Here is a 57671-nt window from a genome sequence, read left to right as displayed (position 1 = left end):
CGCCACCCGCGCCCATGGCCCTTCCGGCAGCGCGGGACACGACACCCGCCGTACCCCAGGCCGAGCCGCCGATGCCCCAACCTCCCCTGGCCACGGGGCCGTCGGCCGACCAGGCACCGTCCACCGAATCACCGTCGGTTCAGGACGTCGACGTCCAACAGGTGGTTCTGGAGATCATCAGCGAGCGGACCGGCTATCCCCTCGACATGATCGAGCCCGATCTCGACCTGGAGGCCGACCTCAGCATCGACTCCATCAAGCGGGCCGAGATAGCCGGCGAACTGGCCCGGCGCCTCGGCGCCGGGGACGGCGCGGACCTCACCGGTCTCGACGACGCCGAGTTGGAGGATCTGGCGAAGGCACGCACGGCCGCCGCGGTGACCGACTGGCTGACCGCGCGGCTCTCCGGCCCGGCCGGGCCGACCACGCTTCCCGCCGGGGAGGCCGAAACGGCCCCCGCTGCCACGGAGTCGACCGGGACGTCCAGGGCGGTCGAGGCCGTACACGCCGCGAACAGCGGGGCGGTGAACTACGACGCCGTGAACGACGAGGGGGCGAGCGACGACGGGGTGAGCGGCGAGGCGCCCAAGCGGTACCTTCTCCGGTCGGTGCCCCTCGGGCAGGAGACGGTCGCCGCGGATCCGGCGGCCGTACTGTCCGGGACACGGTGGGCCGTCCTCGGCGACGCCCCCGAGATCGGCGCCCGGCTCGCGTCGTACGGCGCCGACGTCGTCGTACGCGACCGGGAGCATCTGCTCACCCAGGACGACGGCCCGGTGGACGGGGTCCTGTACCTCGTCACGGGTGGCGCGCCGGTGCTGCCGGACGCGTTCCCCGTCCTGAAGGCCGCGCTCGCCCTGGAACCTCGCCGGCTGCTCGCCCTGCGGGCCGTGGGCGGGGACGCGCAGGACACGGCGGCCGCGGGGCTGGGCGGCTTCTTCCGGACCGTGGCGCGGGAGTACCCGTCGACGGTCGCGCGGACGGTGGAAGTGGTGACCCCGTCGGCCGTCGCGGACACGCTGTCCGTCGCCGACACGCTGACCGTCGCGGACGGACTGCTGCTCGCGGACGCGCTGGTCGACGAGCTGTGCGCGCCGGACCTCGCCCCGGTCGTCCTGCGCGGCCCGGAGGGCCGGTTCGGCCCCGAGCTCGTCGAGTCACCGCTGGGGATCCTCGGGGGCACCGGCGCCGGCCCGGCCGGTGTCGGTGCCCCCGAGGCGGCCGCGCTCGGTCTGGACCGGGACGCGGTGGTCCTGCTGGCCGGCGGGGCACGCGGCATCACCGCGCAGTGCGCCGCGGCCATCGCGGCCGCCGGCCGGTGCCGGCTCGAACTCCTGGGCAGGACACCCGTGCCGGACGGCCCGGAGGACCCGGACACGGCCGGCGCCCGTACCCCGGCCGCACTGCGCGCGGCGCTCGCGGCCCGGGGCGGGGCGGGACCGGCCGAGATCAACCAGGTCGCGGAACTCCTGCTCGCCCAGAGGGAGATCACCACGACGCTGGCGGAACTCAGGGCGCTCGGGAGCGAAGTCCGCTACCGCTGCGTCGACTTCAGGGAGCCGGAGGCGGTGCTCCAGGCGGTGAAGGCCATCCACGCCGAGTACGGCCGCCTCGACGGTGTCGTCTACGCGGCCGGGGTGATCGAGGACCGGATCATCGCCGAGAAGACTCCCGAGTCCTTCCAGCGGGTCTACGGCACGAAGGCGACCGGCGCCGGTGCGCTGCTCACCGCGCTGGAGGAACTGCCCGACGGACCGGCGTTCAGCGTGCTGTTCGGCAGCATCTCCGGTGTCCTCGGCAACCGGGGCCAGGCGGACTACGCGGCGGCCAACGACGCTCTCCAGACGCTCGGTTCGGCCTGGGCGGCCCGCACTGGACACCGGGCACTGACGGTGCACTGGGGACCCTGGGCGCCCGCCGCGCGACACGGCGGCATGGTCGGGCCGGAGCTGGCCCGCGCCTACGGCCGCCGGGGCATCGGCCTGATCGACCCCGAGGAAGGCACCGCGGCCCTGCTGCGTGAACTCGCCTGGGGCGACCCGTCGACCACCGCCGTCGTCTACACCGCCTCGGGCTGGTGAGGGGTTCGGTGACGGATCCCGCGGCGGGGGCGGCGTGGGCAGCGGCTGCGACGCGGGACCGGGCGGCGGTCGCGGCGGGAGAGCCGGTGCCGCGGCGCCAGGTTCCGGTCGCCATCGTCGGCATGGCGGTGCTGCTGCCGGGGGCCCGCGATCTGGAGGCGTACTGGCTGAACCTGCGGGACGGCGTGGACGCGATCGGCGAGGTGCCGCAGGGGCGTTGGGACGCCGGGTACTACCACCCCGGCACCGCGTCCGCGCCGGCCGTCGCGGACCAGGTGTACTGCCGCAGGGGCGGGTTCGTGGACGCACTGGCCGAGGTGGAGGTGACCCGGTTCGGGATCATGCCGAACTCGGTGGCCGGCACCGAGCCCGACCAGCTCATCGCGCTGCACGTGGCCGCCGCGGCCCTCGCGGACGCGGGCGGCCAGGACCGGCTTCCCGACCGGGGGCGCGTCGGGGTCGTCCTCGGCCGGGGCGGCTATCTCACCCCGGGTCTGGTCCGGCTCGACCAGCGGGTGCGGACGGCCGGGCAACTGGTGCGCACCCTGGGCGAGCTGTTACCGGAGTTGACGGACAGTCAACTCAACTGCGTCAGAACGGCGTTCACGGACCGGCTCGGCCCCGACAGTCCCGAGGCGGCGATCGGTCTGGTGCCCAACCTGGCCGCCTCCCGGGTGGCCAACCGGCTCGATCTGCGTGGCCCCGCCTACACCGTGGACGCCGCCTGCGCCTCGTCGCTCGTCGCGGTCGACCAGGCGGTCGGCGAACTCTCCTCGGAGCGCTGCGACCTGATGCTCGCCGGAGGCGTCCACCACTGCCACGACATCACCCTGTGGAGCGTCTTCTCGCAACTGCGGGCCCTCTCCCCCAGCGAGCGCATCCGGCCCTTCCACCGGGACGCCGACGGCCTCCTCGTCGGCGAGGGCACCGGGGTCGTCGTCCTGAAGCGACTGGCGGACGCCCGGCGCGACGGCGACCGGATCTACGCGGTGATCCGGGGCACCGGGGTGGCCAGCGACGGCCGGGCCGCCGGCCTGGTCAGCCCCGACCCGGGCGGTCAGGCGAGTGCCGTGCGACAGGCGTGGCTCGCCGCCGGACTCGATCCGGCCGCGCCCGGCTCGGTCGGCCTGCTGGAGGCGCACGGCACCGCGACCCCGGCCGGCGACGCCGCCGAACTGGCCACGCTCGGCTCGGTGTTCGGCCCGGCCGGACCATCCGGCGCCGAACGCGCGGTGATCGGCTCGGTGAAGTCGATGATCGGGCACACCATGCCCGCCGCCGGGGTGGCCGGACTGGTCAAGGCCGCACTCGCGGTGCACCACGCGACGCTGCTGCCCACCCTGCACTGCGACGACCCGCATCCGGCGCTGGCCGCGACCCGCTTCCGTACGCTGGAGAAGGCCGTCCCCTGGGAGATCTCGCCCGGTCAGCCGGTGCGCCGGGCCGCCGTGAACGCCTTCGGTTTCGGCGGGATCAACGCGCACGTGGTGCTGGAGGAGGCACCGGCGCCCGCCACGACGGCGCCCGCTCCGACGGCCGGGCGCGGCAGGGCGCCCGCTCCGACGGCCTGGCGCCCTGCCGCGCGGGTCTCCGAGCCCGAGCGGGTCCTGCTGCTCGCCGCGGACGGTCCGGAACCGCTCGCCGCCCTGCTGGACACGGACGACGCCGCGGTCCGCGCGGCCGGGCTCGACCCCGCGCTGCCCCATCCGGCGGCGGGCCGGGCCCGGCTCGGCATCGTCGACCCGACCGCGAAACGGCTGGCGCTGGCCCGCCGGGCGGTCGGCCGGGGCCGCCCCTGGCACGGCCGGGGCGACGTCTGGTTCCGGCCCGGCCCCCTGCTCGGTCCCGGGCACGGCAAGCTCGCCTTCGTCTTCCCCGGTCTGGAGAGCGAGTTCTCCGCGCGCGTCGACGACGTGGCCGCGCACTTCGGACTGCCCCGGACGGCGCACGAGGGCGGCCATGTCGGCGACGTGGGCCGGCACGGCCTCGGCGTGGTGGCCGTGGGACGCCTGCTCGACGCGGCGCTGCGCCGCCTGGGTGTCGTGCCGGACGCGGTCGCCGGGCACAGCGTCGGCGAGTGGACCGCGATGACGGTGGCCGGGCTGTACTCCGGGGACGAGGTCGACGCCTTCATGGCGGGCTTCGATCCGGACACGGTGACGGTGCCGGGTCTCGCGTTCGGCGCCGTCGGCGCGCCCGCGGAGCGCGTACTGGCCGCCTTGGAAGAGGAGTTCGCGGGCGCAGGGCTGGTGCTCTCCCACGACAACGCGCCGGGCCAGTCGATGGTGTGCGGGCCGGACGCCGCGGTCGCGGATTTCGTCCGGGCGTTCCGGGCCCGTGGTGTGCTCGGCCAGGTGCTGCCGTTCCGGTCCGGCTTCCACACGCCCATGCTGGCGCCCTATCTCGGGCCGATCAGACAGGCGGCCCAGCGGTTCCGGCTGCATCCGGCGACCGTTCCGGTGTGGTCGGGGACGACCGCGGCGCCGTTCCCCGAACGGGAGGCGGAGGTACGTGATCTGTTCGTCCGTCATCTGCTGGAACCCGTGCGCTTCCGTCAGTTGACCGAGGCCCTTTACGCGGCGGGGCACCGGACCTTCGTCCAGGTGGGCCCTGGACAGGTCGGGTCGCTCGTGGGCGACACCCTCGGCGACCGCGACCATCTGACCGTGGCCGCCAACTCCCCCCACCGGACCGGCCTCGCCCAGTTGCGCCGGGTGGCGGCCGCGCTGTGGACGGCGGGGGCGGCCGTCGCTCCCGCCCTGCCCACCGGACCCCGTACGGACACCACTTCAGGAGTCGGGTCCAGACCCGACGACGGCCGCGCCGGAGCCCGGGCCGGATCCGGCGAGGGTGGCACGCCGTCGGGGCGACCGCCCGTGCGTCTCGACCTGGACGGTGCGCTGATCTCGCTCGCCGGCCCTGAACTGGGCCCTCTGCGAGCAGAGTTGAGGACTGCTCTCCCCTCTCCCGACGCCGGCACCCGATACGCGCCGGGCCCGCTGAGTGGGCTCACCGACCGCTTCCCCGGCGCCGCCGAACTGGACGCGCTGCTGCGGGACACCGCGGACACGGCGGCGGCGCTCATCGCCGCGCGACCCGCCCGCCGGCCGGCCGCCACACCCACTCCGCCCGCCCCCGCCACGGCAACAGTCCACGCCCCCACCCCCGCCACCGAGACGCGAACGTCCGTCGGCGACGCGCCGACGGACGCCCCGCTAGGCACCTCGGTCGTCCGCGTCTCTCCGGAGACCATGCCGTACCTGCTCGACCACTGCTTCTTCCCCCAGCGGGCCGACTGGCCGGACGTGGCCGACCGCTGGCCGGTCGTCCCGGCGACCACGATCGTGCACCACCTGATGGAAGCGGCCCGGGACGCGGCGCCGGGCAAGGTGCCGGTCGCGGTGCACGGCGCCAGGTTCGAGGAGTGGCTGACGGCCACCCCCGCCGTCGACGTACGGGTCACGGCCGAGCCCGTGGCACCGGACCGTCTGGCCATGTCCTTCGGCCCCCGGGCCCGCGCCACCGTCGAACTCGCCACCGGCTACCCGGCCCCGCCGCCGGACCGCTGGCGAACCGACCCCGCGAGCGAACGCGCACCCCGCCACACCGCGGCGCAACTGTACGGCGAGCGCTGGATGTTCCACGGTCCGGCGTTCCAGGGAGTCACCGAGCTCACCGCGCTCGGCGAGCGGCACATCCGCGGGATCATCACGGCCCCGGCGGCGCCCGGCGCCCTGCTGGACAACGTCGGCCAGATCCTCGGCTACTGGATCATGGCGACCCGCTCCGAGCGGACGGTCGTGTTCCCGGTCGGGATGCGGGAGATGCGCTTCCACGGCCCGCACCCCGCCCCGGGGACGGAGGTGGCGTGTCTGGTGCGGATCACCTCGCTCACCGACACCGTGCTGGAGGCCGACGTACAGCTCTCGGTGGCGGGGGCGGTGTGGGCGGAGCTGCGCGGCTGGCAGGACCGCCGGTTCGACAACGATCCGCACACCCGGCCGGTGGAGCGCTTCCCCGAGCGCAACACCCTGTCCGAGGCTCGTCCGGGCGGCTGGTCACTGGTGCACGAACGGTGGCCGGACCTGGCGTCGCGCGACCTGATCATGCGCAACTCGCTGGGCGGTCAGGAGCGTTCGGAGTACGCCGGGCACGCGCCGCGCGGTCGGCGGCAGTGGTTGCTGGGCCGGATCGCGGTCAAGGACGCCGTACGGCAATGGCTGTGGGACCACGGCGAGGGCCCGGTGTTCCCCGCGGAGCTGCGGGTGCGCAACGACGGCATGGGCCGCCCGTACGTCACCGGTGCGCACGGTCGGGAACTGCCCCCGCTGGACGTCTCGCTCGCCCACCGCGCCGAGGCGGGCGTGGCGATCGTACGGCCGCACACGCCCGCTCCCGGGCCCGGCATCGACATCGAGGAGGTCACGGCCCGCGACCCGCAGGCGATGGCGACGGTGCTCGGCGCGGACGAACTGCGGCTGCTGCGCACGCTGTGCGCCACCGGCGGAGGCACCGACGACCGCACCGAGGCCCTGTGGTTCACCCGGTTCTGGGCCGCCAAGGAGGCGGTCGCGAAGGCGGAGGGCACCGGTTTCGGCGGCCGGCCACGGGACTTCGCCGTGCTGGAGGCGGCACCGGCCGGGGACGAGCTGATCGTCTCGGGGCGCCTGGAACGTGCCTACGCGGTGCGGTGCGCGCCCGCCGCGAACCCGCCGGGACTGACCGACCGGGCCTACGTCGTGGCCTGGACCACGGGACCGATCGGACCGACGGGACACCCCCACGAGGAGGAGTACGCCCCATGAGAGCCACCCCCCACCCCGCGGACGCCACCCCCCGCCCCGCCGACGCGGACCTGGTCCTCGCGGACGTCACCGGACTGCTCGCCCGGCTCCTGGAGGACGAATACGGCCTCGACGACGTCGAGATCGGCATGGCGACCACGTTCAACCGCGATCTGGAGCTGGAGAGCATCGACCTGGTGACGCTCTCGGGGCTGCTGGAGGAGCGGTACGGCGGGCGGGTCAACTTCGCCGAGTTCCTGGCCGGGATGGAGTTCGACGAGATCATCGGGCTCACCGTCGGGCAGCTCGTCGACCACGTCGTGACCAGCCTGAAGGCGGCGGAGGAGAGCTGACCCATGGCGATGGTCGACGCCGGTGGACTCCGGTTGCACGTACAGCGGATCGGCCCCCGGAACGGGCAGGAGGCCACCGCGACCGCCGTGCTGATCCACGGCCTGCTCACCGACAGCCTGGCCAGCTACTACTTCACCGTGGCACCGGCCTTCGCGGCGGCCGGCCTCGACGTCGTCATGTACGACCTGCGGGGCCACGGACGCAGTGAACGCCCGCCCGACGGCTACACCCTCGACCACAACATCGACGATCTCCGGGCGCTGCTCGACCGGCTGGCGGTGACCGGCCCCGTGCACCTGGTCGGCAACTCCTACGGCGGCACGATCGCCTTCGGCTTCGCGGCCCGCAGCCCGGAGCGCGTGGCCAGCGTGACCCTGATCGAGTCCGAACCGCCCACCGCCGCCTGGGCGTCGAAGCTCGGCGGCATCCTCGACCGGGTGATGGCCCAGCTGGCGCACAACGAACGCGACGCCCTCGCCTGGATCACGGCGAACCGTGGTCACAACACGGCCCGGCTGGCCCGGGGCGCGGCCCGGCTCGCCCGGGACACCACCCTCGGGCAGGACATCCCGGCCAGCGGTGTCCTGACGGACGATCAGATCGCGGCGATGCGCCGTCCCGTGCTCGGCGTGTACGGGGGTGACTCCGACCTCGCCGAACTCGCGCCCTGGTTGGGGTCGTTGCTGCCCGACTGCCGGACCGTGGTGATCCCGGGGCACGAGCACTCGGTCCTGGTCGAGGCGGCGGGGAGCGTGGGCGGTCACATCCTGGAGCTGATCCAGGGGACTTCGCGGGACCGAAGTGTGGGGGCCGAGGCGAGGTGAGCGGATTCCTGTTCGTGGTACCGCCGTTGGTCGGCCACATCAACCCGGCCGTCGGGGTCGCCGACCTGCTGCTCGCGCGCGGGCACCGGGTGGCGTGGGCCTGCGCCGACCCCGGTCTCGTGGGGCGTCTCGCGGGTGACCGGGCCCCGGTGTTCCCGTGCGCCGGACCGGTACCGGGCGCGGACGAGGCGCGACGGCCACCCGACCTGCGGGGTCCGGAGGCGCTGAAGTTCCTGTGGGAGTGGTACCTGTTGCCGCTGGCCGAGGCCATGGCGCCGGGGGTACGGGCGGCGGTCGAGGCGTTCCGTCCTGACGTGGTCGTCGCCGACCAGCAGGCGTTCGCGGGTGGGCTGGTCGCCGAGCGGGCGGGACTGCCGTGGGCCACCTCGGCGACCACCTCGGCCGAGTTCTCCGACCCGCTGGCCGGGCTGCCGAGGGTCACGGAGTGGCTGGCGGAGCGCCTGGCGGACCTGCGCCGGTCCGTCGGGGATCCGGCGGGCGACACCGATCCGCGGTTCTCGCCGCATCTAGTGCTGGCCTTCAGCACGGTGGAGCTGGCCGGCCGGCCGGCCGTCGCGCGGGGCGGCCCGATCCGCTGGGTCGGCCCCTCGATCACGGCCAGAGCCGCCGCGGCGGGCTTCCCCTGGGACTGGCTCGACCCCGGCCGGGCCACGGTGCTGGTGACGCTCGGCACCGCGAACGCGGACGTCGGCGGGCGCTTCCTCGACGTCTGCCGAGAGGCCCTGCGCGCACGCGCCGACCGGGTGCAGGGGGTCGTCCTCGACCCGGGGAACACGCTGGGCACGGATCCCTCCCGGTCAGGGGGCGACAACCTTTCGGCGGACGGCACCGGGGCTCCGTACGGCGGTCACCCCTCGCCCGGCCACGACAAGGATCTGCTGGTCCTGCCCTCCGTACCCCAACTCGCCCTGCTCGAAAGGGTCGACGCCGTGGTCTGCCACGCCGGTCACAACACCGTGTGCGAGGCGCTGTGGCACGGGATTCCGCTCGTGGTGGCGCCCATCCGCGACGACCAGCCGGTGGTGGCCGGTCAGGTGGTGGACGCGGGGGCGGGCGTCCGGGTCAGGTTCGGCCGGGTGACCGCGGCCCGGCTGGGCGGCGCGCTCGACGCCGTCCTGCACGAACCCGGTCACCGCGCGGCCGCCGAACGGATCGGTACGGCGTTCCGCGCCGCCGGCGGTGCACCCGCGGCGGCGGACAGCCTCGAACAACTCGCCTGGGAGCAGCGATGAGTGAGCAGACGGACCGACCGACCGGGCAGGCCGACGAGCGGCGGCCCGGGCGGGACGCCGGCGAACCGGCAGGACAGGATGCCGGGGAACTGGCCGGACAGGCCCCCGAGCAGCCGCCCGGGCCCGACCCCGAAAGGCCGGGCGGCGAGCCCAGCCGGGCCGAGCAGGTGGCCGCGCTGCGCCCCCGCTATCTGACCGATCTCGCCCAGGGCACGGACCGCTTCTTCGAACCGCCGCGGACCAACTGCCCTTGGTGCGGCTCCGATCGGCTGACGACACGCCTCCGCACGACCGACCTGCTCCAGCACAAGCCGGGCCGGTTCGTCCTCGACAGGTGCGACGCCTGCGGGCACGTCTTCCAGAACCCCCGGCTGAGCGAGGCCGGGCTGGAGTTCTACTACCGCGACTTCTACGACGGGCTCGGCGAGAAGAGACTCGGCGACACCTTCGGGGGCCGCACCGGGATGTACCGCGACCGCGCCGAGTCGATCCTGCCGTACGACTCCGCTCCGAAGACCTGGCTCGACGTCGGCACCGGGCACGGCCACTTCTGCGCGACCGCCCGCGAGGTGCTGCCCGGCACGACGTTCGACGGTCTCGACTTCACGGACGGCGTCGAACTCGCCGCCCGCGAGGGCCGGGTGGAGCACGGCTACCGCGGCGCCTTTCCCGACCTCGCACCGGAACTCGCCGCCCGCTACGACGTGGTGAGCATGTTCCACTACCTGGAACACAGCAGCGACCCCGACCGTGAACTGAGGGCCGCGTGGCAGGCGGTGCGGCCCGGCGGCCATCTGCTCATCGAGGTCCCCGACCCCGAGAGCCGCTACGCCCGGCTGCTGGGGCGCTGGTGGCTGCCCTGGCTCCAGCCCCAGCATCTGCACTTCGCACCGGTCGCCAATCTGCGGCACAGGCTAGGGGAGTTGGGGTTCACGGTGGTGGCGCGGCAGCATGCCGAGCCGCACGATCCGGTGGACCTGCTCGCCGCTGTCTGGCTGGCGCTGGACCACGCGGCTCCGCGCGAGGACGCGCCCTGGCTGCCGAGGCCTCCGGGCGCGCTGCGCCGGGCCGGGCGTACGGCCCTGCTCGTCGCGGGGATCCCGGCCCTGGTCCTGGGCACGCTGCTGGACCGGTTCGCGGTCCGTCCCCTCGCGCACCGGCTCGGCGTCTCCAACGCCTACCGCCTGGTGGCGCGCCGGGACTGAACCGCGTACCGCTCCGAAAGCGGGCGGACAGGCGGGGAGCCGGTCATCCCGCGCCCGGAACGCGGCGTGGCCCCTCTGGTCCGGCGGCTTCGAAGGAAGAACCGGGAACGGCGCTGGCCGAGTCTCGGTTGAGCGAGGCGGCCTGCCCCTGGCGCCGGACAGCGCCAGGGGCAGCGAGCGAGCTCCTTACGAGGCGGGGACGCAGGACGGGACGGCGTGTGCTTCCGCCGACCACTGCTGGTTGCGGACCAGGTCCTGGTACTGCGGGCAGCGGGCGAGCAGTTCCGGGTGCGTCCCGGCGTCCAGAGCGCGGCCCGAGTCCATGACGAGTACGTGGTCGGCGTGCTGGACGGTGGAGAGGCGGTGGGCGACGACCACCAGGGCTCGGTCCTCGGCGAGTCGGGTGACCAGGTCGCGCAGCCGCTGCTCGTTGATGCTGTCCAGTTGCGAGGTCGGTTCGTCCAGCAGGACCACGTCGGCGTCGGTGAGGAGGACGCGGGCCAGGGCGAGGCGCTGGCGCTGGCCGCCGGAGAAGTCGGTGGCGCGTCCGAGGACGGTGTCGAGGCCGTTCGGGAGCCGCAGGACCTCGTCGCGCAGGGCTACGGCATCGAGGGCGTCCAGCAGGGCGTCGTCGCCCAGGAGGGTGTCGCTGCCGAGCAGCAGGTTGTCGCGGACGGTGCCTTCGAGCAGGGTGAAGGTCTGGTCGACGTAGGCCACCCTGCGCCGCAGGTCGTCCAAGGGCCAGCCGTCCAGGTCGTGGCCCAGGACGCGGATCGTGCCCCGGTCGGGGTGCATGAAGCGCTCGACCAGGGTCAGGACGGTGGACTTGCCGGCGCCGGAGTGCCCGACGAGGGCAGTGAGACCGCGTCGAGGGGCGGAAAAGGTCAGGTCTTCGAGGACGGGTTCGCCGTCGTAGGCGAAGGTCACGTCGGAGAACTCGACGCCGGGGGCGCCCTGAACGGGGACCGGGCTGGTGGTGGCGGTGCCCGCGGCCTCCTGTGGCAGGGAGAGCAGGTCGTCGAAGCGCGAGCGTGCGGCGAGGCCGGCCTGGAGTTGGCCGATGCTGGAGGCGACGACGGCGACCGGGGCGACGAGCTGGAGCAGGAACAGGAGGAAGGCGATGAAGTCCGGCATGGTCAGGTCGCCGGAGGCCATGCGGGCACCGCCGCCGAGGATGATGCTGACCAGGGCGATCTGCTGCCCCAGACCCATCACCGGGCCGATCAGTGACTGTAGGCGGGCGCTGTGGAGTGTGGAGTCCGTCAGGTCGGCGGCGTCTTGGGCCAGGCCCTGGGCGGTGTGGGTCTCGGCGCGGTAGGCCTTGATCGTGGGCAGGGACGCGAGTGTGGCGGTGAATCGCTGGGCGAGTTCACCGAGTGCGGTCTGCTGGGCGTTGATGCTGCGGCGCACCCGGACGATGACCAGCCCGATGACGGCACCGGCCAGCACGAAGGATCCCACGGTGATCAGCACGAGGACCCAGTCCAGGACGCTCATGACGATCAGGGTGGCGATCACGGTGATGACGGACAGCGGCAGTTGGATCGCCCCGACGTCGATGACGGAACGGAGCATCGTGGCGTCGGAGGTGACGCGCGCGACGAGGTTGCCGGGGCCCTGCGTACGCACTACGCGCAGCGGAAGGCGCATGGTGTGCTCCATGACGCGGGAGCGCAGGCGCAGGATCATCTTCTCGCCGACCCGGGCGAGCAGATATCCCGAGACAGTGGCGGCGCCGGCGCCGGCGAGAGCGACGGCGGTCATCAGTGCGACCGGCCGGACGAGACCGCCTGTGTCGGAAAGGGCTTCGACGAGGTCTCTCACCATCAGGGGCACAGCCAGTGTCGCGGCAGCGGATATCAACGCCAGCAGCGCTGCGACGGCCAAGGGGAGGCGGGCGCCGCTGATGAGGTCGGCGCCCAGTCTCAGGCCGGGTGCGGTTTTGTCGCGGGCGACTGACATGCGCTTGCTCCACCTCGTGTCAAAGGAAATCGTGTTCAGCGGTTCGGTGTCCTGGGTTCCGCCGTCTCGAGCCCACGGCGGAGAACCAGGGTCAACGGAAGGCGTTCCTTCACCCCCTTGGCCGACAAACCGACAGGCCCGGCGCCGACGAATGGGGAACAGCCCTTATCTGACGCTGCCGCATACGGCTGGAGCCATATCCGTGTTGGAGCAATTCCCTTACGGTGCCCTGACGATGACCTGTCTCCGCCGTCCACGTCCGAGCCTGTTTCAGTCCACCACACGCTCGCGCGGAAAAGTATCTCCTATCCTTGGCCCGCCCGACCCAACTGGCGTATTCCGTAGCCTCTTCAAGAATGTGGCGCACGTGACAGAGTCTCAAAGTTGGTGCCGGAGAAGGGATTAGGGGGCAGGTCGGAGGGCGCGCCAGGGGCAGCCTGTAGCGTGGCCGGGAGTTGATCCGTCAGGTATTCCTCCGGACGGCGATCGCGAACGGCCGGGGAGAGAGAAGGAACGGGAATGTTCAGCAAGAAGGAAGTGCATCTGATTGCGCTCAGCGATCTCGACGACGCCCGGGACGCGGTGCGCCAGGCACTGTCGGGCGCTCCCGCCGACGAGGCTCCCGGACTGCGGAGGGCCGCGCGGATCCTGGCCGAGCTGGCGGAGCGGGGCGGGGGGCCGCGGGTGCGATGGGCCTGGGGGATCCTGGAGCGCGACGGCGTGGACCCCGTCACCCACGAGGTGGCGGCGATACGGGCCTTGCGCCAGGAACTGCCGGGGCTGAGCCTACTGGCCGCCACTGAGCTGGCGCGGGAGGCCAAGCTCGCTCGGGAGGCGTGACGCCCCGGGTCACACATGCTCAAGGCCGCTGTCCACCTGGGCACTTGCGCGTCCGAGAGCCCCGCCGGGATCCGTTCCGGCGGGGCTCTCGTACGCCTGGGCGCTCCCGTACGGAAACTACTTGCCATATTGGAAAGTAGATGCCACTCTGGCATGAGTAAGCGCACCCGTCGCACGGAAGCCGGAGAACCCATGAACACCTCAGGATCGATGCGGCCCAGCGCGGAGTCCGCCGCCGCGGCACTGCGCACGGCGCGGGCCGCCGAGAACGCGGCACGGCAGTCGGCGCGGTCGGTGCCCGCCTGGTATCCCGCCACCCACGGCCTGCTGCTCGCCGCGGCGATGAGCGGCTTCGGCCTGGCTCCCGTGTGGCCCCGATGGCAGGGCTGGCTCCTCGCGGCCGCGCTCCTCTGCGCGGGCGCCTTCCTCGTGGTGACCTGGAAGGTGCAGCGCGCCTCGGGAGTCGCGCCGTGGTTCGCGCGGCGCGAGCGCGGGACCGCGTGGCAGGCGTGGGTCCTGCCCCTGATCCCCTTCGCCGCGGGCCTGGCGGGGGCCCTCCTCTTCGGTGGCGCCGGAGCGTTCACCGGATTCGGCGTGGTGGCCGGCGCGATGTCCTGGACGCAGGCGGGTCGCGCGCGTACCGGCGCCCGGGAGGCGTCGTGACCGACGCGGGTCCACCCGGCCTGGACAAGGAGATCCACCACCCCACCCGGCTGACGGTGGCCGCGTTCCTCTCCAGTTGCGCCGAGGCCGAGTTCAGCACGGTGCGGGACTACTGCGGGGTCACCGATTCCGTACTGAGCAAGACGGTCGCCGCGCTGGAGAAGGCCGGCTACGTGAGCGTCCGCAAGGGCTACTTCGGCAAGCGGCCCCGCACTTGGCTGGCCCTCACCCTGACCGGCCGGAAGGCGCTCGCCGCGCATCTGGCCGCCCTGGAGGCACTGGCCGGAGCCGCCCGCCGGGCCGGAGCCGAGGTGCCGGGTACCGGTGGCGCCGACGAGGAGGGGTCATAGAAATGCCGCTGGGCGCCTGAAGGGGCACAGGCGCCCAGCGGTGGAGCACTGCCTGCGAGCAGGCAGGTGGTTCAGCAGCCCCAGTGCGCCGTGGCGGAGACGCCGGCACCGGAGATGGCGCTGACAGCCGCGCCGCAGCCGCCGCTGGAACCACCGATGAAGCTGAGGATGCTCGGGGTGGTGGCGGGGGCCTCGGCCGAGGCGGCGGCGCCGAACTCCTCGGCGTTGGTGTAAGCGGTGTAGCCGGCGAGGAGCTGGTCTGCGGTGTTCATGAAATTCCTTCACTGATTCCAATGAGATGGGCCGGATCTTTCCTGCCCGAGATCAATTCGACCACATTCCCCATGACGCGACCACGGAAATCTTATGCATATTTGACCGCGTCGGCTCCGCGACCTGCACTTTCCCTGACGGAACCCAACCTCGTTGCGCACATTTCTCGACGGGAAAGTTGGGGACACGCGTGTCGGGCGGAAACAGCCTGGTTCCGTACAACGCAGAAGTGGGTGTCCGCCTGTTACGGCGGACACCCACTGGGTCGATCAGTGACGCTGGGTCAGCAGCCCCAGGCCTTGGTGCTGGCGATGCTGCCGGCGGACGCGCCGAGCGAGAAGTAGACGCACTCGGGAGAGGAAACGGTGACGGTGGGAGTCGTCGCCGGGGCCTGGGCCTCCGCGCTGGCGCCGAACTCCTCGGCGTTGGTGTAAGCGGTGTAGCCGGTCAGGAGCTGGTCTGCGGTGTTCATGAAATTCCTTCGATGAGTGATGCCTGGAGCGGGCGTTCCCCCGCTCTGCATTCATTCGACCGCACATTTCGCCGCCCGCGCTACGCGAAACTTATCGGAGACTTTGCCGGAACCGACACGACCTGCGAAATCCTCGCCCGATCCACAGGAATTGGCTCACCGTTCCACCCGTTCAAAATTGCGGACGGCCCGTCCGGGAAATCCCCCCGGCACGACGAAAACCCCCACCGCCGGGTGGGGGGTTTTCGGACGGGCGCGGGGACGGCGGTCATCCGGGGTCCGGACGGCGCCGCGGGCGGGTCCTGAGGGCGTGCCACACGTTCAGTTCGAGGCAGACCTCGCCCAGCGCGCTCTTCAGCTCGGCCGCCTCGGCCTCGAGCAGGCTTGCGCGCGGCGGCGGCCGGCGGGCCGCGCTCCCCTGGAGCTCGCGCAGCCCGCCTTCGATGAACGCCTCGCGCCAGTCCAGCAGGGACCGTTCGGAGAGGTGGGCGTGCCGCCCGGCGGCTTCCGCGACGGTCTCGCGGCCGGACAGCACGCTGAGGACGATGCCGGCCTTCTCCTCGGCCGTGAGGGCAGGCGGGACGGGAGACGGGATGTGGTTCATCGGCTCACCGGCCCGTGGTCATACCAGGCCGATTCCCGGCAGTACGGGAGAGTCCAGATTCCGGGCGGGCATGAGCGGGTCCACGCCGGCATTGAGGTACGCCTCGGCGATGAGTGCCTCGCGGGAACCGCCGTCGCCCCGCACGGCATGTCTCACCAGTGCCTCGGCCAGTACCTGGCAGCGATGCTCCCCGAAACTGAGCCCTCCCTTGCCCGATCGCGGGTCGTCCGGCTCCCATGCCGCGCCCACTCCGTCGGTGATCCGGTGGACGAACGGCGAGGTGGCGTCGCCCAGTCCGGGCAGGCCCCGCGCGGAAGCGCTGATGTCGGCGGCCGCGTGCCAGGCATCGGAGCCGAGATACACCACCAGCGCGTCACGGCGCGGGAAGTGCTTCAGCGACGAGGTGACCTTGGCGCGGTAACGCAGCCGCAGCGCCTCCAGTCGGGACAGCACCGTGCCCCATGCCTCGGGCGCCGCCTCGGCGTGGGTCAGGTGGAAATACAGGCGCAGCATCGGGGAGCCTCCGACACGTCCGCGCGAGCCGTCCGTCAGGAAGAACCCGGTCGACAGGGATGGGCGCGGTGCCGGGATGCGCAGGGTGACCTGCGCGGAAGCGGTGTCCGGCCGGTGATCGGTGATGCTGTCGCGCGGAACCTGGACGCGCAGGCCGTCGAGTCGGACGATCACGGTGTCCGACTGGGGACCGTCGCCGAGCACGGCGGCCGGGACGAGGCTGGTGCGGTGCGGCATCGCGGCGAAGAGCTGCTGGTCGAACGCGTCGTCGCGCAGGCTGCGCTGCCGGGCGGTGTCGTCCTGGTCCTCCATCCCGGCGTGGAGGTCCAGGTAGAAGTGGTCACCGAGCCGCTTGGCGAGGGCGCCGGGGGTCTTGGCGTCCAGCTCCTTCCCCCCGACGGTGGCGGTCAGGCCGTCGGCGGCGATCTCGGTCCCGGCCAGCGCTGTCGCGATCTCAGGGGCGATGAGGCCCGATGCGGTCGTCATGAGGTGCCTTCCAGACCGAGTACGGAGGTGAAGTTCTGCGGAGCCAACAGGACGGTCCGTCCGATGCCGGCGGCCGCACGGTCGCCGGCGGACAGCCGGGTACCGAACTTGGCGCCGGCGAGCATGCGGTCGATCATGTGCCAGCCGGTGAAGGCCGCGACACGGGTCGTGAAGCCGTCGTCCACGGTGGGGCGCGTCTCGCGGTACCCGGCCCAGAAGGCTTCGACGCGCGGCCGAAGGCGGTCGATCTCGCGTGCGCCGTGGGCGAGGATGTCCTCGTGCGTCGCCTCGCGGCCGAAGGCGTGGCCGGGGTCCTCGCTGATCGACTTCGGGATGCCCTGGATCACCCGGTAGAGCCACTCGCCGGCGAATCCGCCGACGTCGCGGGCGGCGTCGCCGGAGCGCAGTTCCTCCCAGTCGGTCAGATAGAGGTCGTCGTCGGCCAAGAGGTACTGGTCGAGGCGGATGTCGCCGTGCGTGGGCACCCGGGGCGCGGCGGCTTCGCGGCGGCGCAGTTCGTGCAGGGCGGCGGCCAGCTCGGCGTCCGACTGGAGGAGGGACCACGATTCGATCTCGGCGAAGGCCGAGTGGATGAAGACGGGCAGCGACAGGGCGTCGAAGTGGTCCATGGACGGGGACGGGTGGGGGTCGTCGTCCAAGGTGCCGGGTTCGAGCGGCAGGGTGTGCAGGACGCCGAGGATACGGCCGGCCCGGCGGCACAGGGCGTCGTCGAACGCGTCGTCGGTCGAGAGCTCGAAGCCCGACCGCGCGTGTTCCAGGCGGGTGAAGGCCACCAGACGGTGTTCCTCGTCGGAGCCGAGGAGTTCGGGTCCCCGTAGTTCGCTGCTGCCGAGGCGTGACGCGATCGTTTCGAAGGCCAGGATGCGGCGGTAGCGCCGCAGGACGTCGGCCGGGTCGCCGCCGCCGACCCGCTTGACGAAGACCTTGGCGCCGGTAGTGGTGGTGCCGGCCCAATTGTCGTTGCGTCCGATGTGGGCGACGACGCTGTCCGCGTCGAAGGATCCGAGCCCCAGCCGGCCGAGGAACGCCTCGACTTCGGGAGCCTTGTCCAGGCGGACGGGATCGAAGCGGACGCGGGTCGGAGGGGACTTCGATTCTTGATCTGTAATCACGATCGCGGAGCGTAGGAACCGTCCGCGGGCGCCGCCAACAAATGGCTCACTATCCCGTCGTTCTTGGGTGGGGACGGACCGGGGCGCCGGGGAGACGCGCCGTCAGCAGCGGTGCGGGCGGCCCTTTCCGGACCAAAGTAACCGGTTATCTGCGGCCTTCTTGGCGTCGTCCGGGTCCCCTAAGGTACCGGGCATGCCCCCTGCGAACCTGCACCGTTTCACCCTGCCCAACGGCCTGCGGGTCGTCCTGTACCCGATATCCGGCGTTCCGGCGGTGGGCGTCAGTGTGCATTACGACGTCGGTTTCCGGTCCGAGCCCCGGGGACGTTCCGGGTTCGCCCATCTCTTCGAACATTTGATGTTCCAGGGCAGTGAGAGCGTGGCCAGGACCGAACACTTCGGTCATGTGCAGGCGGCCGGAGGTACTGCCAACGGCTCGACGCACCAGGACTACACGGATTTCTACCAGGTGGTTCCGTCTGCCGCACTGGAGCGCGTTCTCTTCCTGGAGGCCGACCGGATGCGTGCTCCGAAACTGACGGAGGACAACCTGCGGACCCAGGTGAACGTGGTCAAGGAGGAGATCCGCCTCAACGTGATGAACAAACCCTACGGCGGGTTTCCCTGGACCGTGCTGCCCGGACTGCTTTTCGGGACCTATCCCAACGCGCACAACGGCTACGGCGACTTCACAGACCTGGAACAGGCGACGGTCGACGAATGTGCCGCGTTCTTCGACCGCTACTACGCGCCGGGGAACGCGGTGCTGACCGTCGCGGGCGACGTCGACCCGGACCGGGCGGCCGAGCTGATCCACCGGCACTTCCACGACGTCCCGGTACGACGCCCGCCGGTTCCGGTCGACCTGAGCGAGCGTGCACCCGAGCGCGAACTGCGGGGCGACCACACCGACCCGCACGCGCCGATGCCCGCCACCGCGGTCGGCTACCGCATGCCGGATCCGAACAGGGACCTGGACGGCTACCTGGCGCACATGGTGCTGTGCGTGGTGCTCACCGGTGCGGGCGAGTCGTCGAGGCTCCGGCGGCGGATGATCCACGGATCCTCGCCCCTGGTGACCGATGTGAGCACCGGCTGCGGGCTGTTCGGCGCACTGGAGGCCCGGGATCCCGAGACGTTCCTGTGTGTGGCGACGCATCCGTGGGAGACCGCGACGGACCGGTTCCTCGAAGTGCTGGACCATGAGCTCGCGACGCTGGCGACGCAGGGCCCCACCGAGGAGGAGCTGGCCCGCGCAACGGCCCTCAGCAGCGCGGGAACGCACCGCAAGTACGACATGCTGCTGGCTCGCACCCGCGCCCTCGGGGCGCAGGAGGTGCTCTTCGGCAAGGCCGAACTCGTCGATGAACTGCCCGGCCGGCTCGCCCGCGTGAGCGCGCGGGACCTGGCGCGGGCCGCCGCGTCCCTGCGGCCGGACGCGCGCGCCGTACTGAGTCTGCGTCCCGCCGCGTCGCCTTCCCTCCACCCGATCCCGTCAGGAAGCTGACTCGTGACCGTCACCTCGTTGGTCCCCTCCCCCGCCGGAGAGCCCGCCCGTGCCCACCGCAGCGCCGCGGAGATCGGCCGCACCGCGGCCGGAGCACGCACGCTGCCGCCGCTGGAGGCCCCCCGCGGCCACTGTCTGCCGGCGATGGCCGACACCGTGCTGCCCAACGGCCTGCGGGTGATCGCGGCCCGGCAGCCGTCCACACCGATGGTCGAACTGCGGATGTCGGTGCCCTTCGCCGGCGCCACCTTCACGCACGCGGCCACGGCCGAGGTCCTTGCCACGGTCCTGTTCCGGCGGGGGCGCGGCGAGGGGACCGCCCGGGACACCGAAATGGCCCGGCACGGCGTCACGCTGGCCGCCCACCGCTCCTCTCAATGGCTCCAGGTGTCGGGGTCCGCGCCCGGTCACGCGCTCGACACCCTGGTCGGAGCACTGGCCGACGCGGTCACCGAGGCGAACGCGGACGAGGCGGAGATCGCGCCGGTACGCGAGCGGATGGTACGGCAGATCGCGTTGATCCGCGCGCAGCCTCAAGTGGTCGCGCAGGAAGCCCTGGTGGCGCACTGCTACGGCGAACTGCCCGCCCTCCAGGAAGTGCCCTTTGCCGCGCCGGTCGCCGCGGTGACCGGCGCGGCCGTGCGGGCCCTGCACCACGAGCGGCTGCGTCCGCGGGGCACGGTGCTGGTGCTGGTGGGGGATCTCGACCCTGAGAAGGCGGTCGCATCGGTGGCCGCGGCCACAGGCGCCTGGGGCGCTGGCGGCCCCTTGCCGACGCCCTCGCCCTTGCCGCCGCTGCGTGCCGGGCGCGTCGCTCTGGTGCCGCGGGCCGGCGCGGTGCAGTCGCAGATCAAGCTCGTGCGGCCGGCGGTGACTCGCACCGATGACCGCTTCGCGGCCTTGAGTCTGGCCACGTTGGTGTTCGGAGGGTATTTCTCCTCCCGGCTGGTGACCAACATCCGGGAGGACAAGGGGCTGGCCTACCGCGCGGAGGCGGGGTTCGAGGACCACTTGGACCGCCTGATGCTCACCGCCGACGCCGACACGGCCACGCAGGCGACGGCGACGGCCTACCAGGAGATCCGGGCCGAGCTGGGGCGTCTTGCGACCGAGCCTCCGTCGGCGACCGAGGTGGACGCGGCGCGCGAATACACCGTCGGGATGACGATGCTGACCCTGGCGTCGCAGGCGGGTTTCGCGGGCAGTGTGGCCACCGCCGTCTGCCTGGGACACGAGCCGGAGCGGGTGACGGCCTTCCCCGACCTCCTGCGGGGCGTCACCCGTGATCAGGTCGCCCAGGTGGCCCGGGAGTTCTTCGATCCCGACGCGTTCAGCGGTGTCGTCGTCGGGGACGCGGACCGTCTGGCCCCTGGGCTGCGGGCGGTCGGCGGGGTCGAGATCGCCGACGCCGGGACGGCGGTCGGTGCGGCCGGGTCGTGACCCGCCGCGGCTGAGTGGCGGGCCGGAAGACACCCGCGCAGGCGTGCCACGGCCGCTCCAGCCGTCGGCCGAAGACGGAACCGGGGACGGGGACACCCGGTGCGCCACGTTGGAATATGTCCGCTATGCGCAACCTCAATTGCGGCCCAAGTTTGTTGCCCTCCGCAATGAGCCATGGATATGATCTTCTTATCGAAAGGCATTCGCCGGGCCCTGGGCAGACTTTCACAGCCCGGTCGCAACGCCTCACCACTTCCGTAACAAGGCAGGACAGAAGCGAGTTCACAAGAAAGACCTGACCCGTCTTTCCTAGGGGGAAACAAAATGGAGCCACCAGAAGCCAGATCGGCATGCGCCCGCACGGACGCCGTCCGTCGCGAGCATTCGGATTCCCACACATCTTCGTGAACTGCCACGGCCCTGTTTGAGTCGGGTTTTCAGGCCGTCGGCCTGGACCCTGACTCACAGGCGCCGCAGCTCACACGGGACAGGCCGACGGACCGGAACGACCGCCGCTCCGCCCGGCACCCCGCCAGATCTACCGCGGGACGCGCATTCAACAGCGCCCCGCGCGTCATGAATTGGAGAAGAGAGGCGATGTCACGCCCTCCGGTAATGCCAGCTGCGGAAAAACTGAAGATCGTGCTCGAGGTCCTGTCCGGATCCCGGACGATCGCCGAGGCCGCCCGACGCGCGGGCGTATCCGAACAGTCCATCGGAAACTGGAAAAGACAGTTCCTCGACGGCGGACGCATCGGCCTCGAAGGAGGCGCGTCCCGTAATGCCCAGCGCGAACGCGACCTCCTTTCCGAAATCACGGAACTGAAGACCGCACTGGGAGAAGCCTACGTACAACTGCGTGTGCGGCGTAAATCGGGTGAGTACCGCACCGTCCCTTTTCAGACCTCGAGGCCATCAGGGAGGACGCCGGGATCAACGTCTCGAGGTACTGCCAGATCCTGGGAATCCCTCGGCGCACCTACACGCGCTGGAAGATGAACCACATCCCCGCCCGGCCGAACCGCCCCGACACGGGTGAGATCGGCCCGGCCCGAGGATGACCCGTGCCCCCCGGTGGCGGTCGCCACCGGGGGGCACGTCGTCGTACGGATGCGGGAGCGCGCCGCGGTCAGAACAGGGCCTGGGCACCCTCGTCGTCGATCAACTCGGCTATCTTCACGGTGTATTCGAGCAGTTCGGGATGCCACCCCATGTACGCGGCGAAGTCATGGGCATGCGTGAACACGCGCAGCACCGCGGCCCGCCCGGCCGCCACCGGATCGGCCGGCTCGCCATAGCCCCGGCCCAGTGCGTCCAGAGCGGTGTGGAAGTCGTCCGGATCCAGGTCCAGACCCGGTGTCCGGCGCCGCAGCGTCATCCGCCATTCGACGAACTCCCCCAGCAGCCAGCCGAGATCGAAGTCGGCGGGACCGCGGGCCACGTCCTCGCCGGACAGCAGGCAACCGCCGTCCGGTGCGTCCCCCACGACGACCGAACCCAGGCTGGGCGCACCGTGCAGGAAGACCCCGCCGCTCAGGTCGGTGGCCAGAGCGTGGCACCACTCCTGCACCAGGTCCCACCGGGTCGTGCCGAGTTGGCGGCGGACGATGGTGTGGAAGGCCTGCGCGGCTCGCGGCCCGCCGCCCTCGCGTATCCAGAACGCCAGCCGGGCGGGGCCCGGCGGCCCGGAGAGGGCCAGGGATGCCGGAACACCGGTGTGGAGCAGGCGCAGGGCCGCGCCCGTCCCGGAGAGGGCTCCGGCCACCGGCCCGGGAGGAAGACCGGGGTCGCGGCCCACACAGAGCTTGGCCACCGGGACCGGGCCCGGCACCTGGTAGTGCAGGGCGTCTCCGACCGCCTCCGGGAGCGCGAGCCGCAGACCGGCCGGGCGCAGCGCCGTGAGCGCGGCGCGCACCGGCGCGCCGGGCGCGCTCAGCGGGACCGGGCGGTCGTCGCCCGGGCGACGGATCCACAGGTATCCCGGGCCGTGGGGGTGGATCGCGGTGCGCAGGAAGCCGGTGGCGAACTCCTGCACGGCGGGCCCGGTCGGCTGCGTCATCGTGCCTTCTCCTCACCGGGTGAAGGAGCGGTTGCCAGACGGGCCCTGAGCCGTTCCAGGACGGGGATCACGGCGGGCAGCGGCGTGGCCACGGTGGCGCCCGGGCGGCCCGTCGTCACGCTGTAGCCCGGCTGCGGGGGCACCACGGTCACGTTGGGGCGCTCCGCCAGTGCCGCGACGTGCCGACGGTAGCCGTAGGACTCCACGCCGCCGGGAGGCAGCGCGGGAGCGACGGCGATGGGTGCCCGGGTGCACTGGAGGGCCAGCAGAAGGGGGGTGTCCGCGGCGCCCTGGGCCAGTCGGCCGACGAAGTTGTACGTCGCCGGGTGGACGACGACCGCGTCGGGCCACTGGGCGAGCTCGACGTGGGTGGCGCCTTCGTCCGGCTCGTCCGGCCAGACGTCCTGAAGGACCGTTCCGCCCGCGAACGCGGTCAGCGCGTCACGCGTGACGAACCGTTGCGCGGACCGGGTGAGCACGGTGCGTACCTCGATGTCCGGGTAGGCGGTCCGCAGCCAGTTGAGCCACATCGGCATGAACATCACCCCGAGGGAGCCGGTACCCGCGAAGAGCACCCTGCGGGCACCGAAGTCCGGTGCCGGTCCCTCGGGCGGAGGCGTGCTCCCGGTGTTCTCAGCCATGGAGGCGGTCCAGGGCGGCGAATATGTCCTGGAGGTCGGTCATGGCGGCGCCCAGACCCTCGATGTGCATGATGCCGGCCGGGTTGAGGACGACCTCGTCGACACCGTTCTTCCGATAGCGGTGGAGTTCGGCGGCGATCTCATCGGGCGTTCCGGCGACGAACACCCCTGCCTCGACCAGGGCGTCCGCGCCGGCGTCCGGATCGTGCGCGTAGGCGGGAACGCCGGCGCGGCGGAGCATGTCGGTGTAGTGGGCGGCGCTGAGGTGGGCGCCGGCGCCGCGGCGGGCCGCCAGGCGGATGTCGCGGCCAGGTCGGGCGACGGCGACGTGGATCACGGTCGCCACCCGCGGCGCGGCGCGGTCCGCCGCCGCGGCGCCCTCGGCCAGTGCGGGTACGAGGGTGTCGGCGATGTAGTCCGCCGGGGTCATCCAGGTGACGGCGACGTCGGCGACCGCGCCGGCCATCGTGGCCATCCGCGGACGCAGGACTCCCAGGCCGAGTTCGACCGGCGGGGCGTCCATGGCGATGAGCTGGGCGTCGATGGAGTGGTACGCGCCGTCGCGACACGCGAGTCCGCCGTCCAGCAGCTCGCGCATGGACGTCATGTACTCCCGCATCGCGGTGAGCGGCTTGGCATAGGGCTCCGAAAGCAGGGAGTCCTGGAACTCCGGTGCCGCCGGGCCGATGCCGGCCACGTACGGGGCGCCGCTGAGGGCTGCCACCGAACGCGCCTGTACGGCGGCGTCGTACGGGTGACGCAGCGGCGCGAGGGTCACCCCGCTGCCCATCGGGATGCGATACCCCATACCGGCCAGGGCGGCGAAGAGCTGGTGGGTGTCCAGCCTCAGGGACTGTCCCAGCCACAGGCGGCCCGCGCCGCGGCGCTGCAACAGCCGGGCGAAGGGCAGGACCTGCCCCGTGCCTGAGGCCTGGATCGGGTACATGATGCTGGTGTTGTGCGTGGAGGTCACGGGATCACCCCTCAGTAGGAACGTTGGCCGACGAGTTCACGGCGCGCCGCCAGGCGGCTGCCGGACTCCCGGCGTGAGGACTTCAACAGGAGCCGCGGGGCGAGCAGCAGCCCCAGCAGCGTCCACGCCCCGAGGACACCGAAGGTCTGCCAGTGCTGCCAGCTCCGGCCGGTCTCCGCCACCAGCGCGCTGTCGGGCAGGAGGGCGGAACGGATGCCCTGGGCGATCCACTTCAGGGGGAAGACCTCGCCGGTGATCCGCAGCCACTGCGGCATGCTCGTGACCGGGAAGAAGATCCCCGAGACGAACAGGAGTCCCAGCATGGGGATCATCACCCAGGCCAGAGCCTGACGGGGGTTGGGCAGGATCGCGCCGATCGCGGCACCGAGCAGGGACAGCGCGACGAGACCCAGCGCGGTCACCCACAGCAGGGTGACCCAGCGATCCGCGCTCCGGGGGAAGCCCGAGTCGGTGGTGAGCGCGCCGCCGACCAGCAGCAGCGCGGTGCTCAGCCCGGCGATCACGAGGACCATCATCGTCTTGCCCACAAGGTAGGCGGCCATGCCGCCTGGCGTGCCGCGCAGGCGCAGCAGCGTGCCGTCCTCGCGCTCGGTGGCCAGTTGCTGTGGCAGCCACACCATCGCGATCATGGCGAGGAGCGCGGCGACACTGCCGGCGATCACCATGCGCGAGGAGGGCACCGGGCTGCCGGGGATGGTGCCGGTCTGGAACGACGCGGTGAGCAGGAACATCGCCGGATTGGTCAGATGACCCAGGTACTCGCGGGGGGTGCGCGCGGTCTGTCGTAGTTCGGTCCTCCCCCGGTGCAGGCCAACGGCGAGGGACTGTCGGCTGATCACGCTTCCTCCTGGTGGAGCATGCCCAGATAGGTGTCCTCCAGCGTGGGCCGGCGCACCTCCAGGTCAGGGATGGGGCCGCCGAGCCGGGTGTGGAGGTCCCACACCAGAGCGGAGGGGTCCTTGGTGTGCTGCCGGCACCGCCGGCCGTCCTCGGACCAGCGCACCTCGGCGTCGGCCTGGATCTGCGCGGCCAGTTCGTCGACGGACCCCGCGGCGACGAGACGGCCGGCGACGAGCATCGCGATGCGGTCGGCCAGCCGCTCGGCCTCGGCGAGGTCATGGGTGGTGAGCAGGACCGTCATGCCTTCGACCGCGCTCAGCCGCTCGACGAGGCTGTGGAAGTCGCGCCGCGCCTCCGGGTCGAACCCGGTGGTCGGCTCGTCGAGGAAGAGCAGTTCGGGCCGCCCGATGATGCCCAGCGCGACGTCCAGACGCCGCCGCTGGCCTCCGGAGAGCTTCTGGCACTCCTGGCCGGCCTGCTCCGACAGTCCGACGGTCTCCAGCAGCTCGCCCGGATCGCGCGGGTCCGGGTAGTACCGCGCGAAGTGCTCGACCAACTCCCCTACCCGCCAGCGGGCGTGGTCGCGCCAGGACTGCATGACGATGCCAAGCCGTGCCCGCCAGGCGCCGTCGGCGTGCTCGGGATCGGTGCCCAGCACGCTGACGTCACCACCGGAACGCTGCCGGAAACCCTCCAGGATCTCGATGGTGGTGCTCTTGCCGGCCCCGTTGGGCCCCAGCAGCGCCAGCACCTCCCCCCGCCGCACCTCCAGATCCACTCCGTGGAGCACATCGCGTGCGCCGTAGCGCATCCGCAGGTTCCGGATCAGGATCGCGGGAGGGACAGGTTCGGAAGCCGCTGCCGTCACCGGCGGCGCTGCTGAGGGAAGGGCCATAACGCTGGACCCTAACGACGGAACGATCTTCGTCGGCACTCTCGCGGCGATGTGGCCCAGCCTCGAGGTGTCCTCCTCAGACAGCCGCATCCAGGCCCCGACCAGCCACGACGCGTCTTCCGGCCAGCGGTTTCCCAAGTAATGGACCCGCGCGGTTTCTTGGTCGCCTACCCGGACGGGCCGGTCGGCGAGGGAGGAAGGGAGGGCCGGCCCGTCCCGAGATCTGTGGTCGGTTACAGGTCCACGCCGCGGCGGCGGATGTCGGCCAGGCGGAGGCCATGAAGGACCCGATCGGGTCCTTCAACTCCCAGCCGAACCACAACCACTACAGCGCCGCTCGCCGCGAGGCCAGAGGCGAAGTCGTGGCCCGAAAGCGCGACGGCACCCCCTTCGACCACATCAGCGACCTGAAACAGGCCAGAAGCGGCATGGGAAGTGCTGAGCAGGAAGCGAAAGGACGCCATCGTCGAGCTCGAACGGCTGAACCGCTTCCTGAAGTCCATCGGCCACGGGTGACGGCGACTGCGGACGACGCCGATACATACCATGAACAGCGCGGACGCGCTGACGCACGCCAGAAGTCATGCCCTTCGCGCCGACGGCTGCGGAGCACGAGAGGACCGACAATGCCCGAGCCCTTCGACCGCGGTTGCTCCCTCGAGGAGTTGGAGGGTCTTCGCTGGCCTGCACCTCCAGCGGACTCGACCCCCATGGTCCGGAACGTGTACGAGCTGCGGCGCCGACCGGCCGCGACCCTGGCGCCGCACGAGCTGGCGCGGCTGATCGGGCAGGATGTCGGACTGCCCTGGCTCCTGCCGGTGGCGGTGGGAATTCTGCGGGACACCGCGTCGAAGCAGGCCGAGGGCGGCTGGTTCGACGACGACTTGCTGTACGCGGTCATCACCAGAAAGCCAGAAGTCTGGGCCACCGCCCCCGAGCTGGCTCACGAACTCAAGGAAACCGTCGCCGCCCTGACCGACGTCTCACGCTACCTCCGTCAGGACATCGACGCGTTCCTCTCAACCCTGCCGGGGAACGAAGCCTGACAGCGAGTTCGGTCGACGCACCACGCGACAGGGATGAGCAGTCCGCACGGGGGCGACCGGGAGTGTCGGGCCGGGGGCGGTTCGCGGCTCACGCTGCCGTGTCGTCAGCCTCCATCGTCATGCGGGCCACATGGAGCGCCAGATAGGAGACCTCGTCCTCGCTCAGCTTGCGGCCCAGGCGCAGTTCGACGATCGTCGCGAGCTGCTGGGCCGTGTGGGTCGCCTCCGGGTAGTACTGGCGGATTCCCACACCGATCGTGGACTCGTGGCCCTTCAGCTGCCGGTGCTGCTGGACGCGTACGAAGAGATAGCGCACATGGGTGATGAACCGCGCCACACTCATCGACTCGTGGGCTATGTCCAGCCCGTACCGCTCCCTGATGACGGCGAGCATCTGCTGGATGACCCCGGTCATCGTGTAGGTGAAGGACAGGTCGCCCGAGACGAAGCCCGCGTTGACCAGGTGCAGGGCCAGCGGGGTCGCCTCGGAGGCGTCCAGCTGCGGGGTCACGTGCTCGTTGATGGCCTGGAGCAGGAGCTGTGCCTGGGCGTACTCGGTGGCGTACAGGGTCTGCACCTCGGCGCGCAGCGGGTACTCGATGACGATGCCCCGCGCGGCCCGGTCCAGCGCTCCGGCGACGTGGTCGGCGACCGCGATGGCGAGGGTGGGCCGGGTGGACTCGCGGCCCTCGATGCCGGCGTCGCCGAGCGCGGTCACGACGGCTTCCAGGATCTCCTCGCTGATGAGGGCCATGGCCTCGGCCAGTCGGGCGGGGTCCGCTTCGGGGACGGAGCCCGCGGCGGGGTCGCGGCCGTCGGCGGGGACGAAGACACGCTCGATGAGCGTGGGGTCGACGGGCTTGCCCTGGTGGGAGCTGAAGCCGATGCCGCGCCCGGTCAGGATGACCGGCTGGTCCTTCTCGTCGCTCGCGAGGACCACGTTGTTGTTCAGGACACGCACAGCCTTCACCGCCGGCCCTCCTTTCCGTCGATCTCCATGGTCCCCCGAACGCCGACACGGCGCGTGCACGCGTCCCTCGCGGGAGGCGTGCACGCGCCGGATCACCTGCGTCAAGCGGGGCTGATCACCGTCGCACGGTCACCACGGGGGTGCCGGCGGTGACGTCCTGCCCGACGTGCGGCTCGACCGAGGTCATGTCCGCGGTGTTGAGGACGGTCATCAGGGTGACGGCCGGGTGTCCCGCGGCCCGCACGGCACCGAGGTCGACCTCGGCGAGGAGGTCGCCGGCGGCGATCCTCTGCCCGGCCGCGACGCGCACGTCGAAGCCCTCGCCCTGCATCTTCACGGTGTCGATGCCGACGTGGATGAGGACCTCGACACCGTTCGCGGTGCGGATGCCGAAGGCGTGGCCGGTGTCGGCGACGGTGATCAGCTCACCGTCGACCGGGGCGACGACGCGGCCGTCGGCCGGCTCGATACCCACGCCCTCGCCGAGCGCGCGGGAGGCGAAGACCGGGTCCTCGACCTCGCCCAGACCGATCACCCGTCCCGCGACCGGCGCCATGAGCTCCAGTTGCTTCGCGGCGGCGGGAGCCTCGGCCGTGACGGCGGAGCCGGTGGAGGCGCCGGCGGAGGCGCTACCGGCCGCCGTGGAAACGCCTGCGGCGGTGGCGCCGACACCGACGAGCTCGCGGTCGTCGGCCACTAGGGTCCCGGCCGGAGTGGCGGGAGCGACGGGGGCGGCCTCGCCGCGGGCGGCGGCCTGGGCCGCGTCGCGCTCGGCGTTCACCTGGGCGCGCTCCTCGCGGGTGCGGTAGTCGGAGAAGTACACGAGCGCCATCGAGGTGAAGAAGGCCGCCGAGATCGCGATGATGTACTTGATCATCGGGGAGAAGACCGGGATCGTCAGGAGCGAGGTGAAGGCGAAGGCCTTGGTGTTCACGCCGCCGAGGATGCCGATGATCACACCGCCGACGAGGCAGCCCATGAGCATGCGCGGGTAGATCCGCTTGAAGCGCAGGTGGATGCCGTACAGCGAGGGCTCGGAGATGCCGCCCAGCAGACCCGCGGCCAGAGCGCCCGTGGCGGTCTGACGCATGTCCTTCTCACGGTGCCGGATCGAGAGCAGCAGCACACCGGCGGTCGCGCCGAAGCAGGCGAAGTTCCACGTGCCCATGGGGCCCTGGATGAAGTCGTACCCGAGGGTGTTGATGTTCACGAGCATGAGCGCGTTCAGGGGCCAGTGCAGACCCAGCGGCACCAGGAACGGGTACAGCAGCGGAATGACGATGGCGAAGACGATCGGGGCGTGGCCGTTCAGCCAGGACAGACCCGTGCCGAGGCCGTTGCCGGCCCAGACGCCCATAGGACCGATGAGGAACGCGGTCAGCGGAATCATGATCAGCATGCTGAAGAACGGCACGAAGACCATCTGCACGTTCTCGGGGAAGATCCGCTTCAGGCCCTTGTAGACCAGGGCGAGCAGGGCGACCATCAGCAGCGGCACGAACACCTGGCCGCCGTAGTCGTTGAGCTGCATCGGCAGCCCGAAGACGTGCGCCACGGACTCCGTGGTGCCCAGCGTCGTGTTGGTGTGGGTGACGACACCGGGGGTCTTGGAGCCGATCATGCCCGTGAAGTTCGGCGTCATGACCGCGGCCATCACCGTGGCGCCGACCCACGGATCGATCTTCAGTTTCTTGGCCGCGTTGTAGGCGACCATGATCGGCAGGAAGTACAGCACCGAGCGCCACATCGAGTCGACGAAGACCCAGGTGGCGGACTTGTTCGCGGCGCGGAAGTCGACCAGGCCGAAGGCGTCGAGCATGGACGCGATCGCGATGATCAGCGAGGCGCCGAGCAGCACGCCGAGGAGCGGGCGGAACGAGTCCGAGAGGTACTCGAAGAAGTTGTCGAGCCAGGCGTAGCGGCCGCGGCCCTTGGAGCGGATCTCGGCCTTGACGTCGGCGTCGGTCTGCGGCCGGGGCGCCCCGGCACCGCTCATCGACGGCAGGTTCATGATCTCGGAGTAGACGCCCGCGACGGCTCCGCCGATCACGATCTGGAAGCGGTCGCCGGACTGGGGCACGGTGCCCATGACACCGTCGAGGGCGTCGAGCGCGGCCTGGTCGGCCTTCGTGCCGTCGTGGAGCTGGAAACGCAGCCGCGTCGCGCAGTGCGTCAGGCTCTCGATGTTCTCGGGTCCGCCGACGCCGCGGAGGATCTTCTCCGCCAGCGGCTCGGGTGTGACTGTGCTCATGCTGCGTCCCTGCATCCTCTGGTTCTTGCGATACTGCATCGGTCCGCGACCTCTCACGCACGGACCGGGGCAACAAAAAAGGCCCGGGGAGCGCACGGGGCGCCACCCAGGCCTTGCCTCCCGTCCACTGGCGCACCGTCCGGCGCCGCACGGGGCGACGACGATGGTCTCCATAGGGAGTAACAATCCTGCGATCGAGATCGATCGTTGATGACTATACCAGCTGGTCCGACCGGTTTGCGCCATGCGGACGGGCTCCGGTCCCGCGGATGTTCGCGCGGCGGCTCCGGTGTCACGGCGACCCGGAACCCGCGTCGCGCGGCGGCTCCGGCGTCACGGCGACCCCGAACCCGCCGGCCCGAAAAACACCGGCCAGGCACACACCCGCCAGGCACGCACCGGCCAGGCGCAGACCGGCCGAGTACACGCCGGCCACGACGACCCGCCGCAACGCCCCTTCGCCGACACGACCACCCGCGCAGCCGCCCGCCCCCACCCAATTGAAACCGTTCAATGTTCGAGGAGGCGAACCGGCCGGATCGCGTGATGACACGGATCAGCAGGGCCGAATTCAGGAAAATCCCGCCCCCCTTGTTGACCTCTCCCTCCCCCACCCCTACCTTCACCGCCATGAATCGATTCACAACTCCTAGGTGAGGGGCCGCAGTTGATCAGCAGGAGGAACATCCTGGCGAGTGCGGCGGGCGCCGCCGTGACGGTCGCGGGAGCCGGACCGGCCGCCGCGACGGCGGCGACGGCGACGACGGCGACGACCCCCTCGGCCGGACCGCGCGCTCGGCGCGCAGCTCCGCGCGTCACCGCCCCGACCGTCGAGTACGTCCAGCACCCCTTAGGCCTCGACGCGCACCACCCCCGGCTGAGCTGGCCGATGGTGTCGGACAAGCCGGGGACCACGCAGAGCGCGTATCGGATCCGGGTCGCCTCGACCGTCCCCGGCCTGTCCCGTCCCGATGTGTGGGACAGCGGGAAGGTGACGTCCGACCAGTCCGTCCTGGTCCCGTACGCGGGCCCCGGACTCGCCCCGCGCACGCGCTACTTCTGGTCCGTGCGGGTCTGGGACGCCGACGGCGCGGCCTCCGACTGGAGCGAGCCGTCCTGGTGGGAGACCGGGCTCATGGACACCCCGTGGTCGGCGGACTGGGTCTCGGCCCCCACGGCCCTCACGGACGCGCCCTCCCTCGAAGGGGCCGCCTGGATCTGGTTCCCCGAGGGGGATCCGGCGAGCAGCGCTCCGGCGGCCACACGGTGGTTCCGGCACGTCCTCGATCTCCCCGACGGCGTCACGGCGGCGAAGATCGCCATCACCGCTGACAACGTTTTCTCGCTCTCGGTGAACGGCGCCGAAGTGGCCCGCACCGATCTGGCGACCGACAACGAGGACTGGCGCCGTCCGGCCGTCGTCGACGTCCTCGGAACGCTGCGCCCCGGCCGGAACGTCATCGCGGTCGCGGCGACCAACGCCACGGTGGGGCCCGCCGGTCTGATCGCCGCCCTCACCCTCGGCACGGCGTCCGGCGCACGGCGGATCGTCACCGACGCGTCCTGGAGGACGACGGACGCGGAGCCGCCCGGCACCTGGCGCGAGGACGGTTTCGACGACAGTGGCTGGACGACCGCGAAGGTCGCCGCCGCCTGGGGATCGGGCCCCTGGGGAAGGGTCGTTCCGGCCTCGTTCGCCGCCAACCAGCTGCGGCACGAGTTCACCCTGCCCGCACGGAAGGTGGTGCGCGCCCGCCTCTACGCCACGGCTCTGGGCCTGTACGAGGCCCACCTCAACGGCCACCGCGTGGGCAGCGACCAGCTCGCCCCCGGCTGGACCGACTACCGCGAACGCGTCCAGTACCAGACCTACGACGTCACCGCGCTGGTGAGACCCGGGGCCAACGCCCTCGGCGCCTGGGTCGCGCCGGGCTGGTACGCGGGCGACGTCGGGATGTTCGGGCCCCACCAGTACGGCGAACGCCCGTCGCTGCTCGCGCAGTTGGAGGTCGACTACGCCGACGGGACGCGTGAGCGCGTCACTTCGGGGACGGACTGGCGAGCCGCGTCCGGACCGATCGTCTCGGCCGACCTCCTGAACGGCGAGACGTACGACGCCCGCAGGGAGACCGCCGGCTGGACCTCACCCGGTTTCGACGACCGGACCTGGCTCGCGGTGCGCGGCGCGGGCGACACCGCGCCCCCGCGGATCGTGGCGCAGACCGACGGCCCGGTGCGGGTGGCCGGTGAACGGCCGGCCGAGAAGGTCACCCAACCCGCGCCCGGGGTCCACGTCTTCGACCTGGGCCAGAACATGGTCGGCTCGGTCCGGCTGCGTGTCTCGGGCGACGCCGGGACGACCGTCCGGCTGCGCCACGCCGAGGTCCTCAACCCGGACGGCACCCTCTACACCGCGAACCTGCGCTCGGCCGCGGCGACCGACACGTACACCCTCAAGGGCGACGGCGAGGAGATCTACGAGCCGCGGTTCACCTTCCACGGTTTCCGTTACGTCGAGGTCACCGGGTTCCCCGGCACCCCCACCGCGGAGGCCGTGACCGGTCGCGTCATGCACACGTCGGCGCCCTTCACCCTGGACTTCGAGACCGACGTCCCGCTGCTCAACCAGCTGCACAGCAACATCACCTGGGGCCAGCGGGGCAACTTCCTCTCCGTCCCCACGGACACGCCCGCGCGCGACGAGCGGCTCGGCTGGACCGGTGACATCAACGTCTTCGCCCCCACGGCCGCCTACACCATGGAGTCGGCGCGCTTCCTGTCCAAGTGGCTCGTGGACCTGCGCGACGGCCAGACCGCCGAGGGCGCGTTCACGGACGTGGCGCCCATGGTCGGAACGGTCGGCAACGGGGTCGCGGGCTGGGGCGACGCGGGAGTCACCGTCCCCTGGTCCCTGTACCAGGCCTACGGGGACCGGCAGGTCCTGGCCGACGCGTGGCCGTCGGTCCAGGCCTGGCTCGGCTACCTGGAGCGCCACAGCGCGGGCTTGCTGCGGCCCGCGGAGGGATACGGGGACTGGCTGAACGTCTCGGACGAGACGCCCAAGGAGGTCATCGCCACCGCCTACTTCGCGCACAGCGCCGACCTCGCCTCCCGGATGGCCACGGCTCTCGGCGAGGATCCCGCGCCCTGGACCGGCCTGTTCGAACGGGTCCGTGAGGCGTTCCGCGGCGCCTATGTCGACGCCGCCGGGCGGATACGGGGCGACACGCAGACGGCGTACGTCCTCGCCCTGTCCATGGACCTGGTTCCGGAGGCCCTGCGCACGGCGGCGGCCGGGCGTCTCGTCGACCTGATCCGCGCGAGGGACTGGCATCTGTCGACGGGGTTCCTGGGCACGCCCCGGCTGCTCCCGGTCCTGACCGAGACCGGGCACACCGACGTCGCCTACCGGCTGATCGGGCAGCGTTCCTTCCCGAGCTGGGGCTACCAGATCGACAAGGGCTCCACCACGATGTGGGAACGCTGGGACTCCATCCGTCCCGACGGCAGCTTCCAGAGCCCTGAGATGAACTCCTTCAACCACTACGCCTACGGCTCGGTGGGCGAGTGGATGTACGCGACCGTGGCCGGTATAGCGCCGGGCCGGCCCGGCTACCGGGAGATCGTCGTACGACCCCGGCCGGGCGGCGGCGTCACCTCCGCGCGGGCCACCTTCACGTCCGTGTACGGCCCGGTCTCCACACGGTGGCGACAGAGCTCGGCCGGGTTCGACCTCAGCTGTTCCGTGCCCGCCAACACCACGGCCGAGGTGTGGGTCCCGGCGACCGGGCCGGACGCGGTCACGCACAGCGGTGGTGCCTTCCTGCGCAGGGAGGACGGTTGCGCGGTGTACCGCGTCGGATCGGGACACCACCGGTTCACCGTCTGACCGGCTGTCCCGGCGCGAACCGGGGTGGGCCGCCCGCCGAACGCGGCGGGCGGCCGACCCGATCGCGACCGGCGGCCCAAACGGTCGCCACGGCGCCACGCCCGGTCGCTACGGCGGCCAACCCGGTCGCTACGGCGGCCAACCCGATCGCTACAGCGTCGCGTCCGATCGCCACGGCGTCGCGTCCGATCGCTACGGCGTCGCGTCCGCGGTCACCGCGACCGGCTCCTCGCCCGGCCGGCCGGTCCTGAACTGGGTCCGGTACAGCTCCGCGTAGCGTCCGTCCGCGGCGAGCAGGTCGTCGTGCGTGCCCCGCTCGACGATCCGTCCCGCCTCGACCACCAGGATCAGATCGGCGGCCCTGACCGTCGACAGCCGGTGCGCGATCACGACGGCGGTGCGGCCCTCCAGCGCCTCGGTGAGCGCCTCCTGTACGGCCGCCTCCGAGGTGTTGTCGAGGTGCGCGGTGGCCTCGTCCAGGATGACCACGCGCTGACGGGCGAGCAGCAGCCGAGCGATGGTCATGCGCTGGCGCTCGCCGCCGGAGAGCCGGTAGCCGCGCTCGCCGACCACGGTGTCGAGGCCGTCGGGCAGGGACCGTACGAGGTCGTCGAGACGGGCCCGGCGGAGCACGTCCCACAGATCCTCCTCGGCCGCCTCGGGCCGGGCGAGGAGCAGGTTCTCGCGGACGGAGTCGTGGAAGAGGTGCCCGTCCTGGGTGACCATGCCGAGGGTCGCGCGCATCGAGACGGCGCTGAGCTCGCGGACGTCGACGCCGCCGATGCGTACGGCCCCGGAGTCGGTGTCGTACAGGCGGGGCAGCAGCTGCGCGATGGTCGACTTGCCGGCGCCCGAGGAGCCGACGAGCGCGACGGTCTGGCCGGGTTCGGCGCGGAAGGAGATGCCGTGCAGGACCTCGTCGCCGCCCCGGGTGTCGAGGGCCGCGACCTCCTCCAGGGAGGCGAGGGAGACCTTGTCGGCGGAGGGGTAGGCGAAGCGGACGTCCTCGAACTCGACGGCCGCGGGCCCCTCGGGGACCGTACGGGGTTCCGGCTTCTCCTCGATGAGCGGCTTCAGGTCCAGCACCTCGAAGACGCGCTCGAAGCTGACCAGGGCGCTCATGACCTCGACACGCGCCCCGGCCAGCGAGGTCAGCGGCGCGTACAGGCGGGTCAGCAGCAGCGCGAGCGAGACGACCGCGCCCGGCTCCAGGGTGCCGCGCAGGGCGAACCAGCCGCCGAGTCCGTAGACGAGGGCGAGCGCCAGGGCCGACACCAGGGTCAGGGCGGTGATGAAGGCGGACTGCGCCATGGCCGTGCGCACCCCGATGTCCCGCACCCGCCGGGCGCGCGCCGCGAACTCGGCGGACTCCTCCCCGGGCCGCCCGAAGAGCTTGACGAGGGTGGCGCCGGGCGCGGAGAAGCGCTCGGTCATGCGGGTGCCCATGGAGGCGTTGAGGTCCGCGGCCTCGCGCTGGAGCCTGGCCATGCGGCTGCCCATCCGCCGGGCGGGGATGACGAACACCGGCAGCAGGCCCAGCGCGAGCAGGGTGATCTGCCAGGACAGGGTGAGCATCACGACGAGGGTGAGCAGCAGGGTCACCAGATTGCTGACGACGCCGGACAGGGTGTTGCTGAACGCGCGCTGGGCGCCGATCACGTCGTTGTTGAGTCGACTGACGAGCGCGCCCGTACGTGTACGTGTGAAGAACGCGACCGGCATGCGCTGCACATGATCGAAGACAGCCGTGCGCAGATCGAGGATGAGGCCCTCGCCGAGGGTCGAGGAGAGCCAGCGGCCAAGGATCCCGAACCCCGCCTCGGCCACCGCGATGACGGCGATGAGCACGGAAAGACGGACGACGGTGCTCTCGTCGCCGTGGGCCACGATGGTGTTCACGACATGCCCCGCGAGCACAGGCGTCGCGACGGCCAGCAGCGCCGTCACCACACTGAGGAGGACGAACTGCGCGATACGGCGGCGGTGCGGACGGGCGAAGGCGGCGATGCGGCGCAGCGTCGCACGGTCGAAGGGACGACGCTCCTGCTGGGCGTTCATGACACTGTGCAACTGTGTCCAGGCTGTGGTCTCCATGCTCATGGGAGAGACAGTAGGACCTCAAGCATTGTTGAGGTCAACCGATCCGGGCGGGAGCACGCGCGCGGGCGGGACCCGAGGGGCCCCGTGGCCGGCGTGGGGCGTGCGAGGTCGGCCACTGCCGCGGCTTGCCCCGGGTGTCAGCCGCCGTCCGCGCGCCCGCAACCTCGCGTTGGTGCGGCGCGGAAAGCCTCTCCCGATGTGACAGCCGTACGACTTCCCCGGGCGCTGCCCCGGCTCCCCCGCCGTCTCGTCCTGCGCCCCGCCGTCCGGCCGGTCCTGTGCCTGCTCCCGCTCGCGCTGGTCCTCGTGGTGGCCGTGCGCCACCGGTCCGTGCTGGTCGAGGGTTTCGGTCATCTGCGGTCGGCCGAGTGGCCCTGGCTCGTGGCGGCGGCCGCCGCGACCTGTCTGACCTGGGTGGCCGCGGCCGTGACCCGTCAGGGCGCCGTCATGGAACGGCTGCCCGCCCGCAGGCTGCTGGCCACGCAGTTCGCCGCGGGCGCCGCGAACCATCTGCTGCCCACGGGGCTCGGCGCCGGGGCGGTCAACCTGCGGTTCATGACGGTGTGCGGAGTGCCGCTGGCCCGTTCGTCGGCCGCGCTCGCGCTGTATCTGCTGGCCGAGGCGGTCGCCCGGCTGACCCTGCTCCTCGGCCTGCTGATCGCGTTCCCCGACGCGCTGCGGGTCGACGGCCTGCTTCCGGACGGCGCGGTCGCGCCCCTGCTGCTCGTCGCCGCGCTGGCCCTGTGCGGCGCGCTCGCGGTGCTCCTTCTCGTACGACGGCTGCGCGCGGCCGTGTTCTCCTTCCTGCGCACCGCCTTCGGGGAGGCCCGCTCGGTGCACAGCCGCCCGTCCCGTGCGCTGGCCCTGTGGGGCGGCTCGCTGGCCTTCCCGCTGCTCCAGGCCGCCGGACTGGCCTCGGTCGGACGGGCCCTCGGCCTCCCGGTGTCCCCGACGCACATGATGATCGCGTATCTGGCGGCGACGATCGCGGTCGCGATGGTGCCGACGCCCGGCGGGCTCGGCTCGGTGGAGGCGGCGCTGGTCGTGACCCTGGTCGCGGCGGGCGGCCCGGTGGCCGTGGCGACGGCGGTGGTGCTCGCGTACCGGATCATCACCGTGTGGCTGCCGCTGCTGCCGGGGGCGCTGACGCTCGGCGCGCTGGTCCGCTGGAAGGTGATCTGACACGCGGGAGCGGGGTCGCCCCGAGGGGCTGGGGCGCCCAGGGTCGTGCGTCGTGGCGCCGGTTGTGATACCGAGGAGTAACCACGGCGCGCGGTGTGGCGCGCCGGCCGCCGAAGGGACAGCGCGATGCCGGTCCGTAGCGAACGTCAGGGTCACGTCACCACGGTCGTCCTCTCACGGCCCGCGGCCCGCAACGCGGTGGACGGACCGACCGCGGCCGAACTCGCCGACGCCTTCCGCGTGTTCGAGGCCGACGAGTCCGCGCGGGTCGCCGTGCTCTGGGGCGAGGGCGGCACCTTCTGCGCGGGCGCCGACCTGAAGGCCATCGGCACCGAGCGGGGCAACGCGGTGGCCGAGGAGGGTGACGGGCCGATGGGGCCCACCCGGCTGCGCCTGACCAAGCCGGTGATCGCGGCCGTCGCCGGGCACGCCGTGGCCGGCGGCCTCGAACTGGCGCTGTGGTGCGATCTGCGGGTCGCCGAGGAGGACGCCGTCTTCGGGGTGTTCTGCCGCCGCTGGGGCGTGCCGCTGATCGACGGGGGCACGGTCCGGCTGCCCCGGCTCATCGGCACGAGCCGTGCGATGGACCTGATCCTCACCGGCCGTCCGGTCCAGGCCCGGGAGGCGTACGAGATGGGGCTCGCCAACCGTCTCGTCCCGGCCGGCCGGGCCCGCGCCGAGGCCGAGCGGCTGGCCGCCGAGATCGCCGCCTTCCCCCAGTCCTGTCTGCGCAGCGACCGTGCCTCGGTCCTCGACCAGGAGGGCCTGGTCGAGAAGGAGGCCATGCGGACCGAACTCCTGCACGGCATGGGCGTGTTGAAGGAGGGCATGGAGGGCGCGGCCCGGTTCGCGTCCGGCGCGGGACGGCACGGTTCCTTCGGCGGGCAGTGACGCCCGCGCACCCCGTCCGGGCGCACGGGGCACGGCAGTTGGGCCCGGCGGCCGTCACGGAAACCCAAGAGCGGTCCCGTACGGGGCTGGTGACGAAGGGGCGGTCGGATGCGGCAGGATGAGCGGTCTCCCGGGCGAAGATGATCATTCGTCCGGGCACGACCGCGCGTCCCCGGATTCGAGCAGGTGGCAAGTGACGACACAGCACATTCGGCCCACGGGCCCTCACCCCGGCCCCGCCGACGGCCCCGGCCCGCGAGGAGGTCGTCGATGAAGCGCTCCGTCACCGTGGACGACCTGATGATCGCCGGAATAGCCGTGGCGGCCGGGCTGCTGGCGGCGTTCCTGCTGCGGATGCTGCTGCGCTGGCTCGGCAAGCACGCCGAGCGCACCCGCTGGAGCGGGGACGACGTCATGGTGGACGCGCTGCGCACCGTCGTGCCGTGGTCCGCGGTGGCCGGAGGCGTCGCCGCGGCGGCAGCGGTGCTTCCGCTGACCGCGCCGGTCGGCCGCACCGTCAACCGGTCGCTGACCGTGCTGCTCATCCTGGTCGCGACGATCACCGCCGCGCGGCTGATCGCCGGCCTGGTCCGCTCGGTGACCCAGTCCCGCTCGGGCGTCGCCGGTTCGGCCACCATCTTCGTGAACATCACCCGGGTCGTGGTGCTGGCGATCGGCTTCCTGGTCGTCCTCCAGACCCTGGGCATCTCGATCGCGCCCCTGCTCACGGCCCTGGGCGTGGGCGGTCTGGCCGTCGCCCTCGCGCTCCAGGACACCCTCGCCAACCTCTTCGCGGGCGTGCACATCCTCGCCTCGAAGACGATCCAGCCGGGTGACTACATCCAGCTGAGCAGCGGGGAGGAGGGATACGTCGTCGACATCAACTGGCGCAACACCACGGTCCGTCAGCTCTCCAACAACCTGGTCATCATCCCCAACGCCCAGCTCTCGGGCACCAACATGACCAACTTCACCCGGCCCGAGCAGCGGATGACGCTCACCGTGCAGGTCGGCGTCGGCTACGACAGCGACCTCGACCACGTCGAGCGGGTCACGAACGAGGTGGTCGCGCAGGTGATGACCGGGATCGACGGCGCCGTGCCGGAGCACGAACCCGCCGTGCGTTTCCACACGTTCGGCGACTCGCGCATCGGTCTGACCGTGATCCTCGGTGTGGGCGAGTTCAGCGACCAGTACCGGATCAAGCACGAGTTCATCAAGCGCCTGCACAAGCGCTACCGGGAAGAGGGCATCCGGATTCCGTCGCCCGCCCGGACGGTCGCGATCCAGACCGGCGCGGCGGGCTTCCTGGAGACGGCCATTCCGCATCAGCGCGAGGCCGCCAAGCGTCCCTGAGCACGGGCGCAAGCGACTGGACCACGACGGGCCGGGTCAGAGCGTGGCGGTCGAGTCCGGGTAGTGGCCGGGCTCGCGGTGGCGCGGTGCGACCAGGCTCGACACCACCGGGGTGACCGTCCAGTCCGGGTGGTTGGGCATACGGGGTGTCTTCGTCCCGTAGAGCCAGTCGTTGAGGAAGCCCGATTGGTCCGTGCCGGAGATCTCGGTCGCGACCGCGATGTAGTCCGCGGTGGTCGCCGAGCCGTTGCGGTGGCGGTCCAGGAAGGTGCGCTCGATGCGGTGGAACACGTCCTCGCCGACGAGTTCCCGCAGCGCGTAGAGGACCAGCACGCCGCCCAGGTAGCGCTGGCTGTCGAACAGGTTGACGGCGTTCGGCGCGGCGACGGGTCCCGAGGACTGGCGCCACTGGTCGCCCCGGGCGTACGTGTCCTTCATCCGGGCTTCCATGGTGGTCAGCCCCAGCGAGTCCGCCCAGCCGCGCTCGTAGCGGTACAGGAGCCCGTAGAAGTCCGCGTGCCCCTCGTTCAGCCACAGGTCGGCCCAGTCGGCGGGGCTGACGCTGTTGCCGAACCAGGAGTGGACCAGCTCGTGCATCATGTGCGAGCCGATCTTCTTCTCCTCCTGGAGCAGGAAGTTCGGCTTGTAGAGCGTGAGGGTCTGGGTCTCCAGGCCCGTGAAGTCGAAGGCGTTCGGGTCGTCGGAGTTGCAGGGCAGCAGCCCGTACGTCTCGAACGGATAGGCGCCGAGCCGCTGTTCCAGCCAGTCGACGAGACCGGGGGTGAGCGCGAGCGCCGGCTCCAGAGCGGCGGCCCGCGCCGTCGGGACGACGTCCCGCAGCCCCAGCCCGCCCGGCCCCTGCCGCTCCTTGACGGTGTAGTCGCCGACGGTGATCTGCACCAGTTCGGTGGCTATCGGGGAGGCCGAGCGGTACGTGTACGCGGTCCGGTCGCCGTCCAGGGTCTCGGTGCCGACCAGGGAGCCGTTCGCGACACCGCGCAGGGTGCTCGGCACGGTGACGCGGAAGCTGAAGTCCGCCTTGTCGGTCGGGTGGTCGTTGCACGGGAAGACGGTGTGGGCGGCGTCCGGCTGGGGGCACACCGCGAAGCCGTCGGGGGTGGGAACCCAGGCGGTGTGCGTGAGCTTCCTGGCGGGGTCCACGCCGTACTCGACACAGACCGCGACGGCGCGGTGCTCCGGCAGGGTCCGCGCGGGGGTGACCCGCAGCTTCTCCCCGACCTGCTCGAAGGCGGCCGCGACGGCGCCGACCCGCACCGCGCGCACGTCCAGGCCGAGGGCGTCGAGCGAGAAGCGGGAGAGGTCCTGCGTCGCCCTGATCATCAGGACCGCCTTGGCGTCGACCAGCCTGGTCGTGGCGTCGTACGAGAAGTCGAGGTGGTACGCCTCGACGCGGTAGCCGCCGTTGCCGAGGGACGGGAAGACGGAGTCGCCCAGGGTCTCCGCGCCCGGGGTGCCCTGATCGGCCCGTGGGGCCAGGGGCAGCGCCGAGGCGGTGGGGGCGACGGCGAGGGCGGCTGCGGTGCCGAGCAGCGCGGCCGCAGGGGCCGTCACTCGGGTGCGATATCTCATGGTTCGCTTTCGTTCGGGCGACGGAGGGCCGGAGGTCCGCCACGGGATGAGGTGCGCGATCAGGTACGCGTCACCTTCTGTACGCGCGGGCGGGCGGCCCGGTTGCGGTTCCGTTTTCACTCCGGTCGACATGTTCACATCAGGAAGCTCCGGACGGATGCCCGCGTGTTCGCGCCGCGGGCCGCCTCCGGCGCGGGCGGCCGGTTTCCACCACGCCCGGTCCGACGCGGAACGGACCCCTGTCGAGCCGGGGGCGCTCACGAGATATCTTGATGTCGAGCAATGTTGCAGACGTGGAGCGGAGCACCCGGTGACTGACTCGACCATCATTTACACGCACACTGACGAGGCCCCGGCCCTGGCGACGTATTCGTTCCTGCCGGTCGTCCAGGCGTACGCCTCGCAGGCGGGTGTCACTGTGGAGACCCGTGACATCTCGCTGGCCGGGCGCATCATCGCCCTCTTCCCGGAGTTCCTCCAGGAGGACCAGCGCATCGCGGACGCCCTGTCCGAGCTCGGTGAGCTGGCCAAGACGCCCGGCGCGAACATCATCAAGCTGCCGAACATCTCGGCGTCGATCCCCCAGCTGAAGGCCGCGGTCGCCGAGCTCCAGGCTCAGGGCTACGCGCTTCCGGACTACCCGGACGACCCGAAGTCGGACGAGGAGCGCGACATCCGCGCCCGGTACGACAAGGTCAAGGGCAGCGCCGTGAACCCGGTCCTGCGCGAGGGCAACTCCGACCGCCGCGCCCCCGCGTCGGTCAAGAACTACGCCAAGAGCCACCCGCACCGCATGGGCACGTGGTCGTCCGAGTCGAAGACGAACGTCGCCACCATGGGCGTCGACGACTTCCGCTCCACGGAGAAGTCCGCGGTGATCGCCGAGGCCGGCACGCTGCGCATCGAGCTGGTCGGCGACGACGGCTCCACCACCGTGCTGCGCGAGTCCGTACCCGTCCTCGCGGGCGAGGTCGTGGACGCGTCCGTCATGCACGTCGCGCCGCTGCGCGAGTTCCTGACCGCGCAGATCGCCCGCGCGAAGGCCGAGGACGTGCTGTTCTCGGTGCACCTGAAGGCCACGATGATGAAGGTCTCCGACCCGATCGTCTTCGGTCACGTGGTGCGCGCCTTCTTCCCGAAGACGTTCGCGGCGCACGGTGAGACGCTCGCCGCCGCGGGTCTGACCCCGAACGACGGTCTCGGCGGCATCTTCAAGGGCCTGGAGTCCCACCCCGAGGGCGCGGAGATCAAGGCGTCCTTCGACGCCGAGCTCGCCGAGGGCCCGGCCCTCGCGATGGTCGACTCCGACAAGGGCATCACCAACCTGCACGTGCCGTCCGACGTCATCGTCGACGCCTCGATGCCGGCCATGATCCGCACCTCCGGCCACATGTGGGGCCCGGACGGCCAGGAGGCCGACACCCTCGCGGTCCTGCCGGACTCCTCCTACTCCGGCGTCTACCAGGCCGTGATCGAGGACTGCCGCGACAACGGCGCCTACGACCCGTCGACCATGGGCTCGGTCCCGAACGTCGGCCTCATGGCGCAGAAGGCCGAGGAGTACGGCAGCCACGACAAGACCTTCGAGATCCCGGTCACCGGCACGGTCCGCCTGGTCGACGCGGCCGGCGACGTGGTCCTGGAGCAGGCGGTCTCCGCCGGCGACATCTTCCGCGCCTGCCAGACCAAGGACGCGCCGATCAAGGACTGGGTGAAGCTCGCCGTCACCCGCGCCCGCGCCACCGGCTCCCCGGCCGTGTTCTGGCTGGACGCGACCCGCGCCCACGACGCCAACCTGATCGCCAAGGTCGAGCAGTACCTGACCGAGCACGACACCGAGGGCCTGGACATCCGCATCCTGGCCCCCGTCGAGGCCACCAAGCTGTCGGTGGAGCGCATCCGCCGCGGCGAGGACACCATCTCGGTGACCGGCAACGTGCTGCGCGACTACCTGACCGACCTGTTCCCGATCCTGGAGCTGGGCACCAGCGCCAAGATGCTGTCGGTCGTCCCGCTGATGGCGGGCGGCGGCCTGTTCGAGACGGGCGCCGGCGGTTCCGCGCCCAAGCACGTCCAGCAGCTCGTCAAGGAGGACTACCTGCGCTGGGACTCGCTCGGCGAGTTCTTCGCGCTCGTGCCGTCCCTTGAGCAGTTCGCGAAGACCACCGGCAACGCCCGCGCCCAGGTCCTCGCCGACACCCTCGACCGCGCCACGGCGACCTTCCTCGAGGAGGACAAGTCCCCGACCCGTCGCGTCGGCGGCATCGACAACCGCGGCAGCCACTTCTTCCTGTCCCTGTACTGGGCGCAGGAGCTGGCCCGTCAGACGGACGACGCGGACCTCGCCAAGGCGTTCGCCCAGCTCGCCGAGACGCTGAGCGCGCAGGCGGAGACGATCGTCGGCGAGCTGAACGCGGTCCAGGGCAACCCGGCCGACATCGGCGGCTACTACCAGCCCGACCCCGCCAAGGCCGCGAAGATCATGCGCCCGTCCGCCACGTGGAACGAGACGCTGGCGAACCTCGCCTGATCCACCGCTCCACCCACGCACCACCTCGCGGACACGCCTCCGCCCCCGCCGCCCCGGCCGGACTCTCCGGCCGGGGCGGCGTCGTCGTACCGTCCTCCCCGGCGCGTCACGGTGACGGAGCGGGCCACCTGGAGGAGCAGCGGTGGCGGTGGGCAACGGCCGTTCATAGCTTCGGCCCATGACCAGACAACAGATGGCCTACCTCGCCTGCACGGCGGTCGTCGTCGCGTCGGGAGTGGGCGCAGCCCTGCCCGCCGACCATCCGTCGGTGCACCTGGTACGCCCGGGTGAATCCATCCAGAAGGCCGTGGACTCGGCGCGCGCGGGCGACACCGTCGTCGTCGCCCCCGGCACCTATCACGAGAGCGTCACCGTCACGGTGAAGGACCTGACGCTGCGGGGCGCGAGCGCCCGGTCCACCGTCATCGTGCCGAACACGGCCGCCACCGACGCCTGCGGCAAGGCGGGCAACGGCATCTGTGTGACGGGGACCGACGCCAAGCGCCTCTCCGGCGTCACCGTCGCCTCACTGACCGTCAGGGGCTTCTCCAAGCAGGGCCTGTGGGCGACCGGGACCGACCGGCTGACCGTGCGCGGGGTGACCGCCGAGAAGAACGGCCAGTGGGGCATCGCCGAGGAGCGGTCCGTGCGGACCAGGTTCGTCCGCAACACCGCGAAGGACAACGGCGACGCCGGTGTGTTCCTTTCCAACACGGTCGCCACCGAGGAGGGAGCCCGCGACACCCGGGGCACGGTGGTCGCCCACAACCTGCTGAGCGGCAACCGCATCGGCATCACGGTGCGGCGGCTGCGGAACCTGACGGTCGCCCGCAACGAGGCCACCGGCAACTGCACCGCGGTGTTCGTCGTGGGCGACGAGAACAAGCCGCGCGTCGGCGACCTGTCCGTGCGCCGCAACTACATCCACGCCAACAACAAGTCCTGCCCCAAGACCGCCCGGCTGCCCGCCCTCCAGGGCTCGGGGATCGTCCTCACCGGGGCGGAGGACACCCGGGTCACGCACAACCGGGTCGAGGACAACGTGGGCACGTCCCCGCTGTCCGGCGGCATCGTGCTGTTCAAGAGCTTCGTGGGCGCGCTCAGCGAGCGCAACGAGGTCCGCGACAACGTGCTGCTGCGCAACGGCCCCTCCGACCTCGCCAACCGCGACACGGCCGGCAAGGGCAACACGTTCCGGAGCAACACGTGCAAGGTCTCCGAGCCCGCCGGAATGTGCTGAGTACGGCACGACACCAGAATCGAGGCATTGAATGACCACTGTGGAACAGAGTCCCCCGCCGTCCATGCAACTGCGGGAACTCGTCTTCGGCGCGGCGCGGGCCGCCGCCGTGCGCGCCGCCGCCCGGCTGGGCGTGGCGGACGCCCTCGACGACGTCCCCATGAGCGCCGACGAACTGGCCGCCGCGGTGAAGACCCAGCCGGGGACCCTGCGCCGGCTGCTGCGCGCCCTGTCCTGCCAGGGCGTCTTCACGGAGCGTCCCGACGGCACGTTCGCGCACACGGACATGTCCCGGCTCCTGCGCGAGGACGACCCGAACAGCCTGCGCTACATCGCCCTGTGGTGCACCGAGCCGTGGACGTGGAACGTCTGGCCGAAGCTCGACGAGGCGGTCCGCTCCGGCCGGGGCGTCTTCGAGGACGTGTACGACAAGGAGTTCTTCCAGTACCTCAACGAGGACGCCCCGGAATCCGCGCACGTCTTCAACCGGGCCATGACGACGTCCAGTTCGCAGTCCGCCCAGGACGTGGCGAAGCTCCTCGACCTGCGGGGCGTGCAGTCGGTCGCCGACATCGGCGGCGGCCAGGGTCACGTGGTGGCCAGCCTGCTGGAGAAGCACCCGGGCCTGCACGGCACGCTGCTCGACCTGCCGGGCGTGGTGGAGAACGCCGATCCCCGGCTGCGCGACGGCGGGGCACTGGCCGGCCGGGTGCGGATCGTGGCCGGCGACTGCCGTGAGGACATCCCGGTCCAGGCGGACGTGTACATCATCAAGAACATCCTGGAGTGGGACGACGCGAGCACCCGCAGGGCGCTCGCGAACGTCCGCGCGGCGGCCCGGCCCGGCGCCCGGGTCGTCGTCATCGAGAACCTCGTGGACGACACCCCGTCCATGCGGTTCACGACGGCCATGGACCTGCTGCTGCTCCTGAACGTCGGCGGTGCCAAGCACACCCGGCAGAGCATGATCGACCGGCTCACCGCCGCGGGCCTGGTCATCGGCGAGATCCGCCCGGTGAACCCCTATCTCCACGCCTTCGAGTGCACCGTCCCGGGCTGACCGGACGGCGCACGCCGAAAACCCGAGGCCGCCGGTTCCGCTTCGTCGCGGAGCCGGCGGCCTCGGGTCGTGTCACGGTGCCTCAGGAGGCGGTGTCCCGCTCCCAGCGGTAGAAGCACTGCGCCATGGCGTCCTTGGGGCTGCGCCAGGTCTGCGGGTCGTACGCGCTGACGTACGCGGAGAGTTCCTCGCTGACGCTGCGGAACTCGGGGTGTCCTGCCACCTTCGCGATGGCGGGGCCCGGGTCCCGTTCCGATTCGATGAGGTGCAGATACACGTCACCGAACTGGAAGAGGCTGCGCCGGTTGACCCCGATGAGGTGCGGGAGCTCACCCCGGTCGGAGGCGGCGAACACGTCGGAGATCGCCGGGGCCGAGCCGGGGGCCATACGGGCGACGATCAGGGCGTGATGCATCGGGTGTCCTTCCTGTTCCGGTTCGGCGGGTCAGCGGGGCATGGCGGCGGGGCTGCGGCGCTCACGGGCGGCCTGCTCGATCCGGTCCCGGATGAGGGCCATCTGGACGACGGAGTTGCGGTTGATGTTGTCCGTCATCCAGTCGTCGTCGACCGGGGCGTCGGGCTTCATCGCGAAGTCCTGCACCCAGCGCATGTGCGTGCCGGCCGGCGTCTCCTCGTACTCCCACCGGATGTTCATGTGCGCGAACGGTCCCGTCTCGACGCGGCGCGCCCGGACGGTCCGCCCGGGGCGGTCGACGGTGCGCTGCGAGACCCAGCTCCACACCTTGCCGTTCTCGTCCGGGTGCATGGTGAGCCGGAAGGTGGTCGTGTCGCCGTCCCGGGTCAGGATCTCCAGGGCCGCGTACTCGCTGAAGAGCCGCGGCCAGTTCTCGATGTCGTTCGTGATGTCCCACACGAGGTCGAGCGGGGCGTCGATGACGATGCTGTTCTCGGTGTGTCCGGGCACTTCAGGCTCCAGCCTTGAGGGTGTCGTTGACGAGGTCGAGGAACTCGCGCGGGGTCTTGCAGCGCTCGGCGTCGGGCGGCAGGGGCCGGCTGTACCGGTTCTCCAGTTCGCCGACGATGCCGAGCAGGCCCAGCGAGTCGAGTCCGAGGGTGCCGAACGGCGCGTCGAAGGACTGCGCGAGTTCGAGGGGGTCGACGGTGATCCCGGCCGCCTTCTTCATGAGCGCGGCCAGTTCGTCGACGGTCACTTCGGTGGTGATCATGCGGTGGTTCTCCTCACGTGCGGCCCGGACTAGCGGGCGCGGTCGCCGCGGCGCACGACCAGGGCGGCGTTGGACCCCATGAGTCCTCTGCTGAGGACCAGGGCCGTGCGCAGTTCGGCGGGGCGGGCGTTCGACGTCACCAGGTCGAGGTCGTGGCAGACGTCGAACACGTTGGGGGTGGGCGGGATCTGGCCGTGCTCCATGGCGAGGACCGCGGCCGCGGTGTCGAGCAGGGGTGCCCCGCAGTAGGCCCGTCCGATGCCGGTCTTGGGCGCCGTGACGGGTACCCGGGTGCCGTGCGCCCCGAGGGCGTCGGCGATGGCCAGGGCTTCGGCGCGGTCCGCGGCCGGGACGCCCAGGGCGTCGGCGAAGACGACGTCGATCTCCTCCGGGGCGCAGCCGGCCTCGGCGAGGGCGCCCCGGATCGCGTGGGCGAGCCCCTCCCTCGACCGCTCCCACTGCGAGGCCCCGGTGAACGTGGCCGCGTGTCCGGCGACCAGGGCCCGGATCCCGGCTCCCCGTTCGCGTGCCCGTCGTTCGTCCTCGACGACGAGCATGGCGCCGCCTTCCGCGGGCACGAAGCCGCAGGCTCCCTCGGTGAAGGGGCGGTAGGCGCGCGCGGGGTCCTCGACGGTGCTCAGTTCGGGGTAGCCGAGCTGGCAGACCATCGAGTACGGGGCGAGCGGCGCCTCGGCGGCGCCGACGAGCATCGCGCCGGTGCCGCGCCGCACACCGCGGGCGGCGTGCGCGACGGCGTCCAGTCCTCCGGCCTCGTCGCTCGCGACGACTCCGCAGGGACCCTTGAACCCGCCGCGGATGGAGATCTGGCCGGTGCTGGCGGCGTAGAACCAGGCGATGGACTGGTAGGGCCCGACGAACTTGGAGCCCTGGCCCCACAGTTTCTGGAGTTCGCGCTGGCCGAACTCGCCGCCGCCTGATCCGGCGGCGGTGACCACGCCGACGTCGTACGCGTCCTCGGGGGCGCCCGCTCCGAGGCCCGCGTCGTCGAGGGCGAGAACGGTCGCGGCCAGCGCGAAGTGGCTGAAGCGGTCGGTCTGGACGAGGAAGCGTTCTTCGATGAGGTCCGCGGCGTCGAAGGCCCGTACCTCGCCGGCGACGCGCAGCGGCAGATGTCCGCAGCCCTCGCGGGTGATGCCGTCCAGGACGCTGAGGCCTTCCCTGACGGACTTCCAGTAGGCGTCGGCGCGCAGTCCGTTGGGCGCGATGACACCGATGCCGGTGACGGCCGCGTTCCGGGGGCGCTGAGTGCTCATCGTGTCCTCCCAGCCGGCCCGGTCAGGAGCACCGCGGACTGGAATCCGCCGAAGCCGCTGCCGACGGAGAGCACATTCCTGAGCTTCCGCTGGCGTGCGGTGCGCGGCACGTAGTCCAGGTCGCACTCGGGGTCGGGGGTCTCGTAGTTCGCCGTGGGCGGCACCACCTGGTGCTTCAGGGCGAGGACGCAGGCGACGACCTCGATCGCGCCGATCGCGCCCAGTGAGTGGCCCACCATGGATTTGATGGAGCTCATCGGTGTCCGGTGGGCGTGCTCGCCCAGGGACCGTTTGACGGCGGCGGTCTCGTGCCGGTCGTTCTGCCGGGTGCCGGAGCCGTGCGCGTTGACGTAGTCGATGAGCGTGGGGTCGAGCCGGGCCTGGTCGAGCGTGCTGTCGATGGCCCGGGACATCTCCAGGCCCTCACTGGTGAGCCCGGTCATGTGGTAGGCGTTGCCGTAGGTGGCGTAGCCGCCGATCTCGCAGTAGATGTGCGCGCCGCGGGCCCTGGCGTGCTCGTACTCCTCCAGGACCAGGACGGCCGCACCCTCGCCCATGACGAAGCCGTTGCGGTTGGCGTCGAAGGGCCGGGAGGCGTGCTCGGCGTCGTCGTTGTCGGGCGACGTGGCCTTGATGGCGTCGAAGCAGGCCATCGTGATCGGGGATATCGGCGAGTCGGACGCCCCGGCTATGCAGACGTCGGCCCGGCCTTCCTCGATGGTGTGGAAGGCGTATCCGACCGCGTCGAGTCCTGAGGTGCACCCGGTCGAGACGGTCTGCACCGGTCCCTGTGCCCCGAACTGTTCGGCGACGACCGAGGCGAGGGTGCTGGGCGCGAACGCGAGGTGGAGTTTCGGGTCGGCCGCGCGGTGGTCCACGTCCCAGCGCTTGCCCGACTCGCTGACCTGGACGTAGTCGTGTTCGAGACGGGTGGTGCCGCCGACGGCGCTGCCCAGGGAGACGGCGACGCGCCACGGGTCTTCCCGGCCCGGGTCGAGACCGGAGTCGCGGACGGCCTCTCCGGCCGCGACCACGGCGAACTGGATGTACCGGTCGGTGTGTTCGATCAGCTCGGGGTCCAGGCCGTGCGCGAGCGGGTCGAAGTCGCATTCGGCGGCTATGCGCGAGCGCAGGCCCACCGGGTCGAAGAGCGTGATCCCCCGGGTCGCGGTGCGGCCGCCTTCGAGGAGGTCCCAGAACGCCTTTGTCCCGGTACCGCCCGGAGCGACCACACCGATGCCGGTGACGGCCACCCGCCGCGTCACTTTATGGCCCCGCTTCGCTCGGACGACTGTCCGTGGTCGGGCGCGGACAGGTTGGGCACGGCGGTCATGAACTCGGGGCTCGGCACGGAGTCGTCGGTGGCCTCCGTGTCGACATGGCCGAGGCTCGGACGCGGGGCGAGCGGGCCGAGGTGGAAGACCATGCGGGCCTCCTCGTCGCCGACGTTGCGGAAGCGGTGCCGCATGTCGATCGGGATGAGCAGGCCCTGGTCGGGCCGGAGCGCGAACGCCTCACCGTCCAGGTCCACTTCGAGGGCGCCGCTGACCACGTACACGAACTCCTCGGAGTACGGGTGGTAGTGCTCACCGATGCGCTCGCCGGGCTGGATGATGGCGAGCCCCATGAAGCCGCTGGTGGACCCCGCCGTGGCGGGTGTGAGCAGGGCCCGGACGTCTCCTCCGCGCCTGCGGTTGGGTTCCGTCTCGCTCAGGTCCACGATGCGTGGATGGTGCTGGATCATGCTTGAACCTCCGGGTGTGGCGAGGACGTCGGATGGGACGTCCTGGGGACGCGGGCTGCGGCGCTCCGTCAGGAGTCCGCCGAGCTCCGGTCGGTGATGGGCAGCATGTCGGCGTGCGACAGGAGGCGGTTGATGTTGCGTTCCGTCTCCAGGGAGCCCTCGACGCCGATCGCGGGACCGTCGAGGAGACGCTCCAGTTCGGCGGCCTTCCTGGCGCCCTTGAGGCCGAGGGAGGCGACGGGGTCGCGGTCGAGGTCGCCGGTGATGTCGATGAGCCGCACCACGATGTCGTCGCGCTGGAAGACGGTGCTGCTGTACACGGGGCTGTTCCTGTCGTCGGCCGCGGCCTCGTCCTGGTGGGCGAGCAGCCGGGCCAGTTCCATGCCGCAGCCGGGCCTGGCCGGGTAGAACAGCGCGTGCCGGGTCACCTTGGCGGGCTCCTCGCGGCCGGAGACCACGTGGTGCACGGCGGGCAGCGCGGCACGGGTGAAGAAGACCCGGGCCGAGTCGGGGTCGCTCAGATCCCGGTCCTGCTCCAGGTAGGGATTGATGGCCTCCTCGACGGCGCGGACCTCGGGCTGGCGCGACACGTGGCGCAGCGCTGCCAGGAGGTCGCCCTCGACCTCCACGGCCCGTACGACCCGGTTGCCGTGCATGAACAGCGAGGTGCGGCGCAGCCGGGTGGTGTCGTCGACCTTGGCCTCGGGCGACTCGTAGCCGGCCAGGATCTCCGCGACCTTCGACTCGGATCCGGGCTTGACGGTGAAGGTGAGTGCGTGGCGCGCGACTCCCTTGCCCTCGCGGGCCTCGACCTGGAGGGCCGACCTGGCCGTCTCCGGGGTGAGCGGCTCGGCGGGGCTGGTCTCGCGCAGGATGCTGTAGCGCATCGACCGGGTGTCCCGGACGCAGCTGTGCATGGGCCGGACGGTCTCGACGTGCTCCTCGCTGTTCACCCAGGCGAGGAAGGGCGGTGCGCTCTCCCACTCGCTGGTGATGAGCCACTGCGAGGGGTTCTCGATCGACTGGCAGAGCTGGTCACTGATGTGACCGGGGACCGAGGCGACCTGGTTGCGCATGAGCTCGTAGGCGTCGAGGAACTGCTGCTGTGCGCCCTCGTACAGGTCGAGCAGCAGGATCACCCGCAGCTTCGAGCCGTCGAAGGCCGACTGCGCGATACGTCCCGAGTTGGACATTGCGGCATACCTCTCTTCTTCGTCACGGAAGTCCGGAACGACCGCGGTATCCGAAACGCCGGGGCCGCCATGTGCTGATCGTTGCCGCGTACCCGGGACCGCGCGAGCCCCACGGGTCAGGCGAGTGAACCGCGCGCCATCCGGGTGCCCCTGCCGCGCGAACCGGCCCGCACCGGGCATGGAATCTGCATCCCATCCCTGACTCGCGTCCAAGGGGGCGCTGGAGGCAATCGATGAACCGATTCGAAGAGGCCGGCGAGAACGGTCTCCACACGCCCGTCCTCATCGTCGGCGGCTCACTGGTGGGCCTCTCGACCTCGCTGTTCCTCGGGCGCCTCGGCGTGCCGCACATCCTGGTCGAGCGGCACGCGGGTACGTCGAGGCATCCGCGCGGGCGCGGCAACAACGTGCGCACCATGGAGATCTTCCGGGTGGCCGGGGTGCAGCGGCGCATCGAGGAGGCGGCGTCCGTGCTCGCCGACAACCACGGCATCCTCCAGACGCCGACCCTGGTGGGCGACGCCGGTGAGTGGCTGTTCAAGGAGATCGACCCCGGCGGCGGACTGGCCCGGTTCAGCCCGGGGGCGTGGTGCCTGTGCAGCCAGAACGACCTCGAACCGGTCCTGCTGAAGAGCGCCGCGGAGCTGGGCGGCGATCTGCGGTTCTCGACCGAGCTGATGTCCTTCGAGCAGGACTCCGAGGGGGTGACGGCGAAGGTCAAGAGCCGGGAGACCGGCGAGCACACGACGATCCGCGCGGACTATCTCGTCGCGGCGGACGGTCCGCGCAGCCCCATCCGGGACACGCTGCGCATCGGCCGGACCGGTCCTGGCGACCTGTTCCACAACGTGAGCCTCACGTTCACCTCGCGCGGTCTCGCGGAGGTCGTCGGGGACCGGCGGTTCATCGTCTGCTACCTGACCGACCCGGAGGCGGACGGCGCCCTGCTGCCCGTGGACAACAAGGAGCACTGGGTCTTCCACGCTCCCTGGCACCCCGAACACGGGGAAACGCTGGAGGAGTTCACGGACGAGCGGTGTGTGGAGCACATCCGGCGGGCCGTCGGCGTACCGGATCTGGATGTGGAGATCACCGGCCGGGCGGCCTGGCACGCGGCCGAGCGGGTCGCCGAACGGTACGCGCAGGGGCGGGTGTTCCTGGCCGGCGACTCGGCCCACGAGATGTCCCCGACGGGGGCGTTCGGCTCCAACACCGGTATCCAGGACGCCCACAACCTCGCCTGGAAGCTGTCCGCGGTGCTGGCGGGCTGGGCGGGTCCAGGGCTGCTGAAGTCCTACGACGCCGAGCGCCGGCCGGTCGCGGAGGCGACGAGCGCGCGTGCCTCGTCGCGTTCGGTCGAGCACAGCCACCCCGGGTACACCCCGGAGCCGGGCGCGACCGGGCAGGGCGGCCCCGGCGGCAGGAAGGGCGGGATCCTCAACGTGGCGCTCGCGTACCGCTACCCGCGGGGCGCGGTCCTCGGCGCCGACACGACCGCGCCTGTGGTGCCCGAGGGCGTACGGCTGACGGGCGAGCCGGGGAGCAGGGCGCCGCATCTGTGGCTGACCCGCGCCGGCGCGCGGATCTCCTCCCTGGATCTGTACGAGCGTTCCATGGTGCTGCTGAGCTCGGCGGACGGGGCCGGTGCCTGGCACGAGGCGGCGCAGGACACGGCCCGTCAGCTGTCGGTCCCGCTCGACTCGTACCGGATCGGCGGCGGGCCCGAGGCGGACCTGGTGCCGGCGGGCGACACGGACTGGGCGCAGGTCCACGGGGTGGGCGCGGAGGGCGCGGTGCTGGTCCGCCCCGACGGCTTCGTCGCCTGGCGGTCCGAGGGGCCGTCGAAGGACCCGAGGACGACGCTGCGCAAGGCCCTGCTCACCTTGCTGGACCAGGCCTGACGCGCCCCTCGCGGGTGGTCGGCGCGAGCGCCGTCACCCGCGGGGCACGCGGAACGGCCGGAGGCCGTATCGGATGTCCGATACGGCCTCCGGCCACGACTTCTTCAGTCGGGACGACAGGATTTGAACCTGCGACCCCTTGACCCCCAGTCAAGTGCGCTACCAAGCTGCGCCACGTCCCGATGCGTCTCGCACGCGGTGGCCCGCGTGTTCGCGCACCCGAACCCTACCGCACGTCGGTGGACGTCCGCACACACACGGTCATCGCCGCAGCGCAGCAGGGGTCGGTGCCGGACGGCGCGGGGGCTCGGCGCCGTCCGGCGACGGAGGGGCCGGGGGTCCCGGGGCCGGTCAGGCGTTGGGGTCGAAGGCGATGCCGGCCGGCTTCGCCTTCGCCAGGTGGGAGTTGAAGCTGTCGTCCCTGAGGCCGAAGTGGGCGCTGCCGAAGTCGTACGAGGTCAGCTTGTCGCGGAGTCCTGCGGGGTAGCCGTTCCAGCCGACCAGGGTCGGGAACTGCCAGGTGTGGTGGGCGTTCTCCGGCGGCTCGTCGTTGGTGTTGGCGGGCCGGAAGCAGTGCGTGCCGATGCCGTCCTTGTGGTAGACGACCTTGGGGTGGGTTCCGTCCCAGCGGATCCGGTCCCGGTTGTAGATGTTGAAGTTGCCGTGCGCCGACGTGGAGACGTACTTCGCCTCGTTGTCCTGGACCCACACCACGACGTGTTCCCAGTCGTTGCGGTGCCCGCCGAGCCCGCTGCCGACGACGGCCTGGTCCTTCTCCATGTAGAGGCCGTAGATGATGGCGCACCAGCCGTTGTTGCACTTCTCGCGGGAGTACCCGTTGGTGTTGTCGAGGTCCCAGGGGTCGTGGCAGTGGCCGTTGAGCGCCCCGGAGGGCTTGAGGCCGGGGTTGATCGTCCCGTCCGGGCCGATGGCCGGGGTCGGGTAGCAGCCGTCGGTGTCGTAGTCGAAGGCCGGCTGGAACGTGCTCTCCAGTGCGTCCGCGTTCCCGGGCAGGGCCGTGGGCGGGTCGGCGAGGGCGTTGCCCGGGAAGGCGACGACCAGTGCGACGGCGCTGCCGAGGACGAGCGGGATCGTGCGGGCCCGCGAGCTTCTTGTCACTGCTTCCTCCAGGTCGACCGCGGCGTGGGGGCGGGGCAGACCAGGCGGTCGTCTTGGCATGCCCGGGTCAGCCTCCCGGGCGCACGGGAAAAACACCAGAGTCCGCGGGTGTCGGAGCGATGACGGATGCCCAACAGGAGCCACGGACATGCGAGTTGGGTGGCTCTGAAAACCACCCCGCGCCCAACTACCCCCCTCTGCGACCTGGTTACGGTGGGCGGTGCCGCTACGCGACCCCGCTCCGCGGCTCCCATCCCTCGTACGCGGCCGTCAGCAGCCCGAGGACGCCGCTCGCGGTCACCTCACGGGGGTTGGAGAAGGGTTCCGCCGCGACCTGGGCCGCCGCACGGGCCAAGTCACCTTCCTCCAGACCGAGTTCGGCGAGCGTACGGGGAGCGCCGAGGCTCACCGCGAGCTCCTGGAGAGCGCGGGGTACGTCGTCGGCGCCCAGGGCGCGCGCCAGGACGGCCATCGCCTCGGGCGCGGCGGCCGCGTTGTGGGCGAGCGTGTACGGCAGGACCACGGTGTGGGTCTCGGCGTGCGGCAGGCCGAAGGTGCCGCCGAGGACGTGGCACAGCTTGTGGTGCAGGCCCATGGTCGTCGCGCCGAGGCAGGAACCGCAGAGCCAGGCGCCGTACAGGGCCCGGCCGCGCGCCCGCGGATCGCCGGGGTCGGCGGCCACGCCGGGAAGCGCGCCGGTCATCGCCCGTACCCCCTCCTCCGCCATCAGCGAGACCAGCGGGGAGGCGTCCGGGGCGTACAGCGCCTCGACCGCGTGGGCGATGGCGTTGACCCCGCTGGTCACCGAGAGGGGGACCGGGAGCCCAAGGGTGAGGTCCGGGTCGTAGACGACGCAGCGCGGCTGTACGGAGGAGTCGCGTCCGGTGCGTTTGACGCCCTGCTCGGTCAGGCCCCACACGGACGTCATCTCGGAGCCCGAGTAGGTGGAGGGCACCGCGATCAGCGGCAGACCGGTGCGCAGCGCGATCGCCTTGCCCAGACCGATCGCGGAGCCGCCGCCGACGGCGACACACCCGTCGGCACCCGTCGCCCGCGCCACCTCGACGGCCTCGTCGGCGACTTCGACCGGGACGTGCATCCGGGCACCGGAGTGGACCCCCACGCAGCTGTCGCCCAGCGCGTCCGCGACCGCCTGCGCGGCCTCCGTGCCCCGGCTCCCGCACACCACGAGCGCCCGGTGCAGGCCGAGCCGCGCGGCCTCCCCCGGTGTGGCGGTCACCGAGGCGCCGGGCCGGAAGACGACCCGGGCGGGCCGGGTCTCGTGGGTGAAGTCGAGCGGGGTGGTCATGCAGGCTCCAGTACGAGGTCGAAGCGGGCGTGTCGGAAGGGGTTCGCGACGCCGAACTCCCGGGCCAGTGAGGGGTCGTCGGTCTCGGTGAAGTCCTGGACGAGGCTGCGCTTCACGGCGAAGACGGCGTCGGAGTCCAGATAGGGGCTGCCCGCCACGAAGATGTGCGTGGTGACGGGGGCGTGGCCCTCGGCGGAGGCGATGAAGTGGATGTGGGCGGGGCGCCAGGGGTGGCGTCCGGTCGCCCCGAGCAGGGCGCCGACCGGGCCGTCGACGGGGATCGGGTACGGGCTCGGCACACAGGTGCGGAACCGGAACCGGCCCTCGGCGTCCGTGGTGAACAGCCCGCGGCCGTTGCCGGGGGGCTGGAGGTCCGGCCGCTGAACGTCGTAGAAGCCCTCACCGTCCGCCTGCCACACGTCGAGGACCGCGCCGGGCAGCGGAGTGCCGTCCCGGGACAGCACCCGGCCGCTGACCACGCAGGGCTCGCCGGTACCCACCAGGTCGATGCTCGCGCCGAGTTCCCTCACCGGGGACCGCGTCAGGTGGAAGGGACCGAGGACCGTCGACTCCGTCGCGCCCGGGTCGTCGTGGCCGTTCAGGGTCTCGACCAGCATGGACACACCGAGCACGTCCGACAGCAGGATGAACTCCTGCCGGGTGTCCGTGCACATGCGTCCGGTCGCGGTCAGGAAGGCTATGGCGCTCTCCCACTCCCCCGTCGTGGGCCGTGTCTCGCGGACGAAGGCGTGCAGATGGCGGGTGAGCGCGCCGAGCAACTCGCGCAGCCTCGGATCGGGCGCTCCGGCGAAGCTCTCGGCGACGGCGTCGGTGATCCCCGTGCTGAATTCCATGGCCATACCGCTCCCGTGGTCCCGCCGGCCGCGCTGCCGGGCGTGCCCCAGGCTACGAGGCGGCGGGGGCGCGCGGTCCCCGGCCGGCGAACCCCCGTGCCGTGTCCGGCCGGGCGGGCCGAAACACCGTGGCCGATTCCGAAGAACACACAATGACCCTTTCCGTGAGGCATCGTTGACCTGGAGCATCACGCCCGCACCGGACGCACGGAAAGTATGATCAAGCAATGTCTGACTTGACCGAAACCACGCCCGGCTGGCTGTCCCGCGACGAACTGGAATCGGCCCGCGCCCGCATGCCGATCCTGTACGTCGAGGCCGTCCCCGTACGCGTCGACGACAACGGCGAGGTCACCCACATCGGGCTCCTGCTCCGCATCGGTCCGGACGGGACGGTCAGCCGCACCCTCGTCTCCGGACGGGTGCTGCACCACGAGCGGGTCCGCGACGCCCTGCTGCGCCATCTGGAGAAGGACCTCGGACCGGTGGCCCTGCCCCGGATCCCGGCCTCGCTCCAGCCCTTCACCGTCGCCGAGTACTTCCCGACGCTGGGGGTCACGCCGTTCCACGACCCGCGCCAGCACGCCGTGTCCCTGGCGTACATCGTGCCGGTCACCGGCGACTGCCGTCCCCGCCAGGACGCCCTCGACCTGGTCTGGTTCAGCCCGGAGGAGGCCGCCTCCCCCGTGGTCACGGACGACATGCCGGGCGGTCACGGCGTGCTGCTGCGGCAGGCGCTGGCGCACGTCGGACGGATCGGCTGACCCGGGGCCTCCACGGACGCCACGGGCCGCCGGTCCGCGGCGCTCCGG

The 57671-nt window shown here is 71.8% G+C and carries 47 protein-coding genes and 1 tRNA gene (1 of these 48 running past the window's edge); 22 read left to right on the top strand and 26 right to left on the bottom strand.

Annotated elements, in window-relative coordinates:
- From WJM95_RS28750 to WJM95_RS28725, 6 genes are all read left to right on the top strand, one after another.
- Positions 1–2081: the final stretch of an SDR family NAD(P)-dependent oxidoreductase gene (locus WJM95_RS28750; RefSeq protein WP_339132932.1), read on the top strand. 5323 nt of this gene lie to the left of the window's left edge; 2081 of the gene's 7404 nt are visible here — the last part of the coding sequence; its start codon lies beyond the left edge, outside the window; the stop codon is at positions 2079–2081.
- An 86-nt stretch (positions 2082–2167) separates the two neighbouring features.
- A complete protein-coding gene (locus WJM95_RS28745; protein ID WP_339132930.1) occupies positions 2168–6886 on the top strand; it encodes a beta-ketoacyl synthase N-terminal-like domain-containing protein in 4719 nt (1572 codons plus the stop codon).
- Positions 6883–7218 (top strand): acyl carrier protein, encoded by a 336-nt coding sequence (locus WJM95_RS28740; RefSeq protein WP_339132928.1) that lies wholly within the window; start codon positions 6883–6885, stop codon positions 7216–7218. Before WJM95_RS28745 ends, WJM95_RS28740 begins: the two co-directional genes overlap by 4 nt.
- 3 nt (positions 7219–7221) lie before the next feature.
- Entirely contained in the window at positions 7222–8043 is an 822-nt protein-coding gene (locus tag WJM95_RS28735; RefSeq protein ID WP_339132926.1) for an alpha/beta hydrolase, read from the top strand.
- Complete coding sequence (locus WJM95_RS28730) at positions 8040–9296, top strand: glycosyltransferase (RefSeq protein WP_339132924.1); 1257 nt, start codon at positions 8040–8042, stop codon at positions 9294–9296. Before WJM95_RS28735 ends, WJM95_RS28730 begins: the two co-directional genes overlap by 4 nt.
- The gene (locus tag WJM95_RS28725; protein ID WP_339132922.1) at positions 9293–10501 is read left to right on the top strand and encodes a class I SAM-dependent methyltransferase; all 1209 of its coding nucleotides are present in this window, start codon (positions 9293–9295) and stop codon (positions 10499–10501) included. Before WJM95_RS28730 ends, WJM95_RS28725 begins: the two co-directional genes overlap by 4 nt.
- A 186-nt stretch (positions 10502–10687) precedes the next feature.
- Here WJM95_RS28725 and WJM95_RS28720 read toward each other — a convergent pair whose 3' ends face one another.
- A complete protein-coding gene (locus WJM95_RS28720) occupies positions 10688–12463 on the bottom strand; it encodes an ABC transporter ATP-binding protein (protein ID WP_339132921.1) in 1776 nt (591 codons plus the stop codon).
- 519 nt (positions 12464–12982) lie between these two features.
- Between WJM95_RS28720 and WJM95_RS28715 the strand changes: the two genes are divergently transcribed.
- The 3 genes from WJM95_RS28715 to WJM95_RS28705 all read left to right on the top strand — a co-directional run bounded on the left by WJM95_RS28715 (position 12983) and on the right by WJM95_RS28705 (position 14316).
- Positions 12983–13303 carry a hypothetical protein gene (locus WJM95_RS28715; RefSeq protein WP_339132919.1) on the top strand — a complete coding sequence of 107 codons (321 nt, stop codon included), beginning with the start codon at positions 12983–12985 and terminating at the stop codon, positions 13301–13303.
- A gap of 192 nt (positions 13304–13495) precedes the next feature.
- Positions 13496–13966, top strand: a complete 471-nt coding sequence (locus WJM95_RS28710; RefSeq protein ID WP_339132917.1) for a hypothetical protein — start codon at positions 13496–13498, stop codon at positions 13964–13966.
- Complete coding sequence (locus WJM95_RS28705) at positions 13963–14316, top strand: transcriptional regulator (RefSeq protein ID WP_339132915.1); 354 nt, start codon at positions 13963–13965, stop codon at positions 14314–14316. Before WJM95_RS28710 ends, WJM95_RS28705 begins: the two co-directional genes overlap by 4 nt.
- A gap of 71 nt (positions 14317–14387) precedes the next feature.
- Here WJM95_RS28705 and WJM95_RS28700 read toward each other — a convergent pair whose 3' ends face one another.
- The 5 genes from WJM95_RS28700 to lxmK all read right to left on the bottom strand — a co-directional run bounded on the left by WJM95_RS28700 (position 14388) and on the right by lxmK (position 17797).
- Positions 14388–14588 (bottom strand): LxmA leader domain family RiPP, encoded by a 201-nt coding sequence (locus WJM95_RS28700; RefSeq protein ID WP_339132913.1) that lies wholly within the window; start codon positions 14586–14588, stop codon positions 14388–14390.
- A gap of 284 nt (positions 14589–14872) precedes the next feature.
- Positions 14873–15061, bottom strand: coding sequence for an LxmA leader domain family RiPP (locus tag WJM95_RS28695; protein WP_339132911.1), 189 nt, complete (start codon positions 15059–15061; stop codon positions 14873–14875).
- Positions 15062–15329: 268 nt separating this feature from the next.
- The gene (locus WJM95_RS28690; RefSeq protein WP_339132909.1) at positions 15330–15665 is read right to left on the bottom strand and encodes a transposase; all 336 of its coding nucleotides are present in this window, start codon (positions 15663–15665) and stop codon (positions 15330–15332) included.
- Positions 15666–15683: 18 nt separating this feature from the next.
- Positions 15684–16664: a T3SS effector HopA1 family protein gene (locus tag WJM95_RS28685; RefSeq protein WP_339132907.1), complete on the bottom strand. Its 981-nt coding sequence runs from the start codon at positions 16662–16664 to the stop codon at positions 15684–15686.
- The gene (gene lxmK, locus WJM95_RS28680) at positions 16661–17797 is read right to left on the bottom strand and encodes a class V lanthionine synthetase subunit LxmK (RefSeq protein WP_339132905.1); all 1137 of its coding nucleotides are present in this window, start codon (positions 17795–17797) and stop codon (positions 16661–16663) included. Before lxmK ends, WJM95_RS28685 begins: the two co-directional genes overlap by 4 nt.
- 193 nt (positions 17798–17990) lie before the next feature.
- On the opposite strand from lxmK, the gene WJM95_RS28675 reads away from it, so the two are divergent.
- The 3 genes from WJM95_RS28675 to WJM95_RS28665 all read left to right on the top strand — a co-directional run bounded on the left by WJM95_RS28675 (position 17991) and on the right by WJM95_RS28665 (position 21743).
- Positions 17991–19304: a pitrilysin family protein gene (locus tag WJM95_RS28675; protein ID WP_339132903.1), complete on the top strand. Its 1314-nt coding sequence runs from the start codon at positions 17991–17993 to the stop codon at positions 19302–19304.
- Positions 19305–19307: 3 nt separating this feature from the next.
- On the top strand, positions 19308–20744 hold the full coding sequence (locus tag WJM95_RS28670; protein WP_339132901.1) for a pitrilysin family protein: 1437 nt from the start codon (positions 19308–19310) through the stop codon (positions 20742–20744).
- A 576-nt stretch (positions 20745–21320) separates the two neighbouring features.
- Entirely contained in the window at positions 21321–21743 is a 423-nt protein-coding gene (locus tag WJM95_RS28665) for a transposase (RefSeq protein ID WP_339132899.1), read from the top strand.
- A gap of 130 nt (positions 21744–21873) precedes the next feature.
- Here WJM95_RS28665 and WJM95_RS28660 read toward each other — a convergent pair whose 3' ends face one another.
- The 5 genes from WJM95_RS28660 to WJM95_RS28640 are packed head-to-tail and all read right to left on the bottom strand — an operon-like array spanning position 21874 to position 26089.
- A complete protein-coding gene (locus WJM95_RS28660) occupies positions 21874–22803 on the bottom strand; it encodes a hypothetical protein (protein ID WP_339132897.1) in 930 nt (309 codons plus the stop codon).
- The gene (locus tag WJM95_RS28655; RefSeq protein ID WP_339132895.1) at positions 22800–23444 is read right to left on the bottom strand and encodes a flavoprotein; all 645 of its coding nucleotides are present in this window, start codon (positions 23442–23444) and stop codon (positions 22800–22802) included. The genes WJM95_RS28660 and WJM95_RS28655 overlap by 4 nt, the downstream gene beginning before the upstream one ends.
- A complete protein-coding gene (locus WJM95_RS28650; protein ID WP_339132893.1) occupies positions 23437–24417 on the bottom strand; it encodes an LLM class flavin-dependent oxidoreductase in 981 nt (326 codons plus the stop codon). Before WJM95_RS28650 ends, WJM95_RS28655 begins: the two co-directional genes overlap by 8 nt.
- An 11-nt stretch (positions 24418–24428) precedes the next feature.
- Complete coding sequence (locus WJM95_RS28645; protein ID WP_339132891.1) at positions 24429–25277, bottom strand: ABC transporter permease; 849 nt, start codon at positions 25275–25277, stop codon at positions 24429–24431.
- The gene (locus tag WJM95_RS28640; RefSeq protein WP_339132889.1) at positions 25274–26089 is read right to left on the bottom strand and encodes an ABC transporter ATP-binding protein; all 816 of its coding nucleotides are present in this window, start codon (positions 26087–26089) and stop codon (positions 25274–25276) included. Before WJM95_RS28640 ends, WJM95_RS28645 begins: the two co-directional genes overlap by 4 nt.
- A 362-nt stretch (positions 26090–26451) precedes the next feature.
- Here WJM95_RS28640 and WJM95_RS28635 point away from each other — a divergent pair, with 362 nt between their 5' ends.
- Complete coding sequence (locus WJM95_RS28635) at positions 26452–27219, top strand: contact-dependent growth inhibition system immunity protein (protein ID WP_339132887.1); 768 nt, start codon at positions 26452–26454, stop codon at positions 27217–27219.
- An 88-nt stretch (positions 27220–27307) separates the two neighbouring features.
- On the opposite strand, the gene WJM95_RS28630 is transcribed toward WJM95_RS28635, so the two are convergent.
- Complete coding sequence (locus WJM95_RS28630) at positions 27308–28189, bottom strand: PRD domain-containing protein (protein WP_339132885.1); 882 nt, start codon at positions 28187–28189, stop codon at positions 27308–27310.
- Positions 28190–28304: 115 nt separating this feature from the next.
- Positions 28305–30440 carry a glucose PTS transporter subunit IIA gene (locus tag WJM95_RS28625; RefSeq protein ID WP_339132884.1) on the bottom strand — a complete coding sequence of 712 codons (2136 nt, stop codon included), beginning with the start codon at positions 30438–30440 and terminating at the stop codon, positions 28305–28307.
- Positions 30441–31107: 667 nt separating this feature from the next.
- Here WJM95_RS28625 and WJM95_RS28620 point away from each other — a divergent pair.
- Positions 31108–34329 carry an alpha-L-rhamnosidase gene (locus tag WJM95_RS28620; RefSeq protein WP_339132882.1) on the top strand — a complete coding sequence of 1074 codons (3222 nt, stop codon included), beginning with the start codon at positions 31108–31110 and terminating at the stop codon, positions 34327–34329.
- A gap of 192 nt (positions 34330–34521) precedes the next feature.
- Here the strand turns inward: WJM95_RS28620 and WJM95_RS28615 are convergent, their stop codons facing one another.
- On the bottom strand, positions 34522–36423 hold the full coding sequence (locus WJM95_RS28615) for an ABC transporter ATP-binding protein (protein WP_339135902.1): 1902 nt from the start codon (positions 36421–36423) through the stop codon (positions 34522–34524).
- A gap of 204 nt (positions 36424–36627) precedes the next feature.
- Between WJM95_RS28615 and WJM95_RS28610 the strand changes: the two genes are divergently transcribed.
- The 3 genes from WJM95_RS28610 to WJM95_RS28600 all read left to right on the top strand — a co-directional run bounded on the left by WJM95_RS28610 (position 36628) and on the right by WJM95_RS28600 (position 39858).
- Positions 36628–37611: a lysylphosphatidylglycerol synthase transmembrane domain-containing protein gene (locus WJM95_RS28610; protein ID WP_339132880.1), complete on the top strand. Its 984-nt coding sequence runs from the start codon at positions 36628–36630 to the stop codon at positions 37609–37611.
- 126 nt (positions 37612–37737) lie between these two features.
- Positions 37738–38502, top strand: a complete 765-nt coding sequence (locus WJM95_RS28605) for a crotonase/enoyl-CoA hydratase family protein (RefSeq protein WP_339132878.1) — start codon at positions 37738–37740, stop codon at positions 38500–38502.
- 270 nt (positions 38503–38772) lie between these two features.
- A complete protein-coding gene (locus WJM95_RS28600) occupies positions 38773–39858 on the top strand; it encodes a mechanosensitive ion channel family protein (protein WP_339132876.1) in 1086 nt (361 codons plus the stop codon).
- Between the two features lie 36 nt (positions 39859–39894).
- Here the strand turns inward: WJM95_RS28600 and WJM95_RS28595 are convergent, their stop codons facing one another.
- Entirely contained in the window at positions 39895–41448 is a 1554-nt protein-coding gene (locus tag WJM95_RS28595) for a M1 family metallopeptidase (RefSeq protein ID WP_339132874.1), read from the bottom strand.
- A 310-nt stretch (positions 41449–41758) separates the two neighbouring features.
- Between WJM95_RS28595 and WJM95_RS28590 the strand changes: the two genes are divergently transcribed.
- From WJM95_RS28590 to WJM95_RS28580, 3 genes are all read left to right on the top strand, one after another.
- Positions 41759–43978, top strand: coding sequence for an NADP-dependent isocitrate dehydrogenase (locus WJM95_RS28590; RefSeq protein WP_339132872.1), 2220 nt, complete (start codon positions 41759–41761; stop codon positions 43976–43978).
- Between the two features lie 178 nt (positions 43979–44156).
- On the top strand, positions 44157–45218 hold the full coding sequence (locus tag WJM95_RS28585) for a right-handed parallel beta-helix repeat-containing protein (protein WP_339132869.1): 1062 nt from the start codon (positions 44157–44159) through the stop codon (positions 45216–45218).
- A gap of 31 nt (positions 45219–45249) precedes the next feature.
- Positions 45250–46278, top strand: a complete 1029-nt coding sequence (locus tag WJM95_RS28580; protein WP_339132867.1) for a methyltransferase — start codon at positions 45250–45252, stop codon at positions 46276–46278.
- Positions 46279–46360: 82 nt separating this feature from the next.
- Here the strand turns inward: WJM95_RS28580 and WJM95_RS28575 are convergent, their stop codons facing one another.
- The 7 genes from WJM95_RS28575 to WJM95_RS28545 all read right to left on the bottom strand — a co-directional run bounded on the left by WJM95_RS28575 (position 46361) and on the right by WJM95_RS28545 (position 51676).
- The gene (locus WJM95_RS28575) at positions 46361–46693 is read right to left on the bottom strand and encodes a TcmI family type II polyketide cyclase (protein WP_339132865.1); all 333 of its coding nucleotides are present in this window, start codon (positions 46691–46693) and stop codon (positions 46361–46363) included.
- Positions 46694–46723: 30 nt separating this feature from the next.
- Complete coding sequence (locus WJM95_RS28570) at positions 46724–47203, bottom strand: SRPBCC family protein (RefSeq protein ID WP_339132863.1); 480 nt, start codon at positions 47201–47203, stop codon at positions 46724–46726.
- Position 47204: 1 nt separating this feature from the next.
- Positions 47205–47465 carry a phosphopantetheine-binding protein gene (locus tag WJM95_RS28565; protein ID WP_037617929.1) on the bottom strand — a complete coding sequence of 87 codons (261 nt, stop codon included), beginning with the start codon at positions 47463–47465 and terminating at the stop codon, positions 47205–47207.
- Between the two features lie 29 nt (positions 47466–47494).
- Positions 47495–48739 (bottom strand): ketosynthase chain-length factor, encoded by a 1245-nt coding sequence (locus WJM95_RS28560; protein WP_339132861.1) that lies wholly within the window; start codon positions 48737–48739, stop codon positions 47495–47497.
- Positions 48736–50004 (bottom strand): beta-ketoacyl-[acyl-carrier-protein] synthase family protein, encoded by a 1269-nt coding sequence (locus tag WJM95_RS28555; protein WP_339132859.1) that lies wholly within the window; start codon positions 50002–50004, stop codon positions 48736–48738. Before WJM95_RS28555 ends, WJM95_RS28560 begins: the two co-directional genes overlap by 4 nt.
- On the bottom strand, positions 50001–50483 hold the full coding sequence (locus WJM95_RS28550) for a cupin domain-containing protein (RefSeq protein WP_339132857.1): 483 nt from the start codon (positions 50481–50483) through the stop codon (positions 50001–50003). The genes WJM95_RS28555 and WJM95_RS28550 overlap by 4 nt, the downstream gene beginning before the upstream one ends.
- Positions 50484–50551: 68 nt before the next feature.
- Entirely contained in the window at positions 50552–51676 is a 1125-nt protein-coding gene (locus WJM95_RS28545) for a SchA/CurD-like domain-containing protein (RefSeq protein WP_339132855.1), read from the bottom strand.
- Positions 51677–51909: 233 nt separating this feature from the next.
- Here WJM95_RS28545 and WJM95_RS28540 point away from each other — a divergent pair, with 233 nt between their 5' ends.
- Positions 51910–53577, top strand: coding sequence for an FAD-dependent monooxygenase (locus WJM95_RS28540; protein WP_339132853.1), 1668 nt, complete (start codon positions 51910–51912; stop codon positions 53575–53577).
- Between the two features lie 108 nt (positions 53578–53685).
- On the opposite strand, the gene WJM95_RS28535 is transcribed toward WJM95_RS28540, so the two are convergent.
- The 4 genes from WJM95_RS28535 to WJM95_RS28520 form a co-directional block, all read right to left on the bottom strand.
- Positions 53686–53759: transfer RNA gene (locus WJM95_RS28535), tRNA-Pro, on the bottom strand.
- A gap of 169 nt (positions 53760–53928) precedes the next feature.
- The gene (locus tag WJM95_RS28530; RefSeq protein WP_339132850.1) at positions 53929–54696 is read right to left on the bottom strand and encodes an NPP1 family protein; all 768 of its coding nucleotides are present in this window, start codon (positions 54694–54696) and stop codon (positions 53929–53931) included.
- Positions 54697–54922: 226 nt separating this feature from the next.
- Positions 54923–56005 (bottom strand): maleylacetate reductase, encoded by a 1083-nt coding sequence (locus tag WJM95_RS28525; protein ID WP_339132848.1) that lies wholly within the window; start codon positions 56003–56005, stop codon positions 54923–54925.
- The gene (locus WJM95_RS28520; protein WP_339132846.1) at positions 56002–56865 is read right to left on the bottom strand and encodes an intradiol ring-cleavage dioxygenase; all 864 of its coding nucleotides are present in this window, start codon (positions 56863–56865) and stop codon (positions 56002–56004) included. Before WJM95_RS28520 ends, WJM95_RS28525 begins: the two co-directional genes overlap by 4 nt.
- A gap of 221 nt (positions 56866–57086) precedes the next feature.
- Between WJM95_RS28520 and WJM95_RS28515 the strand changes: the two genes are divergently transcribed.
- A complete protein-coding gene (locus tag WJM95_RS28515; RefSeq protein ID WP_339132844.1) occupies positions 57087–57623 on the top strand; it encodes an NUDIX hydrolase family protein in 537 nt (178 codons plus the stop codon).
- Positions 57624–57671: the final 48 nt, after the last annotated feature.

The organism is Streptomyces sp. f51 (assembly GCF_037940415.1).
Classification (GTDB): domain Bacteria; phylum Actinomycetota; class Actinomycetes; order Streptomycetales; family Streptomycetaceae; genus Streptomyces.
The sequence above is the reverse complement of the archived record's forward strand: the minus strand, read 5'-3'. Positions and strand labels throughout refer to the sequence as shown.

Coding starts and splice junctions, on each gene's coding strand:
- WJM95_RS28740 (WP_339132928.1), top strand. CDS start 6,883: ATGAGAGCCACCCCCCACCCCGCGGACGCCACCCCCCGCCCCGCCGAC.
- WJM95_RS28735 (WP_339132926.1), top strand. CDS start 7,222: ATGGCGATGGTCGACGCCGGTGGACTCCGGTTGCACGTACAGCGGATC.
- WJM95_RS28725 (WP_339132922.1), top strand. CDS start 9,293: ATGAGTGAGCAGACGGACCGACCGACCGGGCAGGCCGACGAGCGGCGG.
- WJM95_RS28720 (WP_339132921.1), bottom strand. CDS start 12,463: ATGTCAGTCGCCCGCGACAAAACCGCACCCGGCCTGAGACTGGGCGCC.
- WJM95_RS28715 (WP_339132919.1), top strand. CDS start 12,983: ATGTTCAGCAAGAAGGAAGTGCATCTGATTGCGCTCAGCGATCTCGAC.
- WJM95_RS28710 (WP_339132917.1), top strand. CDS start 13,496: ATGAACACCTCAGGATCGATGCGGCCCAGCGCGGAGTCCGCCGCCGCG.
- WJM95_RS28700 (WP_339132913.1), bottom strand. CDS start 14,588: ATGAACACCGCAGACCAGCTCCTCGCCGGCTACACCGCTTACACCAAC.
- WJM95_RS28695 (WP_339132911.1), bottom strand. CDS start 15,061: ATGAACACCGCAGACCAGCTCCTGACCGGCTACACCGCTTACACCAAC.
- WJM95_RS28690 (WP_339132909.1), bottom strand. CDS start 15,665: ATGAACCACATCCCGTCTCCCGTCCCGCCTGCCCTCACGGCCGAGGAG.
- WJM95_RS28685 (WP_339132907.1), bottom strand. CDS start 16,664: ATGACGACCGCATCGGGCCTCATCGCCCCTGAGATCGCGACAGCGCTG.
- WJM95_RS28675 (WP_339132903.1), top strand. CDS start 17,991: ATGCCCCCTGCGAACCTGCACCGTTTCACCCTGCCCAACGGCCTGCGG.
- WJM95_RS28665 (WP_339132899.1), top strand. CDS start 21,321: ATGAATTGGAGAAGAGAGGCGATGTCACGCCCTCCGGTAATGCCAGCT.
- WJM95_RS28660 (WP_339132897.1), bottom strand. CDS start 22,803: ATGACGCAGCCGACCGGGCCCGCCGTGCAGGAGTTCGCCACCGGCTTC.
- WJM95_RS28655 (WP_339132895.1), bottom strand. CDS start 23,444: ATGGCTGAGAACACCGGGAGCACGCCTCCGCCCGAGGGACCGGCACCG.
- WJM95_RS28640 (WP_339132889.1), bottom strand. CDS start 26,089: ATGCGCTACGGCGCACGCGATGTGCTCCACGGAGTGGATCTGGAGGTG.
- WJM95_RS28635 (WP_339132887.1), top strand. CDS start 26,452: ATGAAGGACCCGATCGGGTCCTTCAACTCCCAGCCGAACCACAACCAC.
- WJM95_RS28625 (WP_339132884.1), bottom strand. CDS start 30,440: ATGAGCACAGTCACACCCGAGCCGCTGGCGGAGAAGATCCTCCGCGGC.
- WJM95_RS28615 (WP_339135902.1), bottom strand. CDS start 36,423: ATGGAGACCACAGCCTGGACACAGTTGCACAGTGTCATGAACGCCCAG.
- WJM95_RS28605 (WP_339132878.1), top strand. CDS start 37,738: ATGCCGGTCCGTAGCGAACGTCAGGGTCACGTCACCACGGTCGTCCTC.
- WJM95_RS28600 (WP_339132876.1), top strand. CDS start 38,773: ATGAAGCGCTCCGTCACCGTGGACGACCTGATGATCGCCGGAATAGCC.
- WJM95_RS28595 (WP_339132874.1), bottom strand. CDS start 41,448: ATGAGATATCGCACCCGAGTGACGGCCCCTGCGGCCGCGCTGCTCGGC.
- WJM95_RS28585 (WP_339132869.1), top strand. CDS start 44,157: ATGACCAGACAACAGATGGCCTACCTCGCCTGCACGGCGGTCGTCGTC.
- WJM95_RS28580 (WP_339132867.1), top strand. CDS start 45,250: ATGACCACTGTGGAACAGAGTCCCCCGCCGTCCATGCAACTGCGGGAA.
- WJM95_RS28575 (WP_339132865.1), bottom strand. CDS start 46,693: ATGCATCACGCCCTGATCGTCGCCCGTATGGCCCCCGGCTCGGCCCCG.
- WJM95_RS28565 (WP_037617929.1), bottom strand. CDS start 47,465: ATGATCACCACCGAAGTGACCGTCGACGAACTGGCCGCGCTCATGAAG.
- WJM95_RS28560 (WP_339132861.1), bottom strand. CDS start 48,739: ATGAGCACTCAGCGCCCCCGGAACGCGGCCGTCACCGGCATCGGTGTC.
- WJM95_RS28550 (WP_339132857.1), bottom strand. CDS start 50,483: ATGATCCAGCACCATCCACGCATCGTGGACCTGAGCGAGACGGAACCC.
- WJM95_RS28545 (WP_339132855.1), bottom strand. CDS start 51,676: ATGTCCAACTCGGGACGTATCGCGCAGTCGGCCTTCGACGGCTCGAAG.
- WJM95_RS28540 (WP_339132853.1), top strand. CDS start 51,910: ATGAACCGATTCGAAGAGGCCGGCGAGAACGGTCTCCACACGCCCGTC.
- WJM95_RS28525 (WP_339132848.1), bottom strand. CDS start 56,005: ATGACCACCCCGCTCGACTTCACCCACGAGACCCGGCCCGCCCGGGTC.
- WJM95_RS28520 (WP_339132846.1), bottom strand. CDS start 56,865: ATGGCCATGGAATTCAGCACGGGGATCACCGACGCCGTCGCCGAGAGC.
- WJM95_RS28515 (WP_339132844.1), top strand. CDS start 57,087: ATGTCTGACTTGACCGAAACCACGCCCGGCTGGCTGTCCCGCGACGAA.